The sequence below is a fragment of the Staphylococcus arlettae genome (genome assembly GCF_002902345.1).
Classification (GTDB): domain Bacteria; phylum Bacillota; class Bacilli; order Staphylococcales; family Staphylococcaceae; genus Staphylococcus; species Staphylococcus arlettae.
This window is the reverse complement of sequence record NZ_PPQB01000022.1, coordinates 3,946-61,616: the sequence shown is the minus strand read 5'-3', so window position 1 is coordinate 61,616 and position 57,671 is coordinate 3,946. Positions and strand designations below refer to the sequence as shown.

57 protein-coding genes, 1 tRNA gene, 1 other RNA gene, 2 pseudogenes and 2 riboswitches (1 of these 63 running past the window's edge) are annotated in these 57,671 nt (G+C 35.1%); of the genes and pseudogenes, 36 read left to right on the top strand and 25 right to left on the bottom strand.

All coding sequences use genetic code 11. The annotated features are described in order from the left end of the window. On the bottom strand, positions 1-52 hold the start of the coding sequence (locus CD036_RS10470; RefSeq protein WP_002509603.1) for a PadR family transcriptional regulator. It extends 464 nt beyond the left edge of the window; the window shows 52 of its 516 coding nt (coding positions 1-52); it begins with the start codon at positions 50-52; its stop codon lies beyond the left edge, outside the window. 93 nt (positions 53-145) lie between these two features. Between CD036_RS10470 and padC the strand changes: the two genes are divergently transcribed. Beyond that, positions 146-652 (top strand): phenolic acid decarboxylase, encoded by a 507-nt coding sequence (gene padC / locus CD036_RS10465; RefSeq protein WP_103388605.1) that lies wholly within the window; start codon positions 146-148, stop codon positions 650-652. Positions 653-816: 164 nt separating this feature from the next. Then, a complete protein-coding gene (locus tag CD036_RS10460; RefSeq protein ID WP_103388604.1) occupies positions 817-1,245 on the top strand; it encodes an organic hydroperoxide resistance protein in 429 nt (142 codons plus the stop codon). A gap of 267 nt (positions 1,246-1,512) precedes the next feature. Here CD036_RS10460 and CD036_RS10455 read toward each other — a convergent pair whose 3' ends face one another. After that, complete coding sequence (locus tag CD036_RS10455; RefSeq protein ID WP_103388603.1) at positions 1,513-1,737, bottom strand: hypothetical protein; 225 nt, start codon at positions 1,735-1,737, stop codon at positions 1,513-1,515. A gap of 352 nt (positions 1,738-2,089) precedes the next feature. Further along, positions 2,090-2,185: riboswitch (guanidine-I (ykkC/yxkD leader) on the top strand. A 49-nt stretch (positions 2,186-2,234) separates the two neighbouring features. Between CD036_RS10455 and CD036_RS10450 the strand changes: the two genes are divergently transcribed. From CD036_RS10450 to CD036_RS10440, 3 genes are all read left to right on the top strand, one after another. Then, on the top strand, positions 2,235-2,561 hold the full coding sequence (locus CD036_RS10450; RefSeq protein ID WP_002509599.1) for a DMT family transporter: 327 nt from the start codon (positions 2,235-2,237) through the stop codon (positions 2,559-2,561). Continuing rightward, the gene (locus CD036_RS10445; protein WP_021459332.1) at positions 2,561-2,875 is read left to right on the top strand and encodes a DMT family transporter; all 315 of its coding nucleotides are present in this window, start codon (positions 2,561-2,563) and stop codon (positions 2,873-2,875) included. Before CD036_RS10450 ends, CD036_RS10445 begins: the two co-directional genes overlap by 1 nt. Before the next feature lie 277 nt (positions 2,876-3,152). Continuing rightward, positions 3,153-3,779: a LysE family translocator gene (locus CD036_RS10440; protein WP_103388602.1), complete on the top strand. Its 627-nt coding sequence runs from the start codon at positions 3,153-3,155 to the stop codon at positions 3,777-3,779. A gap of 53 nt (positions 3,780-3,832) precedes the next feature. On the opposite strand, the gene CD036_RS10435 is transcribed toward CD036_RS10440, so the two are convergent. Further along, positions 3,833-4,201, bottom strand: a complete 369-nt coding sequence (locus CD036_RS10435) for a hypothetical protein (RefSeq protein ID WP_103388601.1) — start codon at positions 4,199-4,201, stop codon at positions 3,833-3,835. 130 nt (positions 4,202-4,331) lie between these two features. Between CD036_RS10435 and CD036_RS10430 the strand changes: the two genes are divergently transcribed. Continuing rightward, positions 4,332-4,910 (top strand): histidine phosphatase family protein, encoded by a 579-nt coding sequence (locus tag CD036_RS10430; RefSeq protein WP_103388600.1) that lies wholly within the window; start codon positions 4,332-4,334, stop codon positions 4,908-4,910. Between the two features lie 20 nt (positions 4,911-4,930). Here the strand turns inward: CD036_RS10430 and CD036_RS10425 are convergent, their stop codons facing one another. From CD036_RS10425 to CD036_RS10395, 7 genes are all read right to left on the bottom strand, one after another. Further along, entirely contained in the window at positions 4,931-5,293 is a 363-nt protein-coding gene (locus CD036_RS10425) for a YdeH family membrane protein (RefSeq protein WP_002509594.1), read from the bottom strand. 218 nt (positions 5,294-5,511) lie between these two features. Continuing rightward, entirely contained in the window at positions 5,512-5,727 is a 216-nt protein-coding gene (locus tag CD036_RS10420; RefSeq protein WP_103388599.1) for a hypothetical protein, read from the bottom strand. Positions 5,728-6,019: 292 nt separating this feature from the next. After that, positions 6,020-6,637 carry an NDxxF motif lipoprotein gene (locus CD036_RS10415; RefSeq protein WP_103388598.1) on the bottom strand — a complete coding sequence of 206 codons (618 nt, stop codon included), beginning with the start codon at positions 6,635-6,637 and terminating at the stop codon, positions 6,020-6,022. A gap of 135 nt (positions 6,638-6,772) precedes the next feature. Continuing rightward, the gene (locus CD036_RS10410; protein WP_002509591.1) at positions 6,773-7,114 is read right to left on the bottom strand and encodes a hypothetical protein; all 342 of its coding nucleotides are present in this window, start codon (positions 7,112-7,114) and stop codon (positions 6,773-6,775) included. Positions 7,115-7,434: 320 nt separating this feature from the next. Beyond that, positions 7,435-8,979, bottom strand: coding sequence for an alkyl hydroperoxide reductase subunit F (gene ahpF, locus CD036_RS10405; protein WP_002509590.1), 1,545 nt, complete (start codon positions 8,977-8,979; stop codon positions 7,435-7,437). Positions 8,980-8,995: 16 nt separating this feature from the next. Continuing rightward, entirely contained in the window at positions 8,996-9,565 is a 570-nt protein-coding gene (ahpC, locus tag CD036_RS10400) for an alkyl hydroperoxide reductase subunit C (protein WP_002509589.1), read from the bottom strand. 524 nt (positions 9,566-10,089) lie between these two features. After that, a complete protein-coding gene (locus CD036_RS10395; protein WP_103388597.1) occupies positions 10,090-10,869 on the bottom strand; it encodes a 2-keto-4-pentenoate hydratase in 780 nt (259 codons plus the stop codon). 180 nt (positions 10,870-11,049) lie between these two features. Here CD036_RS10395 and nfsA point away from each other — a divergent pair. Together nfsA and CD036_RS10385 are read left to right on the top strand one after the other, a co-directional pair. Then, a pseudogene (gene nfsA, locus CD036_RS10390) lies at positions 11,050-11,805 on the top strand (oxygen-insensitive NADPH nitroreductase). A gap of 83 nt (positions 11,806-11,888) precedes the next feature. Further along, positions 11,889-12,467 carry a hypothetical protein gene (locus CD036_RS10385; RefSeq protein ID WP_002509586.1) on the top strand — a complete coding sequence of 193 codons (579 nt, stop codon included), beginning with the start codon at positions 11,889-11,891 and terminating at the stop codon, positions 12,465-12,467. A 258-nt stretch (positions 12,468-12,725) separates the two neighbouring features. On the opposite strand, the gene CD036_RS10380 is transcribed toward CD036_RS10385, so the two are convergent. From CD036_RS10380 to CD036_RS10365, 4 genes are all read right to left on the bottom strand, one after another. Next, positions 12,726-14,111: an L-cystine transporter gene (locus CD036_RS10380; RefSeq protein ID WP_002509585.1), complete on the bottom strand. Its 1,386-nt coding sequence runs from the start codon at positions 14,109-14,111 to the stop codon at positions 12,726-12,728. A gap of 190 nt (positions 14,112-14,301) precedes the next feature. Beyond that, positions 14,302-15,297 carry a hypothetical protein gene (locus tag CD036_RS10375; RefSeq protein WP_002509584.1) on the bottom strand — a complete coding sequence of 332 codons (996 nt, stop codon included), beginning with the start codon at positions 15,295-15,297 and terminating at the stop codon, positions 14,302-14,304. A gap of 127 nt (positions 15,298-15,424) precedes the next feature. Next, entirely contained in the window at positions 15,425-16,099 is a 675-nt protein-coding gene (locus CD036_RS10370; protein ID WP_103388596.1) for a hypothetical protein, read from the bottom strand. 520 nt (positions 16,100-16,619) lie between these two features. Then, positions 16,620-17,030, bottom strand: coding sequence for a general stress protein (locus CD036_RS10365; RefSeq protein WP_103388595.1), 411 nt, complete (start codon positions 17,028-17,030; stop codon positions 16,620-16,622). Positions 17,031-17,243: 213 nt separating this feature from the next. Continuing rightward, positions 17,244-17,346: riboswitch (purine riboswitch) on the top strand. A gap of 240 nt (positions 17,347-17,586) precedes the next feature. Here CD036_RS10365 and xpt point away from each other — a divergent pair. The 8 genes from xpt to CD036_RS10325 all read left to right on the top strand — a co-directional run bounded on the left by xpt (position 17,587) and on the right by CD036_RS10325 (position 24,321). Next, on the top strand, positions 17,587-18,180 hold the full coding sequence (gene xpt, locus CD036_RS10360; RefSeq protein ID WP_103388594.1) for a xanthine phosphoribosyltransferase: 594 nt from the start codon (positions 17,587-17,589) through the stop codon (positions 18,178-18,180). Next, positions 18,177-19,445, top strand: coding sequence for a xanthine permease PbuX (gene pbuX / locus CD036_RS10355; RefSeq protein WP_103388593.1), 1,269 nt, complete (start codon positions 18,177-18,179; stop codon positions 19,443-19,445). The genes xpt and pbuX overlap by 4 nt, the downstream gene beginning before the upstream one ends. 34 nt (positions 19,446-19,479) lie before the next feature. Further along, a complete protein-coding gene (gene guaB / locus CD036_RS10350) occupies positions 19,480-20,946 on the top strand; it encodes an IMP dehydrogenase (RefSeq protein ID WP_002509196.1) in 1,467 nt (488 codons plus the stop codon). Between the two features lie 20 nt (positions 20,947-20,966). Next, entirely contained in the window at positions 20,967-22,508 is a 1,542-nt protein-coding gene (gene guaA / locus CD036_RS10345) for a glutamine-hydrolyzing GMP synthase (protein WP_103388592.1), read from the top strand. Between the two features lie 245 nt (positions 22,509-22,753). Continuing rightward, positions 22,754-23,272, top strand: coding sequence for a MarR family winged helix-turn-helix transcriptional regulator (locus CD036_RS10340; protein ID WP_103388591.1), 519 nt, complete (start codon positions 22,754-22,756; stop codon positions 23,270-23,272). Then, positions 23,265-23,621 carry a rhodanese-like domain-containing protein gene (locus CD036_RS10335; RefSeq protein ID WP_103388590.1) on the top strand — a complete coding sequence of 119 codons (357 nt, stop codon included), beginning with the start codon at positions 23,265-23,267 and terminating at the stop codon, positions 23,619-23,621. Before CD036_RS10340 ends, CD036_RS10335 begins: the two co-directional genes overlap by 8 nt. Positions 23,622-23,781: 160 nt before the next feature. After that, positions 23,782-24,000: an epilancin biosynthesis-related protein ElxI1 gene (gene elxI1, locus CD036_RS13345; RefSeq protein WP_103388589.1), complete on the top strand. Its 219-nt coding sequence runs from the start codon at positions 23,782-23,784 to the stop codon at positions 23,998-24,000. Between the two features lie 27 nt (positions 24,001-24,027). Next, positions 24,028-24,321, top strand: a complete 294-nt coding sequence (locus CD036_RS10325) for a hypothetical protein (RefSeq protein WP_103388588.1) — start codon at positions 24,028-24,030, stop codon at positions 24,319-24,321. A 660-nt stretch (positions 24,322-24,981) separates the two neighbouring features. Here the strand turns inward: CD036_RS10325 and CD036_RS10320 are convergent. After that, complete coding sequence (locus tag CD036_RS10320) at positions 24,982-25,161, bottom strand: hypothetical protein (protein WP_244913820.1); 180 nt, start codon at positions 25,159-25,161, stop codon at positions 24,982-24,984. Between the two features lie 184 nt (positions 25,162-25,345). Here CD036_RS10320 and CD036_RS10315 point away from each other — a divergent pair, with 184 nt between their 5' ends. After that, positions 25,346-26,194 carry a YitT family protein gene (locus tag CD036_RS10315; protein WP_103388587.1) on the top strand — a complete coding sequence of 283 codons (849 nt, stop codon included), beginning with the start codon at positions 25,346-25,348 and terminating at the stop codon, positions 26,192-26,194. Between the two features lie 64 nt (positions 26,195-26,258). Here the strand turns inward: CD036_RS10315 and CD036_RS10310 are convergent, their stop codons facing one another. After that, positions 26,259-26,765 carry a cupin domain-containing protein gene (locus tag CD036_RS10310; protein WP_103388586.1) on the bottom strand — a complete coding sequence of 169 codons (507 nt, stop codon included), beginning with the start codon at positions 26,763-26,765 and terminating at the stop codon, positions 26,259-26,261. 157 nt (positions 26,766-26,922) lie between these two features. Between CD036_RS10310 and CD036_RS10305 the strand changes: the two genes are divergently transcribed. Beyond that, entirely contained in the window at positions 26,923-27,402 is a 480-nt protein-coding gene (locus CD036_RS10305; protein WP_103388585.1) for a nucleoside deaminase, read from the top strand. Between the two features lie 394 nt (positions 27,403-27,796). On the opposite strand, the gene CD036_RS10300 is transcribed toward CD036_RS10305, so the two are convergent. Further along, the gene (locus CD036_RS10300; protein ID WP_172606428.1) at positions 27,797-28,201 is read right to left on the bottom strand and encodes a YxeA family protein; all 405 of its coding nucleotides are present in this window, start codon (positions 28,199-28,201) and stop codon (positions 27,797-27,799) included. A 209-nt stretch (positions 28,202-28,410) separates the two neighbouring features. On the opposite strand from CD036_RS10300, the gene CD036_RS10295 reads away from it, so the two are divergent. Both CD036_RS10295 and CD036_RS10290 read left to right on the top strand, forming a co-directional pair. Beyond that, positions 28,411-29,613 (top strand): GTP-binding protein, encoded by a 1,203-nt coding sequence (locus CD036_RS10295; RefSeq protein WP_103388583.1) that lies wholly within the window; start codon positions 28,411-28,413, stop codon positions 29,611-29,613. A 185-nt stretch (positions 29,614-29,798) separates the two neighbouring features. Continuing rightward, positions 29,799-30,254 carry a hypothetical protein gene (locus CD036_RS10290; protein WP_142385145.1) on the top strand — a complete coding sequence of 152 codons (456 nt, stop codon included), beginning with the start codon at positions 29,799-29,801 and terminating at the stop codon, positions 30,252-30,254. Between the two features lie 116 nt (positions 30,255-30,370). On the opposite strand, the gene CD036_RS10285 is transcribed toward CD036_RS10290, so the two are convergent. Together CD036_RS10285 and CD036_RS10280 are read right to left on the bottom strand one after the other, a co-directional pair. Then, positions 30,371-31,789, bottom strand: coding sequence for an MDR family MFS transporter (locus tag CD036_RS10285; protein ID WP_103388581.1), 1,419 nt, complete (start codon positions 31,787-31,789; stop codon positions 30,371-30,373). Between the two features lie 210 nt (positions 31,790-31,999). Further along, positions 32,000-32,728 carry a poly-gamma-glutamate hydrolase family protein gene (locus CD036_RS10280; protein WP_103388580.1) on the bottom strand — a complete coding sequence of 243 codons (729 nt, stop codon included), beginning with the start codon at positions 32,726-32,728 and terminating at the stop codon, positions 32,000-32,002. A 275-nt stretch (positions 32,729-33,003) separates the two neighbouring features. Here CD036_RS10280 and CD036_RS10275 point away from each other — a divergent pair. After that, a pseudogene (locus CD036_RS10275) lies at positions 33,004-33,542 on the top strand (hypothetical protein). Positions 33,543-33,674: 132 nt separating this feature from the next. Further along, positions 33,675-34,415, top strand: coding sequence for an alpha/beta hydrolase (locus CD036_RS10270; protein WP_103388579.1), 741 nt, complete (start codon positions 33,675-33,677; stop codon positions 34,413-34,415). A 49-nt stretch (positions 34,416-34,464) separates the two neighbouring features. Here the strand turns inward: CD036_RS10270 and CD036_RS10265 are convergent, their stop codons facing one another. Further along, on the bottom strand, positions 34,465-34,836 hold the full coding sequence (locus tag CD036_RS10265; protein ID WP_103388578.1) for an iron chaperone: 372 nt from the start codon (positions 34,834-34,836) through the stop codon (positions 34,465-34,467). A gap of 155 nt (positions 34,837-34,991) precedes the next feature. Then, on the bottom strand, positions 34,992-36,305 hold the full coding sequence (gene brnQ, locus CD036_RS10260) for a branched-chain amino acid transport system II carrier protein (RefSeq protein ID WP_002509932.1): 1,314 nt from the start codon (positions 36,303-36,305) through the stop codon (positions 34,992-34,994). 277 nt (positions 36,306-36,582) lie between these two features. Here brnQ and CD036_RS10255 point away from each other — a divergent pair, with 277 nt between their 5' ends. The 4 genes from CD036_RS10255 to CD036_RS10240 all read left to right on the top strand — a co-directional run bounded on the left by CD036_RS10255 (position 36,583) and on the right by CD036_RS10240 (position 40,995). After that, entirely contained in the window at positions 36,583-37,911 is a 1,329-nt protein-coding gene (locus CD036_RS10255; protein ID WP_103388577.1) for a sodium-dependent transporter, read from the top strand. Between the two features lie 467 nt (positions 37,912-38,378). Beyond that, complete coding sequence (locus CD036_RS10250; protein WP_103388576.1) at positions 38,379-38,849, top strand: GNAT family N-acetyltransferase; 471 nt, start codon at positions 38,379-38,381, stop codon at positions 38,847-38,849. Between the two features lie 151 nt (positions 38,850-39,000). After that, complete coding sequence (locus CD036_RS10245) at positions 39,001-39,783, top strand: arylamine N-acetyltransferase family protein (RefSeq protein ID WP_103388575.1); 783 nt, start codon at positions 39,001-39,003, stop codon at positions 39,781-39,783. 234 nt (positions 39,784-40,017) lie between these two features. Further along, positions 40,018-40,995, top strand: a complete 978-nt coding sequence (locus tag CD036_RS10240; protein ID WP_103388574.1) for a LysM peptidoglycan-binding domain-containing protein — start codon at positions 40,018-40,020, stop codon at positions 40,993-40,995. 51 nt (positions 40,996-41,046) lie between these two features. Here the strand turns inward: CD036_RS10240 and CD036_RS10235 are convergent, their stop codons facing one another. Next, positions 41,047-41,307, bottom strand: a complete 261-nt coding sequence (locus tag CD036_RS10235; protein ID WP_021459301.1) for a hypothetical protein — start codon at positions 41,305-41,307, stop codon at positions 41,047-41,049. Positions 41,308-41,474: 167 nt separating this feature from the next. On the opposite strand from CD036_RS10235, the gene CD036_RS13190 reads away from it, so the two are divergent. The 3 genes from CD036_RS13190 to CD036_RS10225 all read left to right on the top strand — a co-directional run bounded on the left by CD036_RS13190 (position 41,475) and on the right by CD036_RS10225 (position 43,693). Next, positions 41,475-41,870: an NUDIX hydrolase gene (locus CD036_RS13190; RefSeq protein ID WP_021459300.1), complete on the top strand. Its 396-nt coding sequence runs from the start codon at positions 41,475-41,477 to the stop codon at positions 41,868-41,870. 1 nt (position 41,871) lies between these two features. Further along, a complete protein-coding gene (locus CD036_RS13185; RefSeq protein ID WP_151508175.1) occupies positions 41,872-42,342 on the top strand; it encodes a GNAT family N-acetyltransferase in 471 nt (156 codons plus the stop codon). 106 nt (positions 42,343-42,448) lie between these two features. Beyond that, complete coding sequence (locus tag CD036_RS10225; RefSeq protein WP_103388573.1) at positions 42,449-43,693, top strand: ammonium transporter; 1,245 nt, start codon at positions 42,449-42,451, stop codon at positions 43,691-43,693. Between the two features lie 131 nt (positions 43,694-43,824). Here CD036_RS10225 and CD036_RS10220 read toward each other — a convergent pair whose 3' ends face one another. The 3 genes from CD036_RS10220 to gltC form a co-directional block, all read right to left on the bottom strand. Continuing rightward, positions 43,825-44,607 carry a YibE/F family protein gene (locus CD036_RS10220; RefSeq protein ID WP_103388572.1) on the bottom strand — a complete coding sequence of 261 codons (783 nt, stop codon included), beginning with the start codon at positions 44,605-44,607 and terminating at the stop codon, positions 43,825-43,827. Continuing rightward, the gene (locus CD036_RS10215; RefSeq protein WP_103388571.1) at positions 44,604-45,716 is read right to left on the bottom strand and encodes a YibE/F family protein; all 1,113 of its coding nucleotides are present in this window, start codon (positions 45,714-45,716) and stop codon (positions 44,604-44,606) included. The genes CD036_RS10220 and CD036_RS10215 overlap by 4 nt, the downstream gene beginning before the upstream one ends. Before the next feature lie 102 nt (positions 45,717-45,818). Next, a complete protein-coding gene (gene gltC / locus CD036_RS10210; protein WP_103388570.1) occupies positions 45,819-46,706 on the bottom strand; it encodes a glutamate biosynthesis transcriptional regulator GltC in 888 nt (295 codons plus the stop codon). Positions 46,707-46,844: 138 nt separating this feature from the next. Here gltC and gltB point away from each other — a divergent pair, with 138 nt between their 5' ends. The 7 genes from gltB to ffs all read left to right on the top strand — a co-directional run bounded on the left by gltB (position 46,845) and on the right by ffs (position 57,459). Continuing rightward, entirely contained in the window at positions 46,845-51,341 is a 4,497-nt protein-coding gene (gltB, locus tag CD036_RS10205; RefSeq protein ID WP_103388569.1) for a glutamate synthase large subunit, read from the top strand. A gap of 19 nt (positions 51,342-51,360) precedes the next feature. Further along, on the top strand, positions 51,361-52,824 hold the full coding sequence (locus CD036_RS10200; RefSeq protein ID WP_103388568.1) for a glutamate synthase subunit beta: 1,464 nt from the start codon (positions 51,361-51,363) through the stop codon (positions 52,822-52,824). A 60-nt stretch (positions 52,825-52,884) separates the two neighbouring features. Further along, positions 52,885-52,977: transfer RNA gene (locus CD036_RS10195), tRNA-Ser, on the top strand. A gap of 209 nt (positions 52,978-53,186) precedes the next feature. Continuing rightward, the gene (gene treP, locus CD036_RS10190; RefSeq protein WP_103388567.1) at positions 53,187-54,614 is read left to right on the top strand and encodes a PTS system trehalose-specific EIIBC component; all 1,428 of its coding nucleotides are present in this window, start codon (positions 53,187-53,189) and stop codon (positions 54,612-54,614) included. 93 nt (positions 54,615-54,707) lie between these two features. Next, positions 54,708-56,342 (top strand): alpha,alpha-phosphotrehalase, encoded by a 1,635-nt coding sequence (gene treC, locus CD036_RS10185; RefSeq protein ID WP_021459292.1) that lies wholly within the window; start codon positions 54,708-54,710, stop codon positions 56,340-56,342. A 22-nt stretch (positions 56,343-56,364) separates the two neighbouring features. Next, positions 56,365-57,090: a trehalose operon repressor gene (treR, locus tag CD036_RS10180; RefSeq protein ID WP_021459291.1), complete on the top strand. Its 726-nt coding sequence runs from the start codon at positions 56,365-56,367 to the stop codon at positions 57,088-57,090. Between the two features lie 99 nt (positions 57,091-57,189). Further along, an RNA gene (ffs, locus tag CD036_RS10175) (signal recognition particle sRNA large type) lies at positions 57,190-57,459 on the top strand. Positions 57,460-57,671: the final 212 nt, after the last annotated feature.

Sequence of the window (57,671 nt, the reverse complement as noted above, 5' to 3'; positions counted from 1 at the left end):
GTGATTGGTTATTGAGTAGTCCTAATATAGTATATTGCAGTACATTTTTCACTTTTTCACTCCTGGTATTTTGACAGAATAATTATACGAGAGTAGTATGTAAAAGTAAACATGTAAATAATTACATATATATAGGAGGATAATAATGGCAACACTTCAAGATTTTATTGGAAAACATATGATTTATACTTATGATAACGGCTGGGAATATGAAATGTATGTGAAAAATGAGGAAACGATTGATTATCGAATTCATTCAGGTATGGTAGGTGGTAGATGGGTGAAAGACCAAAAAGCAGATATCGTTGAAATTATAGCTGGAGTTTATAAAATATCATGGACAGAGCCTACTGGAACAGACGTATCATTAAATTTTGTGCCTGAACAACATTTAATGCATGGGGTGATTTTCTTTCCTAAATGGGTGCATGAACATCCAGAAATTACAGTATGTTATCAAAATGATTATATCGATGTAATGGAAGCTTCTCGCGAAAAATATGATACCTATCCTAAATATGTAGTTCCAGAATTTGCAACAATTACATATGTTGGTACACCTGGTGTTAATAATGAACAGGTTATTGCAGAAGCACCATATGAAGGTATGGCCGAAGCTATTAGACAACAACAATTAGCTTTTCAACAATAAATGGGGAAGTCAACGTCCTATTGTCAAATGCGTATCGAAGCAAAATAGTTGTAGCACTACTTGAGTGACAGTATAATTTTGATTAAGTTCTATTGGATTAAGTACAATTGAATGTATTTTAATATTATAGAATGATAATTTAAAATTTAAAAGAGGTGCTTTATATGTCAAAAGTAGTTTATACAACTAGTATGATCAGCAATGGTGGTAGAGACGGACGTGTCTTTAGCCCTGATAATACATTTACCCATAACTTAGCCACACCGAAAGCTATGGGTGGTAATGCTGTAACTGAAACCAACCCAGAACAATTATTTGCAGCTGGTTATAGTGCTTGTTTTAATAGTGCGCTTTCTCTCATATTACAACGTAACAAAGTGACAGATGCACAACCTGAAGTTGAGGTGACGATTGATTTATTGACCGATGAGGAAGACAATGGCTTTAAATTAGGTGGTACGATAAATGTCACACTAAATAATATGTCTCAAGAAGTTGCGGAAGACTATGTTAATCAAGCCCATGCATTTTGTCCATACTCTAAAGCAACTAAAGGAAATATTGATGTGCAAATAGAGGTTACGGCACAATAAAATAATATAGGCAATACTTATTTGGTAAATAAGAGGAAAGAGGTTTGGAATGAGTGTCACTTCAAACCTCTTTTTATAATGGACAAGTGTAGTACAAAGTACAGTATTTTCGCCAAGCGAGTTTTGATAGGGGTGTTAATACAGCTACAGTTTTTGTGATAAGTTGTAATTTATAATGCTATTGATTTATATGAAAAATGCATAAAAAAAGTACACAACTGATGTTTTCAACAATTGCGTACTCATAGTGGTTTGAATGTGACTACTTTATAAAGAATATTCATGCACGTCCTTATAATCAAAGTTTTTAATAATAGCACAACCTAAAGGATGGAAGCCATTATCAACATGTTGATTAATTTCTTCTAATACAGCTAAAATTTCATATTCTGGTGTGTGAATATCGAAAGTATATTTGAATAAATGCTGTTTATCTGAACGTACAGTTGCAACGAGTTTGTCTTGTTTCATTTTATAATCAAGTAATTGCATAACGATCTCACCTTTCATCAAATTTTAAATCTCTAATATGTGCTTAAAACAAGTTTTAATCCATTTAGCTAGTGTGTCTTACGTGATTGTGTTAGTTTGGTATACTACGAAAAATCAAAGTGACAACTTACTATTACGAAATAAATCTTGTGATACTTTATTATTCTCAATTTCACATTAGAATAATTCTAATGTGATTTCATTATACATTAAAACGATTAAAATGTGGAGAGTTTTGGCTTAATTTTTGATATAATGAAAACGTATTTATAGAATCAAAAGTAAAATAAAGTGAAAAATGAAAAGTTTTATTGACCGAGTATGGACTATTTGATAAGCTAAAAGTAATTAAATAAAAGCTTTCTAGGGTTCCGTAACAGTCGTTAGTCTGGTCCGAGAGAAAGCCACATGTATTCATGTGACACGGAAGGATAAAAGCCTGGGAGATAGTGATAGCACTATTTCTCAGGCTTTTTATTTTATAGGAGGTTTAAAAAATGAACTGGTTGAAAATTATTATTGCAGCTATTTTTGAAGTAGGATGGGCTGTCGGATTAACGCATGCAAGTACTACATTAGAATGGTTATTAACTATCATTGCTATTATTGTTAGTTTCTATTTACTAATTAATGCATCACAATATTTGCCGGTAGGTACATCATATGCAGTTTTCGTTGGATTAGGCACGACTGGCGTAACGATTCTTGATTTTGTAGTATTTGGGCAACCCGTAATAATAGGGAAAATCGTCTTGATTTTTGCTTTGTTAGCCGGTGTTATTGGCTTGAAACTTGTAACGCCAAGTGAAGGAGGTAAAAAATAATGGTTTGGTCAATTTTAATTTTAGCAGGTATATTTGAAATGTTAGCAATTACAGCATTAAACGCATACACACATCATAAACGTAGTAAGGACTTGTTAGGCATGTTAATATTGTTTGCCTTGAGTTTTGTAGCGTTAACTTATGCTATGCAAAATTTACCGATGAGTACTGCTTATGCTGTATGGACTGGAATAGGTGCAGTAGGTGGTGCCTTGATAGGGATGTTGTTTTTCAAAGAATCTAAAGACATTAAACGGATTATATGTATTGCAGTGATTTTAGCAAGCACAGTGGGGTTAAAGTTATTGAGTTAAAATATAAAAAAAGAGGCAACACATAGTTGCCTCCAAGAGTAATATGTTCATGAATATAAAAGACTAGTAGTCGGATTCCAACTACACCATTAATATATCATATATACGAGTCAATAATCAATGAAATCAAACAATATAATAGTAAAAATAACATAATAATATAATAAAATGTATAGCTATATAGAGTAGGGAGCGACTCTATAAATTTAGCGTAGGTAATTGCGCAGTTGATGCTAGATTGATAAGCTAACAATAAAAAATAAAGGGGGAAGCTGTGTTGGAAGGATTACTTACGTTTATTACCATCACGCTAATGATTATTATTGTGCCTGGACCTGACTTTTTTATTGTAATGAAAAATTCTATTTCTTCAGGTCGTGTTAACGGGACAATGGCAGCTTTAGGTATTACATCAGGGCATGTCATTTATTCATTATTAGCAATTTTTGGTATTATTTTTATTTTAGCGCAAATGTATTATGTGTTTTTAGTAATTAAAATATTAGGAGCATGTTATTTAATTTACTTAGGTATTCGCAGTATTATTAGTGCACGCCAAGGTTTAAATTTCACTCCAGAAACAATGAAAATAGCACAAGTTAGTTATTTGAATTCTTATAGACAAGGTATTGTAAGTACTTTATTAAACCCTAAAGCGTTACTATACTATATTAGTATTCTACCTCAGTTTCTTTCTACTGGTGGCGCAGTGACATCTCAAATAGCGATCCTATCAGCTATAGTGACTTCAGTCATTTTAATTTGGTTTATTTTTTGTGTGTTTATTTTTCAATATATCAAAAAACTATTTGCTAATCGTAAAATTAAAGCATTTTTTGATTACGCTGTTGGCTTCATCTTAGTTGGTTTGTCTATCAATTTATTGTTGAGTAAAGCAAATTAATTAAAGGTTGAGTTGTCGAAGTGTGAGTGTTAACACTAAGCAACCCAACCTTTTTATGGATAAAAATAAGCTGTTTTAGAAATGAGCACTTTTACGCCACGATAAACATTTTTGATCGTATACCATATAGTTAAAATAATGAACAATAGCGTAATCATTATGCCTACTACAGAAACCCAATTTGACGTATTGTCTTGCAAAGTAGCTAGACTTAATCCGCCACTAAAAATTAAGAAAAATGGACAAATTAATGTAATAATATGATAAATTAATGCTTTCATAGCGTGAGTAGACGCTGGCTTATAAGCAAAAATCCACACGATCAGTGGTAATATCAACGGGGCAAAAAAGATACTAAAATAACTTATAGCAGCGAGCACACGTCCACCTTGTATGTCTTGAGCGTGCGTTTGATTATTCATAGTCATCACCTCAATTCACAGCATAACAAATTGTGTGTCATTACCATAGTTGTATTGTACGATGTGACAGCATTGTTAGCTTAAGCTAAAATGAATGTATTAGAAACGTGAAAGAAAAGAGGCGAGTGTAATGAAAATCTATTTAATCCGACATGGAGAATCCCAGTCTAATTATGATAAAAAACAAGGAAATAATTACTTTTGTGGCCAATTGGATGTTCCATTAACTGAAAAAGGGACTCGAGATGCGCAGTTTTTACAATCATATTTTGATAAGCATCGTGTACAGCAAATTTATTTATCTGATTTGCAACGTACAAGACAAACATATAATGCAATTTTTGATAAAGATATACCCGCTGAGACAACAGCATTACTAAGAGAACGTTCACTAGGTATTTTTGAAGGATTACATGTTGAGGATGTAGAACAGCAAAGCGAATATACACATTTCTTTAATGATGACAATTATCGTGAATTTAGACATAGTTTCACTCAAAAGGCACCTGAAGGCGAAAGTTATGAAGATGTTTTAGCACGCGTGCAACACTTTTTTGAACAGGAAGTCGATAAATCACTCGATAGTATTGCTATTGTAGCGCATCAAGTGGTTATTCGTTGTATTTTTGTATATTTAGGATACGAAACTAAAGCACAAGTGATAGATAAAAAAATAGAAAATTGTAAGCCTTATTACGTTGAATTGTAATAAGGCTTAAGTATGTATCGTTATGAAGTGACGCATAAAGTGGTAACCGCACTGGCAGTAATCACTATTGTCGATAAAAATAAGACAAAAACAAGTATCGGTACTGCGGTTGTAAAGATGATACCTAAAGTTAATATAAATGCAGGTATCGCAAACAAAATTTGATAAATGCTAGAAATGACACGAGTAGCTGTGGAATTAAAAATTCCTAGTATTAGCGCTGGCAAAAAGATACTTACAGCGAAAGCAACAACCATCCATATATCTTGTGGTTGATCAACAGTGACACCACTTCCCCCTGATGGATTGTTAGATGCGATAGTAAGGATTGACAGCGAAATAAATATAATAGCTAAAAATAGCATAGGAACACGATATTTCATTTTTTCCTGACACCCCAATGTTTATAATATTGTTTATATTGTCACATAACTTAAATGTATAGTAAAGAACAATTTACATTTTTTGTAGCTTAATATCATAAAAAATCATTTTTAAAAATTATAAAATGAATAACATTAAACTAAACGGGGTACAGCAAAATTGTCGGAAACTTAAAGCATATAAAAAACCTGATCATGTTAAATTCAACATGGTCAGGTTAATATTTTTTGGCTGCTGTTATACTATTGTGAAAGCCTTCGAAAAAGACATCGATATTATCTAAAACACTGCCAACTACCACTGCAATCACTACATAAGTAATGCTTAATAGTATGTGTTTAGCTGAAATAAAGCCATGTTTTTCTTGTTTATCTACAAGACCGATTGCGATGAAGACAGCAGCCATTGCTCCGACTAAAATTGTTAGAACCATGTGTGCCTCCAGTCTGAGTTTATACTCTGTGCTAATTACAAACTCAGTTTAACAAATTGAGACTAACGTCAAAAGTTAAATAACAATAAAAAACCTTACAATTATGTAAGGTTTTTTACGAAAAATAGAATGTCAGGGTGTATCGTTGATGTGTAATATTGCTTTAACCGGCGAGTGACAAGGATAGCGGAAGTTGTCATCATTTTGTAATGATTGTATTATTTTGTTGATAGGTGTTAATGAAATAACTCAATGATTGTGCAATTTTTCTTGTGAATTTATAATTTGTACTTTATTTATCGATAGCATCGCTGTTAATATCATGTTTTTCTAAAAATTGCTTAATTTTCTTTTGTTGCTTACCATTAACGTCACCAGCATGTTTGGCTGATACATCAACAACATTTAGTTTATTTTGTGGTTGATAATCTAATTCTTCAATATCTTTATCGACATTTTTGATTGTAGAGTTTAAGGCAGTGAAATATTTTAAGATTCGTTCAGCATGGGGTTTATATCCTTCTGGCAAGTCGTTAGATTCGATGAATTTTTTGAAACGAACATCGTTTTTAACAGCATTTTGAGATAATTTAGATAAGCGTTGTGCTTGTTTATCAGTGATTTTAGTATCGGTACCAGTTTGTCTATCTAATTTGTATTGCATAAGATATTTGTTATCGATAATGTCAGAGTTAACATCAAGGTATTTTTCAATAGCTTTATTCATTTCTGCTGTACTTATTTTTTCTCCAGTTTTTGAGGATGAAAATATGTCTTCTTCAGAAATATTTTGGACATTTTTAGGTGCATTTTTTTGACTGTGTTTATTATCATCATCCTCGCTATTAGAACATGCAGCAAGCATGAATAGCGTAGCAAATAATAATAACAAAATTCTAAATTTCTTCATTCAGTAATTTAACTCCTTTATATTGTTTAATCGTGTTATTTAATTAACGACGGTAATTTGTTCAGTATATAGAGCAATATATAATAACCTCTTAATATTATAGGCATTGCTAACTGAGATAACAAGAAAAGATATTTACTGAAGTTGTTTTAATTTACGTTCTATTAATCTATAGATAATTATAAGTAGTAATAAATAGATAATGACCTCAATAATTAAAATGATACCATTGCGATAACTTATGAATAACCATATATCGATGAGTGTTAAAGGCAAGGCGATGACAAAAACTTTGCGAAATATATATGTAGTTAATCGTTGGTACATATGCTGTGCTGTTTTCCAATAAAGGGGACCTAACATGGCGCGCTTTGATTGGTAAGCTGTGCCGTTATGACTTGAATTATTTGTTGGAGATGTAGTTTTCAAACGTTTCATTAAGTAGAGATGGATGCTGGCAACAATAAGTAAAAACATAAAAACACCTAATTTCTAGTACTTTAGAGCCGATTATAACATAAAAAGGAGAGTCAAAAAGACTCTCTTCAGACTGTCGACAAATTATACCTATGTAGGCAGTTTATTTATGCACGCTTTGCGCGGGCCCTTGCATTAGCCTGTAGTCTTTGGCTAATGTTATTCCCACAGAAGTCGGCATAAAACACTGTCAATCTATAAAAGATTTTAGGAGAACTAATATTTAAGGTCCTTACAGACAAAAAATTATATATAGAAAATAAAAACCCCTTCGCAAATTAATGCGAAAGGGGTTGTCTACTTTGTGTGTTATCGTCAATTTATTGATGTACAGGTTCAGCGCTATTACGAATAATATAATCAAATGCATTAAGTGCTGCATTTGCGCCTGCACCCATAGAAATAATAATTTGTTTATTGCGATCATCTGTTACATCACCAGCAGCGAATACGCCTGGCATACTTGTCGCATTACGACGATCAATTTTAATTTCATGTGCTTCATTTAATTCAACAGCGTCATCTAACCATTCTGTATTTGGTAATAGACCGATTTGAACAAAGATACCGTCAAGAGTAATGTCATGTTTGGCACCAGTTGCTAAATCTTCATAGGCAATACCAGTTACAGCATTGTCGCCCAATACTTCAGTTGTTTGAGCGTTTTTGATTATTGTTACATTTGATAGTGAAGTTAAACGCTGTTGTAATACATCGTCAGCACGTAATTCAGCATTACGTTCTAATAAGGTTACGTGGCTTGCTATACCAGCTAAGTCTATTGCTGCCTCAACACCAGAATTACCGCCACCTACAACTGCAACATCTTTATTTTCGAATAATGGACCATCGCAGTGAGGGCAGAAAGCAACACCTTTATTAATTAAGGCTTCTTCACCAGGCACTTGCAGTTTACGCCAACGTGCACCAGTAGCAAGAATAACTGTTTTACTTTGTAACTTAGCACCATTATCTAAAGTTACAAAAATACCACTGTCAGTTTTTTCGATATCATCCGCACGCACACCAGTCATAACGTCGATATCATAATGGTTAATATGGTCCTCAAGTGCTGAAGAGAACTTAGGTCCGTCAGTTTCTTTAACGGTAATGAAGTTTTCGATAGCTGCTGTATCATTAACTTGACCACCAATACGGTCAGCAACAATACCTGTACGTAACCCTTTACGTGCAGTGTAAATACCAGCACTACCACTTGCAGGACCGCCACCAATGATTAATACATCGTATGGCTCTTTGTTATCAAACTCAGCTGGATCAGCTGTACTACCTAAACTTGTTAAGATATCTTGTACTGTCATACGACCATTACCAAATTCTTCTCCGTTAAGGAAAATGGCAGGTACGGCCATAATGTTTTCAGCTTCTTCTCTGAAAATAGCACCGTCAATCATAGTATGAGTGATATTAGGATTTAATAAACTCATTAAGTTTAGGGCTTGTACTACATCCGGACATTTTTGACATGTTAAACTAATATATGTTTCAAAATGTAGTGGACGATCTAAAGCTGAAATTTGATCGATAACCGCTTGTTCTTCTTTTGGTGCTCGACCACTTACTTGTAATAAGGCAAGAACAAGTGAGTTAAATTCGTGACCCATTGGTAAACCAGCAAAAGTAATACCAGTCTGTTCATTAGGACGGTTGACTGAAAAGCTAGGTGTACGTTTAAGGTCAGCATTTTCTACTGAGATATGAGATGACATACTTGCAACTTCGTCTAATAATGTTTCTAATTCTTTAGATTTATCATCAGAACCGATACTTGCTTGAAGTACTACATCGCCTTCCATAAGTTCCAGTAGTTGTTTAAGTTGTGATTTTAACTCATCATTAAGCATTCGAATCAATGCCTCCTTAAATTTTACCTACTAAATCAAGACCAGGTTGTAATGTTTCTGAACCTTCTTCCCATTTAGCTGGGCATACTTCACCTGGGTGTTGACGTACATATTGAGCTGCTTTAAGTTTGTGTACTAACGTACTAGCATCACGGCCAATACCATCAGCATTTACTTCAGCTGCTTGAACTACACCATCAGGGTCAACAATGAAAGTACCACGTTGTGCAAGACCAAGATCTTCGTCTAACACATCGAAGTTACGAGTGATTGTTTGAGAAGGGTCTCCGATCATAGTGTATTTGATTTTGTTGATTGCTTCTGAATGATCGTGCCAAGCTTTGTGTACGAAATGTGTGTCAGTTGATACTGAGAATACATTTACACCAAGCTCTTGTAATTTATCATATTGACCTTGTAGGTCTTCTAATTCAGTTGGACATACGAATGAGAAATCTGCAGGATAGAAGCATACTACACTCCAAGAACCTTTAAGATTTTCCTCTGATACTTCGATGAACTCATCTTGTTGTGGATCATAAGCATTCGCTGTGAATGGTAAAATTTCTTTATTGATTAAAGACATGAAAAACATCCTCCTAAATTGTATGTTACTTTTATTGACACGAAGATTGTAACAATTGATTATTTCAATTGTTTGATGATAATTATTCTAATCTCCGATATTCATTATCACATGACATTGTGAAATAGTCAACAAACAACATTGCATAATAAATGTTTATTACGACCTAGTTTCTATAACTACCAGTGTCACTCTGACATCGTATTCGGTAAAGTGTATTTTGTTAGGTAGTAATAACTTATTTAGCAATCTACTAATATCAATTAGCCACTTTTATTCTCAACTAAACATCATTTAGAATATGAAAATAGTTTAATATAATGAAATAACACAATAAAAGGGAGTGGGACAGAAATCTGATTTTGAAAAAATGATTTCGTCGTCCCACCCCGGAAAGGATGACTAGCATTGAAACAAACTTGATTTGAAGCGTATTTTCAATGCAGTCAGCTACTGCCAATATGAAAAGAGACTAAGACAATCAATATTGTCCCAGTCTCGTTTTATCAGGCATGTATGGTAGCTTAATCAACAAAGGTTACGCTAATTTCACCAATATCAGTAAAAGTAGCGTGGTACGTACCATGAGTTATTGGTAAGGCTCTTATAAACGTACCGGAAGCCACAAGTTGACCTTTCGTTAATTGTTTGTTGTGCTGTTGTAATTTAGAAACTAACCATGTTAATGATTTGAAGGGGTTTCCCAAGACGATTTCGGCGGAACCTTCAGCAACCTCTATACTATTGTGTGTTAATGTCATTTCTACATTCGCTAATGCGGAAATTGTTGATGCTGGAACAATTTCTCCAACGACAACAAGTCCTGTGGCTGAATTATCTGAGATAAAATCACTTAAAGTAAAGTTGGGGAACCAATTTTTATAGCGGGCGTCGGCAATTCCTAAACCTGGTGCGATATCAACACATGACAAAATAGTAGCATCATCAGCATCCATAGGAATGTCGTCAGTTACAATAAACATAATTTCAGGTTCTATGAGAGGATTAAATAGGCTCGATAATGAGATAGATTCATTGGATTGAACAATTTTACTGGATAAAATAGTCCCGTATGCAGGTTCATTAGTATTCGCAAGTATTTGAGTAGCGTCATTAGTCATATTAACACGATAGCCAGCGATATTAGAGTTATCAACAGTTTGCAATTGTTCTATTAATAATGATTGCGTATGATATGCGTCAGCTTCAGTTATATTATATGTGTTGCTCACAAAATCAATAGGTTCATGCGCCTTGAAAGCAGTGAAAAGTGAATCTGCAATAACTTTAGTATCCTTTGACATATAATCTCTCCTTAAATTTTCAGAAAATTGTTACTATTATCATTATAATTATCATAACGAGAAATGATTTTACTTTCAATATATTTAAAAGTTGAGAAAACGGGTAAGCATTATAATAAGGGTTAATCGATTTTATTTGTTAAAGTGAAGTATGAAATTTACAAATAAGGAGCGATTAATGTGACAGATTATGTATATAACTTATTGAAACAACATCATTCAGTAAGAAAATTCAAGCCTAATGACATTCCCGAGGAAACGATAAAAGAATAAATAGAAGCAGGTCAAAATGCTTCTACATCTAGTTACCTACAAACGTATTCGATTATCGGAATTAATGATCCTACTATTAAAGAGCAATTAAAAGAAGTGTCAGGACAGCCTTACGTTGTTGAAAATGGATATTTATTAGTGTTCGTTATGGATTATTACAGACATGCTACGATTAACGACGATAAAAAAGTAGACATGAGCGTGTCTTTTGAATCTGCTGAAGGTCTATTAGTCGGTGCAATTGATGTGGCTTTAGTAGCACAAAATATTGCCGTTACTGCTGAAGATAAAGGTTATGGCATGGTTTATTTAGGATCTTTACGTAACGACGTAGCACGTGTTAAAGATATTCTTGGTTTACCTGAACATACTTTCCCACTATTTGGTATGGCTCTCGGCGAACCTGCAGACGATGAAAATGGCGAACCTAAGCCACGTCTACCTTTAGAACACATCTTCCATCAAAACAAATATAATAGCGACAAAGAACGTCAACGACAAGAAATTGAAGCTTTTGACCAAACAGTAAGTGAATATTATCGTAATCGTACGAATGGAGAACGTTCAGAAACATGGTCAGATCAAATTGCTGGCTTTATGAGTAGTAAACAAAGACTTGAAATGTTGGAACAACTGAATAAGTCAGGTTTTATTAAGCAGTAAGCAAGCTATACCATGACATGGTGTTAGTGTCGAAAAGTTTTTTAGTTTTGTGTAACTATAGAGAGGGGTTGGTTGTGTTGAGCATGTTTGATAGATTATTTAAGAAGAATGAAAACACAGATGCAGTGGGTCCAAGTGAAAAAAAGCGTGATACACATATAGATAACAACCAACTTACTCCAGAAGAAGCACAACAATATTGGGCGAAAATAGCGAGTAAAATCATTGTAAGTACATTAAACTGCGTAGATCATACGGCAGAACGTATATTTATATTAATTTCCTTTGATGAAAAAGATCCAACTATGGACATTTTCTTTCAAATGAATGGTCAGGTAAGAATGTGGAATGATTTGGATAATACACAGCACAAAAACATCATTGCACACAATCTATTGCCGCAAGTGGATAATATTGTAAAACAAGCACATTGTTTATATGATCGTGCACACTTAACGCGAATGGCTTACACACAAATTCAATTCGAATTTGAAAGTAAAACCTGGTATTTACATGACATTTCGGAAGAAAGTATGGAAGCCCAACTTGATAAATATGCAGCATTTTTAAAGTGGTTTGATGACGTCTCTCATGAGATTAAGCAAACGCCATTAGATAGTAAGAAGAAGATTACTTGGGGCCCTTTCAAACCTATAGCATAAAGAAGCTAGCAATTTGAGTGTCTGGTGAAAACATACAAATAAAGACAAAAGCTGTAGCAAGATGAACAACGACTTATTCCTCTAACGAAAAGGGTTAAGTCGTTGTTTTTAAATTGGTGAATAATAGGAAGGGCATAGGGAGACTTGTTACTAAAAAAGTAAGCAATCTATATAAAAAAACACTTCGTTAAAATTCATGCTGTGATGAATTTAACGAAGTGTTTTTTGTTAGATAAATATTACATAGTAACTAGGTGTTTAATTATTGGCAGTAAGTTCACCGTAAGTACTATCGTTGTACGTATCTTTATCTAAGTTATCTGTAAGTTTAGCAGTACCTGCACCAGCAAGCATAGAATCGTTGACGTTTAATGCCGTACGACCCATATCGATTAATGGTTCTACTGAGATTAAGACACCTGCTAATGCGACAGGAAGATTTAATGTTGATAATACGAGTATAGAGGCGAAAGTTGCACCGCCACCAACACCGGCTACACCGAATGAACTTATAATAACAACACCGATAACGGATAAAATGAATTGTAAATTCACTTCAACGCCAGCTGCTGGCGCAACCATCACAGCTAACATTGCGGGATAAATACCGGCACAACCGTTTTGTCCTATAGACAAACCGAATGATGCGGAGAAGTTAGCAATACCATCAGGTACACCTAAACGTGTTTTTTGTGTTTGCACATTAAGTGGTAATGTACCAGCGCTTGAACGTGATGTAAAAGCGAAAAGTAATACTTCTCCCGTTTTTTTCACGAAGGTAATAGGATTTAACCCAATACCACCAATAATAATTAAATGGATAATATACATAGTAATAAGTGCTGCATAAGATGCAATTACAAATTTACCAAGTGTCCAAATTGCCGCAAAGTCACTTGTAGCAATAGTATTAGTCATAATTGCTAAAATACCATAAGGTGTTAAGCGTAATACGAACGTTACAATAGACATAACTAACGCGTATAATGCATCGATACCACGTTTTAAAACATTGCCACTTTCAGGTTGTTTACGCATAACACGTAAAAATGCAAAACCTATAAAGGCTGCAAAGATAACGACTGCAATTGTTGATGTAGTACGTTGTCCTGTGAAGTCTAAGAATGGGTTACTTGGTAGTAACTCTAAAATTTGTTGAGGTAATGTTTGTGCTGTCATATCTTTTGCTTGGCTAGCAATTTCACTACCACGTGAGCTTTCAGCATTACCTAAGTCAATTGTTGAAGCATCTAATCCAAATATTAATGCTGAAATAATACCAACAATAGCTGCAATAGCTACTGTACCAATTAAGAATACGAAGATCCAAACGCCTATCTTCGCAAATTTTTCACCGATTTGTATTTTGGTGAACGCTGAAACAATAGAAATAAAAATTAATGGAATAACAATCATTTGTAACAAGGCAATATAACCGTCTCCGACAACACTAAACCAATCAGTTGTTTGTTTAGTTATACTACTATCGACATCATAGATAAGATGGATGGCTACCCCGTATAAAATCCCTACACCTAATGCAGTGAATACACGTTTAGGGAAAGATACGTGTCTTTTAGCCATAATATATAATCCGATGATGAAGGCCACAAATACAATTATGTTAATAATAGTAAATAACATAGTAAAGACCTACACTTTCTTTTAATATAATTTAATCCGACATACCTAATAAGGATAGTAGCAAAACAATATTTATTCAAGAGGAAAAACTCAAATATTACTATAAAAATTATAGTCAGAATATTATTACAATCTTTAGAGCATTAAAAAAAGTCTAGACCGGAGTCTAGACTATAAAAATAGCTATATATTATAAATTAAACAGACGTGCAAAGAAGCCTTTTTTCTCACCTTGTGATTGTGAATTGTATTGTGCAGATTCACTTGCTGGTTCGGATTGAGCTGAGTCATTTATGCTGAATGTATTAGTTGTCTCACTGTGATCTTCAGATTTTGTCGTTGATTCTTCAGATGATGATTCAGATTCAGCAACATTTGTTGATGAAGTACTTTCCGCAGTTGATTCAGTAATTTCATCTGTAGTTGTTTTAGCTGAAGTTGCTTCAGTCGTACTTGCAGTTTGTGGTGTTTTTGCTGCATGGTTTTCAGAATTAGTTGAAGTAGATGTAATCTCGTCTTCAGTTAATTTAGCTGACGCTGTTTCTGATTGACTGTCGTTCGTTGACGTAGCAGTTTCAGTATTAGCTTCAGATGTTGCCGTCTGAGCTTCCTGCTTAGGTTTAGCTGCAATTGTTTCATTTGCCACACTGGATTTTACTAATTCAGATTGCTCTTTTTGCGCACTTTGAATATCAGACTGAGTTGTTTTAATTTCTTCAGTAGATGTTTGTAATGCAGTCAGTGATTCCGTATTTGCGTCTATTTTTGTAGTGATTTGATTTTGTAACTCACGTAATTCGTTTTGTTGATTATGTACTTGGCTAATCATTTGACCAAGCATGTGGCGCTCTTCACGCATTTTTTCCAATTCTGTACGTAAGTCTTCAATGACATTAGCAACATTTTGGTCAGCTGGTAATTGTTCGTCTGTGTCTTTGACTAATACTTGTAAGAAGTCTTTTTCTTTTTCTAGTTCGTCAAAGGCTAAATCGTAACTATTTGTTTGTTTGACTTTTTCTGCGATATCTTGGAATAATTCAATATCTTCTTCATGGAAATCAGTAGCTTCACGGCCACGGTATTCAGTTTTACTAAGTTGATAACCACGTTCTTCTAAATGTTGTACTATTTTACGTACTTGTTTTTCACTTAGTTCAACACGTTGAGCAAATTCTTTCGTTAACATAGAGATAATCCCTTTCTTAATATGTGATTATGTATACGGACGTTTGTCTTCGGTTAGTGAAACGTCAGTCTTACTTCTATGTTAGTTTAACCCCTTTAAGTCTTCATTTCAAGTGTTCCTTGTAAAATTAAGACTGCTTACGTAGGTCCATTTCCTCTAAAAGGGGGTAGATTTCACTGCGAGGTATTTTGTTAGCGAAAACGTATTTTAAGATATAATTTGATTTGATACTAGCGCCATAAATATCTTTTGTTAATTCGATATTTGGTTTAATAAATAAATCCATAGGTGACTCTAGACTTTCCCCTTTACGTTGCGGTGCGATATAGTCAATGTCGTTTTGTTTTTCAAAGCCATGTTCAAACAGAAAGCGGCGACGATTACTTAAAATAGTTGATTGGTCTTCAAGTTGTTCTGTGTCTTCAGGCTCTTGTTTCACTTCTAGCATAATAAAGTTAACATCTCGTGAATGTAATTGATAGGATAAATGGTTAATCTCTTTTTGAATTTCTTCTAATGTTAAAGCGATAACTTCGTCGTGGTTGGGGTTGTCTTTGGCAATAAGATAAATTAAAAAAGATGAGTTGGTTGTAGCTTCGTAATGTGCTGTTGCCAGACTTACTGCTTGGCAATCTTCTAGACCTACGAGAAAGATATAATCATCTTTCGTATATTTATTTTCTAAAGATTGACGGAATATCTTTTCTCCTTCAGCTAAAGATACGTCTAATTTAGCATCATAGAGCTGGATTGCTTCTTTAAATAATGGATCATTGACGGATTTCACTACTTTAAATTCCATACTTAAACCTCCACGTTTGTTGTTTTGCCCATTATAGCATATGGCTTTTTCTATGTATGGATGAAATATTTTTTTATTATGAAAAGGAATGCAACATAGCTTCCTGCTATGTTGGCAGTTTTTGTGCACGCTTTCCGCGGGCACTGCCTCAGCCTGTAGTCTTTGGCCAGTGCTATTCCCACAGGAGTCGGCCCAAAACTGCCCATATTTCATGCCAGATTTAGACGAACTATTACCTGAAGTAGTCTATGTTCTAAAGTAAGAATGGAATATTATTGAATCGTCTCATACCACCATAGCTTATCGACATAATCTATGACTTTGTTGACAGTTTTTGTGCACGCTTTCCGCGGGCTTTGCCTCAGCTTGTAGTCTTCGTTGAGAGTTATTTCGCAGGATTTTGCCCATACCCATATTTATGAAAAGTAGTAGCAGAACTGATACCTAAAGTGTAACTACAGACAATATAAAAAGACTGGACTATTATTAATAATAGTCCAGTCTTTTACTGTTTGTAGCTTTAAGATTTTGGTCCACGTGTTTCTTCAGAAAAATGTTTACCGAGAATCTTTTCATCATATGCGGCATTTAAGTGATTCACTTCTTCATGGGAACTTGTATCTTTAGCAGCAACTAAAATAAATTTATTGTCCATAAGTTCTTTTTTATAACGTTCAGACGCTTCATCAGAAAGGTTGTAGTTTGCAAGTACTACACTTTCAGTATCTTCGCCAGTCATGATTTTAGCCACTTTATCACTAAATGTGCCACCAGTAGATGTTAGATTGATTTCTGAATCATGTAATTCATCTAAATGTAATTTAGATTTACTTAACACAGTTAGTTCATAATCTTTATACCCCTCTGCTCTTTTGCCATCAATTGCTTGATATAAAGCCTCTGCATTATCGACTACAGTAAATTCTGTCATGGTTACCCCTCCACTTGTTGTTTTCACTTATTGCATGTTTACCCTTGAAGCATGAAAATAAAACGAATTTATTAAATTATATAATGTTTCTCGTATCTTGACAAACACCATGAAAACACTATAGAAAACGATTGCAACGTGCAGTGTAATCGTGCTCGAAATAATATTGCGGACAATGTATATATTGAAAAAAAAGGTGGAATTTGGTATTATCGTATAATAATTTATCTAACTCATATAATCTGAAGAATACGGCTTTAGAAGTTTCTACCATGTCGCCATTAACGATATGACTATGAGTAACACCCCAATACAAAACAATGTAAAACTATTGCTTTTATTATTCACATGATATTAAAAACAATAGGGCTTATCATACATAAAGTGCTTGCGCAGAATAGCAACGGGAAATGTTTATTCAACTTTAGCACTTAGATAAGCAATTATCTGGCTTTTAAATGCTAGTTACATAGTTGTATGGCTTGTTCACTCGTAGATCCTGAAACTTTGTTGGTTTAGGGTTTTTTTTGTATACAAATTGAGGAGGTTTTTTCGAGTGGATTTGTTGGAACGCAAAGTAAAAGAGGACGGTATTGTAATTGATGAAAAGATTTTAAAAGTAGATGGTTTTTTAAATCATCAAATCGATGCAGGCCTGATGCAACAAGTGGGACAAACGTTTTATGAGCAATTTAAGGATGAAGGCATTACTAAAATATTAACGATCGAAGCTTCAGGTATCGCGCCTGCAATAATGGCAGCATTACAGTTTAATGTACCGTGTTTGTTTGCGAAAAAAGCAAAACCAAGCACTTTAACACAAGATGTCTATCATGCTGATATTCATTCATTTACTAAAAATACAACGAGTACGGTTATTGTCTCAAATGAATTTTTAGCCAAAGATGACCGAGTACTTATTATTGATGACTTTTTAGCTAATGGAGATGCCTCATTAGGATTGAATGAAATTGTTAAACAAGCCCAAGCTTCAACAGCGGGAGTAGGCATTGTTATCGAAAAAAGTTTCCAACCTGGCAGACAACGATTAGAGGACGCAGAATTACGTGTTTCTTCATTATGTAAAGTAGCTTCATTGCAAGGTAATAAAGTGACATTTGCCAGCGAAGAAGTAGGCACACAAATATGAAGACGTTTATTTTAAGTGTTCAACATTTATTAGCTATGTACGCGGGAGCCATTCTCGTACCTATTATTGTAGGGACTAGTTTAGACTTTACGCCTGAACAAATTGCATTTTTAGTTACGATAGATATTTTTATGTGTGGTGTCGCGACATTTTTACAAGTATGGAAAGGGACGGGGACAGGTTTACCTATAGTTCTAGGTTGTACATTTACAGCCGTAGCTCCAATGATTTTAATAGGACAGACTAAAGGTATAGATGTATTATATGGCTCATTATTCTTATCAGGTATTTTAGTCGTCATCATTGCACCGTTTTTCTCGCAACTCGTTAGATTTTTCCCGCCTGTTGTAACAGGTAGTGTCGTTACAATTATTGGGATTAATTTAATGCCAGTGGCTATGAATTATTTAGCTGGTGGTGAAGGTGCTAAAGATTACGGCAATGGCAATAATATTGTGTTAGGCGTTGTTACACTGTTGGTTATCTTAATTATTCAACGATTGACAACTGGATTTTTTAAATCCATCGCAATTTTGATTGGCTTGCTTGTTGGGACAATACTGGCTTCTACATTCGGTAGTGTTGATGTGAAGCAAGTAGGAGAAGCACATTGGTTTGCTTTACCACAGCCATTTCGCTTTTCAATGTTTAGTTTTGATTTTGGAGCAACACTCGTATTCTTTATTGTAGCTTTAGTGAGTTTAATCGAATCTACTGGTGTCTATCATGCGCTAAGTCAAATTACAGGAAAACAACTTGACCGTAAAGATTTTCGTAAAGGTTATACTGCCGAAGGTCTTGCGATTATGTTAGGTGCTGTGTTTAATGCTTTTCCGTATACGGCATATTCACAAAATGTGGGCTTGGTTTCATTGTCAGGTGCTAAGAAAAACAATGTTATCTATGGCATGGTCATTTTGTTATTGATATGTGGTTGTATCCCTAAATTGGGTGCTTTGGCTAACATGATTCCATTACCAGTATTAGGCGGTGCCATGATTGCTATGTTTGGCATGGTTATGGCATATGGTGTTAGTATATTAGGTAATATCGATTTTAAAAATCAAAATAATTTATTGATAATTGCGGTATCAGTTGGACTAGGAACGGGTATAAGTGCAGTACCTCAAGCGTTTGAATCATTAGGCGAGCAATTTGCCTGGTTAACGCAAAACGGTATTGTTCTAGGCGCATTATCAGCAATTATTCTGAATTTCTTTTTTAATGGTATAAAGTATCAACAAACGACAGAAGTTATGAAATAATGTAACTATAAATAAAAATTGGAGGCTGTACTAAATGTGGGAAAATAAGTTTGAAAAAGAATCTTTAACTTTTGATGATGTATTATTGTTACCGGCGGAATCAGATATTTTACCGAAAGACGTGGATTTAAGCGTGCAATTATCGGATAGAATTAAATTAAATATTCCAGTTATTTCTGCTGGTATGGATACAGTTACTGAATCTAAAATGGCAATTGCTATGGCACGTCAAGGTGGACTTGGTGTTATTCATAAAAATATGAACATTGAAGATCAAGCTGATGAAGTACAAAAAGTAAAACGCTCAGAAAATGGTGTTATTACTGATCCATTTTATTTAACACCAGAAGAAAGTGTATATGAAGCAGAAGCATTAATGGGTAAATACCGTATTTCAGGTGTGCCAATTGTTAATAACAATGAAGAGCGTCAATTTGTTGGTATCATCACAAACCGTGATTTACGCTTTATTGAAGATTTTTCAATTAAAATTTCAGATGTTATGACAAAAGAAGACTTAGTCACAGCACCAGTAGGTACAACACTTGATGAAGCAGAAGAACTGCTACAAGAACATAAAATCGAAAAATTACCACTTGTCGAAAATGGTCGTTTAGAAGGTTTAATTACAATTAAAGATATTGAAAAAGTATTAGAATTCCCACAATCAGCTAAAGACGATCACGGTAGATTACTTGTTGGTGCGGCAATTGGTATCGCAAAAGATACAGATATTCGTGCTGAAAAATTAGTTGAAGCAGGCGTTGATGCTTTAGTTATCGACACAGCACATGGTCATTCTAAAGGTGTCATTGAACAAGTAAGACATATTAAAGAAACATTCCCAGAAGTAACATTAGTTGCGGGTAATGTTGCTACAGGTCCAGCTACAAAAGCGTTATTCGAAGCAGGCGCAGATGTTGTGAAAGTTGGTATCGGCCCAGGCTCAATCTGTACTACTCGTGTCGTTGCAGGCGTAGGTGTACCACAAATTACAGCTATTTATGATTGTGCATCTGAAGCACGTAAACATGGTAAAGCGATTATTGCTGACGGCGGTATTAAATTCTCTGGTGACATCATTAAAGGATTAGCTGCTGGAGGACATGCCGTAATGTTAGGTAGCTTACTTGCAGGTACTGAAGAAAGTCCTGGCGAAACTGAGATTTTCCAAGGTAGACAATATAAAGTATACCGTGGCATGGGCTCTCTAGGAGCTATGGAAAGTGGTTCAAATGATCGTTACTTCCAACAAGATAAAACGCCTAAAAAATTCGTCCCAGAAGGCATTGAAGGGCGTATTGCTTTCAAAGGCTCATTACAAGATACAGTTTATCAATTAATGGGTGGCGTAAGATCAGGAATGGGTTACACAGGTTCAAGAAACTTAGAAGCGTTAAGAGAAGAAGCTCAATTTACACGCATGGGACCTGCTGGTTTAGCAGAAAGTCATCCACACGACATTCAAATTACTAAAGAATCACCAAACTATTCATTCTAAGTCAAAGGAGATAAACAATTATGGAAATGGCGAAAGAGCAAGAATTAATCCTTGTACTAGACTTTGGTAGCCAATACAATCAATTGATTACACGACGCATTCGTGAGATGGGCGTCTACAGTGAATTACATGACCATGAAATTTCAATAGAAGAAATTAAACGTATGAATCCAAAAGGTATCATTTTATCAGGTGGACCGAATTCAGTATATGAAGAAGGCTCATTTACAATTGATCCAGCAATTTATGATTTAGGCATTCCTATTTTAGGTATTTGCTATGGTATGCAACTTACTACTAAATTATTAGGTGGTAAAGTAGAACGTGCGAATGAGCGTGAATATGGTAAAGCTGTGATTAATGCTAAAACAGATGAGCTGTTCTTTGGTTTACCTGAAGAACAAAATGTTTGGATGAGTCATTCAGATAAAGTCATTGAAATTCCAGAAGGCTTTGAAGTGATTGCGGACAGCCCAAGCACAAATTATGCAGCAATTGAAGATAAAGCGCGTCGTATTTACGGTGTGCAATTCCACCCAGAAGTACGTCACACTGAATACGGTAATGACTTATTACGTAACTTTGTACGCCGTGTTTGTGACTGTACAGGTGAGTGGTCAATGGAAAACTTTATCGAAATTGAAATTGAAAAAATTCGTGAACAAGTTGGTGATCGTCGCGTCTTATGTGCGATGAGTGGTGGTGTAGATTCATCAGTAGTAGCAGTATTGTTGCACAAAGCCATTGGTGACCAATTGACATGTATCTTTGTAGACCACGGTTTGTTGCGTAAAGGCGAAGGCGACATGGTTATGGAGCAATTTGGTGAAGGCTTCAATATGAATATTATTCGTGTAGATGCACAAGAACGCTTTATGAGTAAGCTTGCAGGCGTATCAGATCCTGAACAAAAACGTAAAATTATCGGTAATGAATTTGTTTATGTCTTTGATGATGAAGCTTCAAAACTCAAAGGTGTCGATTTCTTAGCGCAAGGTACGTTGTATACTGACGTCATTGAATCAGGTACTAAGACTGCACAAACGATTAAATCACACCATAATGTTGGTGGATTACCTGAAGATATGGAATTCCAATTAATCGAACCTATTAATACACTATTCAAAGATGAAGTACGTGAATTAGGCATCGAATTAGGTATTCCAGAACACTTAGTATGGAGACAACCTTTCCCAGGTCCAGGACTAGGAATCCGCGTGTTAGGCGAAATTACTGAAGACAAATTAGAAATTGTACGTGAATCAGATGCTATTTTACGCCAAGTCATTCGTGAAGAAGGGTTAGAACGTGAAATCTGGCAATACTTTACAGTATTACCAGGCATTCAATCTGTAGGTGTCATGGGAGACTACCGTACATACGATCATACGGTCGGAATCCGTGCTGTAACATCGATTGATGGTATGACAAGTGACTTTGCCCGTATCGATTGGGAAGTCTTACAAAAGATTTCAAGTCGTATCGTTAACGAAGTAGATCGCGTCAACCGCGTAGTCTACGACATTACTTCCAAGCCACCAAGCACAATCGAGTGGGAATAATATATAAGCATAAGAAAAGAGTTAGAAACGTTGCTATAATGCACTTTCTAGCTCTTTTTATTTTGCTTTGAATACGTTTCGTTTCACACTGATATAATTGGCGGATTTTACAGCAACATCAGCATACACTACAGTTCCAGTAGCCAACGGAATTCAATAGTTAAATAGTAATTGGTTTTAAAATATTGAAGGGTATGTTACATTTAATTTAGTTAGGTACCTAACTAAATGGAGGAGATGTTTTTATGAACGAATTTTATTTAATAGATAGCCCTACATACAGTAAATTAGAAAAACTAAAGAAAAGTTATGAGAATCTAGACATCATTTCTGTAATGCTTTATTTAGAGCTAAATAAAGCTTATAAAGTTATGAAAAAGAACTATGACAAATTTAGCGATGAATTTGGTTTAACTGAAGCAAAGTTTTCAATAATGATGTTGCTGTCATATGAAGAAAATATGATTTTGTCACCATCAGAGTTATCCAAAAAAATTGGGAATAAAAAATCTACGATAACTGGTATTTTAAAAGGTTTGGAACAGCAAAATTTAATACAAAGAGTTAATATAGGTCAAGACAAGAGAACAAATTATGTACAACTAACCAAAGAGGGACAGTTAAAATTGCAAAATTTTCTTCCCCATAATTATGATTTAGTTGCAGATATGTTTAAAGCGTTTGATGAAGAAGAGAAAGCAACTTTTTTAAACCTAGTAAATAAATTAAGACTCAATATAGAAAAGGATGATAATAATGGATAAAATAGAATTTTTAGAAACTTTTTTAAGTTTATATATTAATCACCATGAAGTATTAGAAGATATGGAAAAAGGAAATGATAAATATACTGTTATAGACGTAAGGAATGCACCGAAAGAAGTAAAGGGAGATAAAATAAAAGGTTCTATAGAGATTCCGGCCAAGACATTAAATACTCAAATAAATCAATTACCAAAAGATAAAATTTATGTGGTTTATGATTGGACTGGTGGCACTATTTTAGGAAAAGAAGCATTATTAACATTTTATAAAAATGGTTATGAAGCATATGAATTGTCTGGTGCGTTAGAAGGATGGAAAGGTATGAAATTACCACTAGAGAATGTTTAAATAGAATAATAAATATTAATCAGATAGTGAAGTGTTAAAATATATGTATATGAGTGATATAATTTTTTATATCACTATGATGTTATTGAATTGAAATTCAAATAATAGTATAGAATATTTTTATAAAATATAGGGGCGTTTTAATGAAAATGACAACTAAATTTTAGATGTGTTAGCAGGTGTATGTGTTGTTCTGTTTTTTATCAAGTATGCAGTTAGTTACGCGAATATGATGTTCGATTGGAATTTAATATGGTATTTTTTAGAAGATATACCTTATCTAGCAATCATCCTATTTATACTACTATTTGTGTTTGCAGTATCTTCTGAAATGATTAAAGACAAACAAAAGGAAGAGTCAAATCATATTGAAAACTAAAATATAAATTGTAAAGGATGTGATTAATTGGTTTTCGCATACATAATTTTATCTGCTATTTTACTTTATTATGCTATTAAATATGGTATAAGGGATGGTTTGATTGAGCGAGATGCTAATAAAGACAAACTTATCTATTTAAATAAAAGTGAAAAGCTATTTGAAGAAATTTTCGATGAATATAGTGCAAAAAACAAAGAAAAGAAATCTGAAGCTAAAAGAATATACAACGAGGCATACGATGTATTAGTGTCTGAAATTGTACCTAAGGAAAAATATGATATCTTAGTAAGATATAAACAGGAAATAAAAAATATATAAAATTGATAAAAAGAGAGTTGGGAACGTTGCTCCTACGCATTTTCTAGCTCTTTTTATTTTTCTTTGAATCGCTTCAGGATAAATTGGTAAATTTTCAATGCGTAATAGTAATAAAATGATACCTTTAGCTCATAATACAGTAGAAAACAGCTATATAAAAAGGAGCAATGTACATAAGTTTCATTGCTCCTGCAGTTTAATATTGGTTTATTGCCTAGCTTTACAACTCAATTGTACTATTCCCGCTTCTCAAAGCCACAAAGTAAACAGATCATAGCTGCGACAAAAGTGACTGGGGCCAATTTAGCTAGGATTAATAGAGGAATCGCCATTAGTAAGTAGTTATAATCATATTTAATTTTGCTCATTTTTATAATATCTTATCCTTTTAGGTTTTCTCGTATTCAAATATTTACTAGTTACTAGTGTGAGCATTGGTGTAAAAGTTATTAAACTCGAAGTAGCTAGGAAGGCTGCAGTGGTACTTTCTTTCGTTAATATCGTATGTATCGATAAGATAATAAAGTACATGTATATTGGCAAGGTAGCCCAAAATATTGCTTTAATGTTATTACTAGATGGTTCGGATTTGTTAGAAATTATAATACACGCCCATTGTGACACTGTCACTTCTATTTGAAATCTTCTGGTTTAGTGTCGCTATTCTTCACTTGTTTGCTGTTTGCTCTTTGCTCTTATTAATAAGATGGTATTAATGATAAAGAGTATGGCTAATACAATTAAGGCTGGTGTGCCACCAAAATTAGTGAAATTCAATATAAATAAAATAATCATGAATATAAGATTAATTACGTGATGTATGTACAAGATCGTGGTCATTTTATCACCTCCTATGCTGGGTAGGTTAACTACTTTAGTGCTAATTTAACATGCAACGCTGTATCTGAACAATGGAGTTTAAGTGGTAGCGTTTATTTAGTGAAAATTAAAAAAATGCGTATCATTTTTAGCTAGCTATATGGTAGTATGTACGGGTTAATTAAAAGTAAGGGAAGGTGAGAAGATGGTAGCAATGTTCAACAATCATTATAAAAATATCATTCTTTGTTTAATTGGTACTTTGATAAATGCTATCGGCGTAAATGGTTTTTTATTAGGATCTAATTTGGGAGATGGTGGAACTGTGGGTATTTCATTAGCATTAAAATATGCTTTTGGTTTTTCTCCTGCAATCACCACACTATTAATAAATGTAGTGCTTATTATTATAGGTTGGAAATTTTTAAGTAAAAAAGTAGCTATTTATACTGTGATTTCCAATACTGCACTTTCATTATTTTTAGGACTTACTAAGGACATAAATTTAGGAATTGATGATTTTGTCATTAACTCGGTATTTGGTGGAGCAATTATTGGTATCAGCGTGGGTATTGTATTATCAACGGGGAGTACAGTGGGAGGACCTGCTGTTATTGCTAGAATATTAAATAAATATTTTGGTTTTAAAACAGCTAAATCAATTTTCTTACTGGATAGTTTAATCGTGTTATCATTTTTAATTGTCTTACCTTTAAAAAACGTCCTGTTTACAATAATTATGTTGTTTATTACAGAGCGTGCCACATCGTTTGTCATTGAAGGTTTCAATCCTAAAAAAGCGGTAACGATTATCTCAGAACACAATGAACAAATTGCTGACCAAATCAATAGTTTCACTGGTAGAGGTTCAACGATTTTACCAAGTAAGGGTGGTTACTCTAAAAATGCATCAGGTATGCTTTATGTTGTCGTACCTCAATCACAAGTAACTAAAATTAAAAACTTAGTCTATTTAGAAGATGAAAAAGCATTTTTAGTGATACATGATGTTCGAGATGTACTAGGTAGTACGTTTATCAATAACATCACATAATAAAATTTTTAAGACATACCAAGATAAGCTAGAAAAGTGTATCCAACTTTTCTAGCTTATCTGTTTATTGCCAATAATTGAATAAAGGACCGTCGCTCCCAAATAAAGGGTCTTTTGCAGGTAACGTTACAGTTGCAATATTTTCAACATTTTGCGGACGCTCTTGTGATTGTCCTGTACAGAAATCATAACTTATACCATTAGGATAAGCGCCAACGACAGTGAAATCGTTACTGCTGTCGACTAATTTATGACCAGTACCTGCTGGTAAAATAAGGACATCACCTGCTGCTACTGCTAATTGTTTACCTGAAGCACCACCGAGTTGGAGAAAGGCTTCACCAATTATTACTGCAAGGACTTCATGGGTATTGCTGTGATAATGGTGTTGGTTGAATATGCCACCACGCCAAGCGTCTAGCCAATTGTTATGCGCTAAAATCTGTTCAGCTTGATCATTGCTTGTGAGTAAATCCTTATATATCACTAATGGGTATGTGGGGTTATTCGGAATTGTGCCATCATCCTTAAATTGATAAGTACTAATTTGTTTATCTGTTAGTTCTTTCATAACGTTGACCTCCTTACATTACTATTTCTCTCATTTACTAGAAAGTTAAACATTGTTAGCAGATTAAAGTATAGACTATGGTGAAATATTAGCTATCTCGCCTGTACTATATTAAAGTTATAATTAAAAGCTAACTGGGAGAGGGAGGAACAGTGTAATGATCAATGAACAAGATTTAAAATACTTACGACGCTGTATTACATTGGCTGAAACTGCATTGCAAACGAATGACGAACCATTTGGCTCTATACTTGTTGCAGCGGATGGAGAAATTTTATTTGAAGACTTTAACCATGTCTCTGGCGGTGACCATACACAACACCCTGAATTTGCGATAGCGCGCTGGGCGGCGAACCACTTATCTGAAGATGAACGCGCTACAGCAACGGTATATACTTCAGGGGAGCATTGTCCAATGTGTGCAGCTGCACATGGTTGGGTCGGTCTTAATCGGATTGTCTACGCAAGTTCATCGGCACAATTGTCACAGTGGTTACAAGAGTTAGACGTCCCGCCTTCTAAAGTTCGACATTTGCGTATCCAAGATGTCATTACTGATACTGAAGTTGAAGGACCTGTAGAAGATTTAGCAGAAGAGGTAAGACAACTGCATTATCGTTTTCATCAACAACAATAAATGTCTGTCTGATTGTAGCAAGCACTTATCTAAATGATGAGTGCTTTTTTCGTTAATATTGGCGAGACTTTAGGTCGACTCCTTAGCTACAGACTACAGGCTAAGACAGTGCCCGCGGAAAGCGTGAACAAAAACTGCCAACAAAGCCAGAAACTATATAGACAGTCTATAGTGATGTAAGACTAAACAATAATATCCCACTCTTATTTTAGAATTTAGACAACAGTTCAACTAAGTCTTTCTAATAATATGGGCAGTGTTTTGAGCCGACTCCTGCGGGAATAGCACTCGCCGCAGACTACAAGCTAAGGCAGTGCCCGCGGAAAGCGTGAACAAAAACTGCCAACAAAGTCAGAAACTATGTCGACAGTATATCACTTGTCTAAGTCTTTGTTTATGAATCGATACGTTGTAATGCTTTTGAAGGGACTTGTTGTTGAGATACTTCTTTATAACTTTGCACTCTGTCTAATTTTACTTCTACTTTTAAATAATGATTCGTTTTTAATTTATCTGAAAAAGCATTAAATGTAATCACTTTACGTTGCCCATTTTTATCTACTGCTTGTTGTTTATAAGTATAAACATGGTGTGAATTATTATCTTTTTTTATCTTTGTTGGTTGTTGCGTTTTAATATAATAATTTTCACTTTCTATTAATGGATTGAGCTTTGCCAAGTCTGCAACTGCTGCATTATCAGTATGCTGCTCTGCATAAATTTTCCAAGCGAGTAAAACACTCCAAACTATTACGATTAAAATAAATATGCCTATGATTGATTTGATTAATAGTCTCACATAATACCTCCTTAACGTTGCTCCTTTTAGTATAAGAAGCAACATGAAAAATTTCGACAATATCAAGTGACATTATATGTGACAATCTTGTCATTCGACCTATTAAATAGCTAACACCACACATAGTCACTAACATATGTTTGCGTAAATTGAAAAGTTCTAATATAATACAAAACGTAATAATTACGATTTAGGAAGGTTTTGATATTATGGGCAAAATTCCAGTTACGGTATTAAGTGGGTATTTAGGGTCAGGTAAGACCACGTTACTCAATCACATTTTACAGAATCGTGAGGGTAGACGTATAGCGGTAATTGTTAATGATATGAGTGAAGTAAATATTGATAAAGACTTGGTCGCAGATGGGGGTGGCTTGTCACGAACTGATGAAAAATTAGTAGAACTATCCAATGGTTGTATTTGTTGTACATTGCGCGATGATTTGTTGCAAGAAGTACAACAGCTTGTACATAAAGGAAATATTGATCAAATAGTCATTGAATCTACAGGTATCTCCGAGCCTGTGCCAGTAGCGCAGACATTTACTTATATGGATGATGCTTTAGGTATTGATTTAAGCGCGATTTGCACGTTAGATACCATGGTTACGGTCGTCGATGCCAATCGCTTTGTTAATGATATTAACTCAGAAGATTTATTAATTGATCGTAACCAAGGGACAGATGATACAGATGAACGTTCTATTGCAGACTTATTAATTGACCAAGTAGAATTTTGTGATGTACTTATTTTAAATAAAACAGATTTGGTTCACGAAGCGGATTTAACACATTTAGAAAGTATATTGCGACAACTACAACCAACAGCGAAAGTGATTCGTACGGTTAATGCTGAAGTTGATTTGTCTGAGGTATTAAATACACAATTATTTGATTTTGATCAAGCGAGCCAATCAGCAGGTTGGATTCAAGAGTTAACTGAAGGCGGACATAGTACACATACGCCAGAGACTGAAGAATATGGTATTACTTCCTTAGTTTATGATAGACGATTACCATTCCATGCAGAACGTTTTCACGCATGGTTAGAGCAATTACCACAAAATATCGTACGTACGAAAGGCATTGTATGGTTAGCGCAATATAACCAAGTGGCATGTTTGTTATCTCAAGCGGGCTCATCATGTAATATAAGTCCGGTAACATATTGGGTAGCGAGTATGTCACCGGAGGCACAGCGAGACATATTAGCAGACAGACCGGACGTTGTTGAAAATTGGGACGTTGAATACGGAGATCGTCATACACAGTTTGTCATCATAGGTACAAATCTACAACAGGATGAACTTATTCAACAATTAGATGATTGCTTATTGAAACACGATGAAATAGACGGGGCTTGGGATGCATTGCCTGAACCATATCAGTGGCAATTGGCACCAGCACAATAATATGCAATTATAAAAGTTGTAAATGATGCATTATTTTAATTTATAGATATTACATCGTGTGAAATCTACTGTTTTGGAAAATTTTAAAGTGGGAAGAGATAGGATAACTGTTGTAAAAACGAGCCATGTTGACACGCGGCTAACGAATTGAACACAGTAATAGCGAAAGCATAAAACAAGGTGATATGATGGAATTAGTTGCAGGTATCATAGCAATCATAATGATTGGTGTTGTTTTTGGCGTAGATGTATTTTTCAGTATCATTGGTGTTCAAGCATTGCGTAAGTGTAGAGATAAAAGTATGGTAGACGTATTAGGTCATATGCATCAAATAGCAGATAAGCGCATGCCTCAATTTGGAACAGTTGGCATATTTGCTATTGTGGCTGCAGTGATATTTAATGGTGGGCTCCGCGTAGGAAATTTAGAATATGTGATAGCATTTTTACTAATGTTAGGTTATATCTTTATATATAATTTTAAATCTAAACCGATTCATAAAGTTATCACCACTGCAGCAGAAGCACATAAAGTACCTTCTAATTTACGAACAATACAAACGCATTGGGATCGTATTATTATAGGTAGAGCAATATTATTAACTATCGTGATGATTCTTTTGTGTATAGGCATTATGTGACTAGTTATCCACTAAAATGTTTCATACGAAACATTTTAAAAAAGAAGCCCCATTCATTACATGAGTGTAATGAATGGGGCTTCTGTTATATCAATAGAGTCTCTCAACTTAAAACATTAAGATTTTTTAGGTTGTTTGATCATGAGTGTTAAGGCAAATCCAATAAATAATAAAATAGTAGTAAAGATAAAGGCGGCATCGACACCTAAAACTGTAGAATGTTGCATTATATCTATTTTACTTTGGTCTGCATGTGCAACAGCATAATTTTTACGTACAATAGATAAAATAGTAATCATCACAGCAGTGCCGATTGCTCCTGCTATAATACGTAGCGAATTCATGATAGCTGTTCCATGAGAAATATTTTCTGGTTGTAGCGCATTTATACCAATTGTATTCAAAGGCATAATGATGAGTGCTACAGCAAACATTCTCACCGCGTAAATAACTACGATATACCAATAAGGAGTTTCTGTAGTTAAGAAACAATGTAAAATTGTCATAATGATGAGTAAGATAAAGCCTGGGATAGCTAAGATTTTCAAACCATATTTATCGTAAATTTTACCGGTGTAAACAGACATAAAAGCATTGACGACGGCTCCTGGTAAAATAACTATGCCTGATAAAATTGCCGATAAACCTAAACCTGATTGAATATACATTGGGATTAATAAGGCAGGGCCTACAATACCAATAAATAGAATCATTGAACTAAAAGCTGATAACGAAAATGTTCTATTGGCAAAAACTTTCATATTTAATAATGGATTATCGAGTTTAATTTGACGTAGAACAAATATAGCTACAATGATTAAACCAATAATTAAGGATAGTATGACGATGGGTGAGCCAAAGCCAAGATTACCTGCGCTACTAAAGCCATAGAGCATTAACCCAAAACCTAAAGTAGAATAAACGACGGAAGTTTTGTCTAGTTCAGTGTGTTTTGTAGTGTTATTGCTCTCTACAAAGATTGTTCCAACAATAAAGGCAATAATAGCAATCGCTGCTACCACGATAAATGGCGCACGCCAACTAAACGTATCGATTAAAAAGCCGGTTAAAGTAGGTCCAATAGCCGGTGCTGATTGCGCTACAATACCTGTAAGACCCATGGCAAAGCCACGTTTTTCCGGTGGAAAGAGCGTAAAAACAGTAAATTGCATGAGTGGTAATAAGATACCGGCTCCGACTGCTTGTATGATACGTGCAATCATGAGCAAGGTAAAACTAGGAGAAAGTGCGGCGACAATAGAGCCGACTAAAAAAGCACTCATGGCAAAAATATAAAGCGGTCTAGTATGGAATCGATCCATGAGGAAGGCAGTTAGTGGAATCATAATACCATTCACTAACATGAAACCAGTAATCAACCATTGTGCAGTAGTTTCTGTGATTTGTAATCCTGTAATAATGGCTGGTAAAGCTGTATTTAGTAAAGTTTGGTTTAGCATGGCCACAAAGGCACTACTTAACATTACTAAAATTATGGTATTTCTCTTTTTATTAGATAGTATACTATCTGACATGACACATTACCTCTTTTCTAAAACATCACAGTTGTCAATTTTAACTGTTTTTAGTTAGCAAAGCAAACCATTATGTTTAAAAAAATAATGTTAAAATTATTAGAATTTTTTAACTATATATCTACTTTCGATTAAAGTACTATGTCACAACAAAACAGTTATATCATTGTACGATTACAAAGATATAACTGTTGAAAGTTTAGTATGAAGTTAGTTGTCTTTAGCAATAGCATCATTGACGGCATGGGCGTAATTATACATATCAGCATTATAATTTAATAAATTCATTCTCGAGATTTTTGAAATATCATTATTGCTAAATAACGATTGTCTCATAGCTGTGGTTAATTCAAGTTGAACACCTTCACCACGCTGATTTTTATTGACTATATTATTGTCGGAACTACCCGAAAGGTGGTTCGGAGATTCTTGAACCTCAAAACCCGCGTTTCTTAATTCGTCTTCAATTCTCGTAATTAATGATTGATCTTTGCCCCCTATATATGTAACTGGTTCAGTACCTAATGCTCCGTGTATAGTGACAGAGCGGTTAGCAGTGGATTGCATATGTTGAATAATAGGTTCATCATAATTTGTAGATGTGACATGTAATTCTCCATTATTTGTTGGACGCACACCTTGAAATGAATAATAGTTATAGCCCCCATTGCTCGCGATTAGACTTGCGAGTTGTGAAGTAGCAGGTTCGATACCGCCTCCATGTATAGCAGCAATTAATACATCGCTACCCCTATCCGTAGTCGTGATTTGCCAGTCGCTACCTTCAGTTGTGTTTTCCATGAGTTCACTCATAGAACTAAAGGCATCATCTGCTTTAGCGGTATTGTATGGCAAGATGCTAGTAAGTAGTACAGAAAGAATGCTTATGACGATAAATTTATGTATTAAGAACTTTGGCTTAAGTGAAAAAAATGACATGCTGTGCGTCCCCCATCATTAGTTTGTCTAAAGCTTATCATAATCATATGTAAATAATAAAATATTTATATAAGTTAATAAAATAAATTATTAAATATGAATATGATGTTAATGGTGGGTTAAATTTTGGGTGACAATTTTAATTATGTTAAAGTCAGCAGTGGCTTGTGGTTAGCATGTTGATGTTATGTAATACAAGTTAAGTTTAATTAAGAAGTGTGAACCTATAGCAAAACGGGGATAGATACAACGATAAGTTAAAAGGAGGTTTAACTATGATTAATATCATTTCAGCAATTGGTTCAATAGGGACATTTGTTATGGCTTTATTTTATTTTATTTTGTTTCTGTCTCCATCCAATTGTATCAAATGAAAATAAGTTTTATTCCAGCATTAGGATTTAACCAAGTACTTATTACGAGAACGGACGGTAGATTAAAAGTTAGGAATATAGAAGACCATAATAATTTAGAGAATGTGGACTATGTAAAACTTTATAATTTAGGTGGAGGTGCTGCCAAAAATATCGAAATAGAAATATTTATTGGAGATAATGATGTACTTCAACGTAAATATGTCAGTATGTTGCCAAGTAAAGAAGGTTATTTATTACCACTGAATAGAGATGTTTTTAAAGAAATCGATCGTACTTTGAAAAATAATGGTTACGAATCAGATTTACATGTCAAAATAACATATAAACATAATGTTAGTAGAAAACAACAAGAAATCTATCTTAATGCTAAAATAGATAATTTTAATTCATTCGATGACAAGGCCGTTTATGAGTTACAATTTATCAGTAATGAATAGTTAGTTATATCATAATGATGTTGGTGAGTAAGACTGCTCATCAGCATTTTTTACTGTTTAACTAAGATAGCATCCATAACTACTGATGTTTGTTATAATAAAAGTGAGAATAAAAGCGTGGAGTGACAAAGAATGATTAAAGTAAAAGAACCCAATCCAATATATTTAGAGCATGAAGGTGCGGCCCATGCGGTATTATTATTACATTCGTTCACTGGGACGGTGCGTGATGTTAAACTGTTAGCTACGAAATTACATAAAGCAGGCTACACTTGCTACGTTCCTTCGTATAAAGGGCATGGAAAAATGCTCGAGGATTTAATGGCTTATACTATAGCCGATTGGTGGCAAGATGCCCAAGATGGTTATGAGCTGTTACAAGACAAAGGTTACGATAAGATCACAGTGTTAGGTGTGTCTTTGGGAGGATTGCTATCCCTTAAACTGAGTGAAACCAAGTCAGTGCATAGTGTCGTTGCGATGTCAGTACCGTATAAAAAGGACGATGCTGGCTTAGCAATGCGTTTAGAAACATATGGTCGACGTATGGGTGATATTTTAGGCTTAGACCAAACCGAAATAGAACGTCAAGTGGCTGATATACGCTCATATGAAGCGGGATTTGAAATGTTTAAAAATGTTGTAGATAACATTATGCTACAGTTGCCAAGTATCCAAGCACCTATAGTTATTAAATATGGTCAACAAGATGAACCAGCTTATGCTAAAAGCGCACATTATATTTATGAGCATATTGCACATCAACATAAGTCAGTCAAAGGTTATGAAGAGGGTGAGCATTTAATAACGCATGGTAAAGATCGAGAAGCGGTAGAACAAGATATCATTCGCTTTTTAGCTGAATTACAATAAATAACATCAAACCCTACTATCTTAAGATTGAAGATAGTAGGGTTTGATGTTATTTACGCCAAAAAGTCGTGCAGTCTGCCTTGTCATCAATATTAAATTGAATCATGTCTCGCAGTAAAGCATAATCGATATCTTGTGTCCATTTAATACGGAATAAATTTTGTGTTTGGCTATAGTCTGCTTCAGTAATACGCTCAACAAAAGGTGATAGCCCTTGAGCTTCCGGCGTAACAGAAAAATGTTGTTTTGCCGCACTAAAACCAATAATAAAAGTACCATGATCTGTAAACATTGGTTGGTTCCATTTGATTGTCGTTTCAAGTTGTGGGAATGTCTCTGCCACCCATGTGAATAATTCAGCAACTTTTGTTCGGTGAGTCTCATTTTCGATAGTTTGTAAAAAAGGATTGAACATTTGCATAACATTCTCCTCCAGTATATATGTCTTACTTATCTAAGGATATTATATAGTAACCAGTAACGTATGACTAGTACAGAGACATCAGCTGTGCAATTAAGCATAATAATAAAATAAGCGATGGTGCCTTTAGGGCAGCCATCGCTATAAATTGAACGTTAATTTTGGTGAGTTTCCGGTTTTGCGTTATTACTTAGGAAATAATCAATAACGAGGCCAACGATTGTTAACACAATAAATGGTATAAGCCATGCTAATTGGATATTTGCTAATGGTAATAAATGATAGAGACTATTGAGTATATTTAATAAGTCATAATCGACAGCTATTTGTAGTACTGAAATGATTAAAGTCACAATGGTTGGAATTATAAAAGTATATTGCATATCAAATTTAATGAAAATACTAAGTAACGAAATCAGTACTAATACGATTGATGTAGGATAAATAAATGTTAACAATGGCACAGCAAATTGTAAGATTAGATTTAAGCCAAGTGTCGACACTAAAAAACCTAAAAGTGAAAAAATCAGTACAAACGATTTATATGAAATCTTTGGAAGTTTTTCCATTGCAAATGCGGCACAGGCATTAACTAAACCAATGCAAGTCGTTAGACAAGCCAAGATGACAATGATACCAAAGATTAAGTTACCAAAAGTGCCAAAAACACGTAATGAGTTAAAAGTTAGTATATCAGTACCATTTTTGAAACCAGGATGTGTGGTAGAAGCGCCGAGATAAGCTAATGAAAAGTAAATAATTACTAATAATAGCGCTGAGATTAACCCGGCTTTAATGACACTTTTGACTAATGTTTTATGATCATTCACACCATTTAATTTAAACATTTGCACAATAACTACCGAAAAGGCGAGTGCAGCTACTAAATCCATTGTGAAATAGCCTTCGAGTATACCTGAGACTATTGGTGTTGATGTGTATTCTCCTCCCGGTTGTTGGACGGAACCTTCAGGGTTAATAAAGACTAACACACATAATAGTGCGATTATAAATATCAGAATGGGTGTTAAATATTTGCCTAAATTATCAATTATACGGCTTGGATAAAGTGCAATGATATACACAATGAAAAAGAAAACAATAGAAAATGCTATAAGTGTCCACTGATTATGTACGGGTAGTAAGTTTTTTGTGCCAATTTCATAAGCTACGTTAGCCGCTCGAGGAATACCATAAAGTGCACCGATTGATAAATAAATGCATATCGCAAAGATTAACCCGAAAATGGGGTGCACTTTATTTCCAATACTCTCTACACCGCCATTTTTATAAGCTACGACAATAACTGTTAAATAAGGCATTAAAATACCAGTTATTGCAAATCCGGCCATCGCTATCCACATGTTACTTTGAGCAGTATATCCGAGCATCGGCGGGAAAATTAAATTACCTGCCCCAAAAAAGAATGAGAATAGCATGAAACCAGATATTAATATTAATTTGTTCATTTCAATTACCTCAATTATTAGAAAAATCAAACTATTTTGATAAAGATAAATCTTGCACAAAACGCATACCAATATACCATAATTTCGGTGTAAATACAATGAAATTTCTGACAATTAACCTAAACCAAAGTGATATCTATGGGATTTTTTTAATTATAAGTACATTTGCTAACTTCTTTAGATACTATTGTGTTCAATTTTGAAAAATGGTATAGTAGATTCTATGTTTATTGAACGCTTTAACGCAATGAAGTTTTATATATAAAGGATGTTGGAAATGGCTAAACAATCACAATGGAAGACATCGACTGGCTTTATTTTAGCAAGTGCTGGCTCCGCTATTGGACTAGGAGCTATGTGGAAATTTCCATATATGGCAGGGGTAAACGGCGGTGGAGCATTTCTATTAATGTTCTTAATTTTTACCTTGCTCGTAGGCTTACCGTTACTAATTATGGAATTTACAGTCGGTAAAATGGGACAAACGTACACTACTAAGATTTACGAAAAACTAACCGGGAAAAAATGGCTCAATATTATAGGCTGGAATGGTAATTTAGCAGTATTTATCTTATTTGGTTTTTATAGTGTTATTGGTGGCTGGATTATTATTTATATTTGTACCGTGATATATCACATTGTAACGTTACAAAGTAATCAAATTGGCAACTTACAATTCGAAGCACTTATTGGTAATCCATGGCTGACAATAGTTGGACAAGGGATATTTATACTCTTAACGACGGTGATTGTTATGTTAGGGGTAGAAAAAGGTTTAGAAAAAGCATCAAAATTTATGATGCCATTACTCTTTATCTTCTTAATATTAATTGTACTAAAATCATTGTCACTTGATGGTGCGATGAGTGGTTTGCGTTATATTTTAGAACCTCGAGTTCAAGATATTACGGTAGAAGGAATCTTGCTTGCACTAGGGCAATCGTTTTTTACATTATCACTTGGAACAACGGGTATGATTACTTATGCTAGTTATGCCTCGAAAGAAATGACAATCAAAACATCAGCACTTTCTATAGTAGCAATGAATATTTTAGTATCTATTTTAGCTGGCTTAGCAATATTCCCAGCTATATCAGCTTTCGGTTACCAACCGACAGAAGGACCAGGGCTGTTATTTATAGTGTTACCAAAAGTATTTGAACAAATGACTTTTGGTGCAGGGTTTTATTTAATTTTCTTAATACTATTTTTATTTGCAGCGTTAACATCTTCAATTTCGTTGTTAGAATTGAATGTCTCTAATTTTACTAAAAATGATAATACTAAGCGTAAGCGTGTTGCGGTGATAGGTAGTATACTTGTTTTTGCTATTAGTATACCTGCTACATTATCATTTAGTAGTTTGAGTAATATTCAATTTGCTGCAGGGACGATTTTTGATAATATGGATTTCTTAGTTTCTAATATCTTGATGCCAATAGGCGCTCTTGGAACGACGTTAGTGGTAGGACAATTATTGGATAAGGAAGCTTTACGTGATTATTTTGGACGCGATAAATTTAAACTGTTTAGTCCTTGGTATTATTTAATCAAATTTATTTTACCTATTGTCATTGTCTTGATTTTTGTTGTTCAATTTATATAGTGTCACATAAAAGTACAAGGGTGGGACATCATTAGATTTCTGTCTCACTCCAAAACTGCCGATAAAGTCTCTGACTTTGTTGGCAGTTTTTTGTGCACGCTTTCCGCGGGCACTGCCTTAGCCTGTAGTCTTCGGCAAGTGCTATTCCCGCAGGAGTCGGCCCAAAGCACTGCCAATATATAAACAAAAAAGAACAGTTACTTAAGTTTTTTCTACATTGAGGAGTCTCATTTCATATTGGTAGTAGATGACTGCATTGAAAATGCACTTCAAATCTAGCGTTTTTAATTCTAGAAATTCTTGGCGGAGTGTAGGGCGATGAAATCTTTTTAATAATATTAGATTTCTGTCCCGCTTTCTCTTATCATCAATCTGCATAAACGCTGAATGGTAAGTGACAGACTTTAACATTAATGATAAATTTTTATACAAGTCAGCAATAGAAGTAAAAATTAGGGGTGAAAATAATGCAATTAGAAAACTATGCGACAGCACATAAGCGACAGTTAGAGCAATATGAATTAACAGAAGCACAATTGGCGTATACTGATTACCCGAATAATAATATCCAACAAGCTAGTGACAAGCATCATCCGATTGTGTGTTTCAATCAAGGTCGGCATTTAGTTTGCTATTTCGCCTTACAAGAGCACCATGAATTTGAATCCTACACAACACACAGTTCAACATTATTGTTACGTTGTTTTTCTACTGATACACGTTTTTTACATCAAGGATATGCAACAGCAGCTTTGCAACATTTGCCTGCCTTTATTGCCGAATATTATCCACATATAACTAGCATAGTTTTAGGTGTAAATATAGATAATACAACTGCACAGGCACTTTATACAAAATGTCAATTTAAAGATTCAGGCCAACGTGTTCAGTGGCGTAAAGGCACATTAATGATTATGGAATTAGTACTCTCAAAATAAATGAAAACAACGATGGCATCGAACGTTTATATTATATAAGCGTTTGATTTTTTGTTTAGCGAAAGGCTTTAATTGTTTAAGCAAAGCTATTGCTTCATTATAGTTTACGGTGCACTATAAAATTAAATGATATTGAAAAGGGTGACTTAAGATGACTGATTTTTCACAGTTAGAGGACTATATAAATGCGGATCTCGGGACATATAGTGAAGTGAATTTGACTACGTTGAACCATCTTATTCAGCAGTATGTATTACACGTACCGTTTGAAAATATTAATGTGCAAAACAATCAACCTATTGCATTAGATGATGAAAGTATGTTGTACAAAATTATTGTCGAACAACGTGGGGGATTTTGTTATGAGCAAAATCGTTTGTTTCGTAATTTTTTAGCTGCAAAAGGGTTTAGTGTCAAAATGGTAGCAGCAACAATTCATACAGGTGATGGGTGGGCTATGGAAGGTTCACATATGTCACTTATCGTTACTTTGCCAGAGGGAGATTTTGTGGCAGATGTGGGTTACGCAGATGTACCACAACAAGCTTTACCATTATCGCAATCAAAAATTGTCGAAGATGTTAATGGTTACTTTAAAATTGAATGGGTAGACCAGATGAATTATCGGTTTTTGAAATATAACGGTAGTGCATGGGTGATACAGTATCAAGCTGCGACTGAATCTCAAACGCTTGCTGATTTTGCTTCGGGTATTGAATTTAATCAATATGATGCACAATCTATTTTTGTACGAGAATTAATTATTAGTAAGGCACTCACAAATGGGCGTGTCACAATGTCTAAACGCAATGTTACGATATCTAAAGGTGAGCATAAGAAAAAAATAGCAATTGATCATACGAATTACCGAACGATGCTAGCACATTATTTTGGTATTGAAAATATTGAAATTAAAACTTTTGACCAGCCATAATTCAAGGCATGTAAAGAAGGTATTAAGGTTTAACGTAATGACGCACGCTGATAAATGGTACTGTAAAAATATAGTGGCGAACAATTGAATTGTATATTTTTAATTAATTTTTAAAATGCTTTGTAATCATAATGTCATCAAAAAAATATACTAATTAACAATTAGGACGTGTATAATATGAAAAGAAAAGAAATGAATTCTAAGTTTTTACAGTATTAGGGAGGCTTATCAAAAGTGCAAAAGAAAATCATTGCGACGGTCATTGGAAGTAGTGCTGTGGCAGCAGTAGCCGCAACACATGCAGAAGGAGCAACGACGTATAAAGTGCAGAGTGGGGACTCACTTTGGTCGATTGCGAATAAATATAATATGTCAGTTTCAAAATTAAAATCACTCAATAACATAACATCTAACGTTATTTTCCCAAATCAAGTATTAACGGTATCAGGGACAACAAGTTCGTCTAGTTCGACAACAACGAGCTCAAATACTACATATTACACAGTGAAATCTGGAGATTCACTATCTTCAATTGCAGTTAAGTACGGCACGTCTTATCAAAAGATTATGAGTTTAAATGGTTTAAATAATTATGTTATTTATCCAGGACAACGCCTAAAAGTTTCAGGATCTACATCAACTTCTACATCTGGCTCAACAAGTTCAAATACATCGACAACATCTTATTATACTGTGAAATCCGGAGATTCATTATCTGCGATTGCAGCGAAGTATGGAACAACTTACAAAAAAATTATGGAGCTTAATGGATTGTCTGATTATTTCATATATCCAGGCCAGCGTTTGAAAGTATCTGGTAGTTCAAGTACTTCTGGTGGTTCTACATCATCAGGTACGAGTTACAAGACGCCAGTGTTTAATCACTCTAATTTATATGATTGGGGTCAGTGTACATGGCATGTATTCAATCGTCGTGCTCAAATCGGTAAAGGTATTAGCACGTATTGGTGGAATGCTAATAATTGGGACAATGCTGCGCCACAAGATGGTTATACAGTAGATCGTAAACCAACAGTCGGTTCTATTTTGCAAACTGATGCTGGATATTATGGTCATGTAGCATTTGTAGAACGTGTTAATAGCGATGGAAGTGTCTATGTTTCGGAAATGAACTATAGTGCAGCTCCAGGTGTTAAAACTTTTAGAACAGTTTCTGCATCACAAGTAGCAAATCATAAATTTATACATTAAATAAAAAATAGCGTAAACGTAGAGTGTGACTCTAGTGTTTACGCTATTTTTTTATTTCATTGATTTTAATCGCTTCACCGTAGTGACCAATGTACTTGCTAAGGTAAAAGTAGAAAATAATTTTACAAATTTTCGTGGTGATTTTAATGCAGTATAAAAATCTAAAATAGCACCAGTTGTTGAAATGGCCATGCTCGCATAAAGCAGTTTTTTGTTGTTAGAGCGATATGCATACCAATTAAATCCTTCTATCGCAACTCCAGTAAAATTAATGAAATTAGAGACGCGATGTAGTTTTGTTTTTTTAGCCATGATGTTACCTCCATTTATCTGTCGTTGGTGATACTTGTTTATAGTTATGTTGTATGTCTTATTTGATTGCAAGTTGAGCTATTCGCTCAATACTGCAATATGATAACATAACAATACTAACGAATGAAAATATTGTAATTGGAAATAACTAGAAGGTGTGATACGACATGATTACCTGTGTATGTTTAGTAGTGGAAACAGAGTCTGAATTATTACTTGTACAAGCTAGAAATAGAGCTAAATATTATTTCCCGGGTGGTAAAATTGATGATAATGAAACGTTGACCGCTGCACTCGTAAGAGAACTTGAAGAAGAATTAGGTTTAACTGTAGCGGAACATGAGTTGTATTATCGTAATATTGTTGTTGGTGAGGCCTATCCTCAACCCAATACATTGACTAAGCTGATTTGCTTTAGTACAACCCAAGACATCAATTGGCAGAACATCGAACCTGCAAGTGAAATTACTGATGTACAGTGGATAAAAAAAGATGATGTGACACGTATAGCACCAGCTGTACTAACTTGGTTGCAATCAGAAGATAATGAAAAGAGGAAGTAATATGTATTTTGAAAGTTATCGACCACAATTAATTCAAGATGTAATGGATTTTTATATACAATCCCACGATAGACAGTTTACTAAAACACCCGAAGATAACATTAAATTAGCAGAGCTTGATAATGAACGTTGTCCGACATTGGTCTACAATGATCGTCAGCAGTGCATCGCCTTTTTTACTTTGCATTTTGGTGAAGGGATAAAACCGTATACTACAAATGAACAAGCAGTGTTTTTTCGTTCATTTGGTGTCGACGCGCGTTATCGCAATCTCGGCATTGGTACAGCAGTAATCCAAGCGTTGCCACAATACATACATGAACAATTTCCTATGATTACCGAAATTTATTTAGCGGTCAATGACACAAATGAACAAGCACAACGATTATATGAACGTTGTGGTTATCAATATTGTGGTGAGGGTGAGTTAGAAGACAAACGCGTGTATATTTTAAAACAAATAATAACTTGAATGATGTGTAATGTGTTATGAAAATTGACACACTATGTTACGTTTCATAACGCATTTTTGCTTTTGCACTATCAACGGTATATGCTCCTAAAAAGGAGTGAAGTATATGAATATGTCAGATACATTGTTTGTTTTTCTATGTACATTACTGGTGTGGTTAATGACACCGGGACTAAGTCTTTTTTATGGTGGCTTAGTGCAATCTAAAAATGTTTTAAATACTGTAATGCAAAGTATGTCTGCTATTGTCATTGTAACTTTTGTGTGGGTTTTGGCAGGATTTTCGCTTAGTTTTGGTCAAGGCAATGGGTGGTTAGGAGATTTTAGTTTTCTAGGATTACACAACGTAGGATTTGCTACACATGAAAGTTTGTCGCCGCATGTGCCATTAGCTTTATTTATGTTATTTCAATTAATGTTTTGTACGATAGCGGTATCGATTTTATCAGGCTCGATTGCTGAAAAAATGAAATTTATACCATACTTAATATTTGTAGGTTTATGGGTATTGCTTGTTTATAGCCCAGTAGCTCATTGGGTATGGGGAGGCGGATGGATCGAACATTTAGGTGCGATTGATTATGCTGGCGGTACAGTAGTACACATTACGTCCGGTGTTTCAGGTTTAGTGTTAGCTGTAATGATTAAGGCTGGACATAATGTAGATAAACGACCTCCGCATAATTTAGTCATTACTTTAATTGGAGGAATCTTCGTATGGTTAGGTTGGTATGGCTTTAATGTTGGAAGTGCATTTACATTAGATAATATTGCAATACTTGCTTTTGTAAATACTGTCTTAGCAGCCAGTGCAGGTGCATTAGGTTGGTCAGTATTAGAATATATATCCAAACAAACAACAAGTTTAATTGGGATGTTGTCAGGTATGTTAGCTGGGCTTGTGGCTATTACGCCAGCAGCAGGCTTTGTTAACTATACAGAAGCAATAATCATGGCTTTAATTGGTGGTGGCTGTTGTTATTTAGTCATTAACTACATCAAGGTGAAACTCAACTATAATGATGCGTTGGATGCATTTGGGATTCATGGAATTGGAGGTATTGTTGGGGCGTTATTAACCGGAGTTTTCCAATCCAAAAACGCAAATCCTTCCATTGAAGACGGCTTACTTGCAGGAGGTCATTGGCAGGCAGTTGGTAGCCAATTCTTAGCGGTCTTTGTCACTATTATATTTAGTGTAGTTATGACATATATACTTGCACGCTGTATCGGTTATTGGACTTCACTGGCTACGACCAAAGATGAAGAACAGCTTGGACTGGATGAGACAGTGCACGGTGAACAAGCTTATTTTTATGGCGAAATGAATAAGTTCAAGCAACGCCGTTAATGTTGCACTTAGACAAGCAAAATGAGGCTGGGACAAATTAATAATGTCCCAGCCTCATGTCGTATTGTCAGTAGGTGGCTGAACTGATAACATGTTGCCACACAACTCTTTTAACTCAAATATTTCTCGCATTACTTATCATTATAAGTTGTTTTGGTACTACGTTGTTCTTTAACAATCAGCCAGGATGTTAACCATGCAGTTATAGGTATACTTATAGCAACGGCAATACCGCCAAGTAAAATAGTGACAAATTCTTGTGCGAAAATTTTAGAGTTTATAATATGGCCGAACGAGTATTTCAAATTGAAAAACCAAAAGAATAATGTCAGCTGGCCACCAAAATACGCGAGGTATATGGTATTGGCAGATGTTGCTAATATTTCACGACCTACACGCATACCGGAATGAAATAATTCGCTTTGTGTTAAATGCGGATTGGTATCATACAATTCATAAATGGGTGAACTAATCGTGATGGCTAAATCAATTACTGCAGCAATGACAGCCAAAATAACAGTAAAGACCATAAATTTTACCATATCTACGCCTATATTCATTGAAAAGATATATGTTTCGTCTTGTTGTTCTATCGTGAACCCTTGTAAGTGACCGACAGCTACGGAACAATAAATGGCTATAATTAATAATAAAGTCGTTAGGATAGTAGCGTAAAACGCAGCACGTGTTTTAATATTATAGCTATTTAGTACAAAAAGATTACACGCTGCAATAGCAATGCAAAAAATTAATGTAACTAGGTAAATAGGTGCGCCAAAAATAATAAAAACGATTGAAATAACTAAGATTATAAAATTTAAAAATAAAGTAAGGTAAGAAATTAGTCCTTTTTTACCTCCAAATATAAGCATCAGGACAAATAATATTAAACCTAAAATAGTAATTGCGCTCATTGCTTAACACCTCGCAATTTGAAGACCAGTTGCATCAAGATAATCGTTAATGGAATTGTTAAGACAATACCAATACCACCTGTGATTGCACGAGATATTTCTAAAGACCAATTGATAGAGAGCGTATAAGTTATAGTATTTGCGTTTTTTAAATAAATTAAAATCATTGGTAAACTACCAGATAAATATGAAAACAGCAAAATATTGGTCATTGTTCCCATAATATCTTGACCAATGTTACGCCCGGCTAATGCCCAACGTGTCATCTCGATGTTGGGACTACGACGTAAAATTTCATACATACCACTCGCTATTGTAATAGCTACATCCATTACTGCACCAAGTGAGCCGACGATAACGGATGCTAAAAAGATAGTTTTAGGCGGTAACGTTAAAAAACTCATCGTTTCAAATTTCATCCCAGCACCATCCGTTGCTTGAATAACACCATAGGTAATTCCTATACAAAGGAAGGTGCCCAGAAGGGTGCTGATAATCGTGACAAACGTTCGCCAATGCCAACCGGTAATTAGCAATAAGGTAATCGTAGTTGATAATGTAATAGCGATACTCATTAACCAGAATAAACTAGTGTTAGGAAACTGGAGATGAAGATATATTGCTGCCAATATAGCTATAGTATTAAAGATAAGGGATAGAATAGATTGAATACCGACTTTTTTACCAACTAATAAGATGACTAGTAAAAAAATACCCATAACTACCACGATGAGACTATCACGCTTTTTTTCTACAATATAGCCATCACTTGGCTTTTTATCAATATGCATAAGTACTTTGTTACCTGGAGAAAAAGCTTCACTGTCAGCTTGAGACTCTGTATATTCGTGTTTGATTGTCGTTGTTTTGCCTTGATATTTGCCGTTCAACATATGTATGGTTAATTGTTCTTGATGCTTCGTATCATTATTATGATGTTCATCGACAACGTGTTCTGTTTTAAGGTTTTTCACATTAGTAATTTGACCAATAGGTGTACGGTACATTTGGTCGTTTACTAAAGTGAAGATAAACACACAGCTAAAAATAATACAAAATAATGTAATACTCCAAACAAATGGAGATTTAAACTGTCTTTTAAGGTTCATGTAGCGGACTCCAAACATTTAGTATTGTGACAGTGTGATTATACGCTTTGAATTTTAGGAATTCAAAAAATTGTATAACGATCAAAGATATGATGCATATGATTAATGATATGTAGCATCACGACTTAACAAAGTGGTAATCGTGTTTTTGAGTAACGCCATATCGTGTTTACGATTGTCTTTGCGCGTCGCACAACAAATGGTACGTTTTAATTCAGTGTGAGCCAAAGAGATTTCTACCCATTTGTTGTTAGGCTTATCAATAATGTGATAGGACGGTGTAATTATAAAACCACGGTTGTGTGTTAATAAATATTTTGCTAATTGTTTGTGCGTAATTATACGTACGCGCTGTTGAATTTGCTGTTCAAGGGTGTGCTTGATTGATTGAGACGTTGCGTATAATTGGTAAATCATTTTGTCTTTGAATTGTGATAAAGGTGGATTGGTTGCCAGTGCAATAGGGTCTTCTTTGGGTACGCAAATATTATAAGTTTCTTCGAATAATGGTATGGTATCAAGGTCTCGATGTTGTTTAAGATCAGTGGATAAATCCATAAACGCTACGTCGATTTGGTCAGCTAGTAATGTGTTTGTGATTTCAGTTTCTTCCATTAACATGGGTTCTATTTTAGAGTCACTTTGACCTTCGAAGGTTTGAATTAATAAACCGAGCATTTGAGCAGTATAACTTTCAACATAACCGATACGAATGACATAACGGTTTGTTTCAGATTGGTTATGAAATAACCGCACAGTGTCCTCAGCTTGTTCAACAATTTTGTTGGCTTCAGCAAGCAATTTATGACCATCATCTGTTAAATGGATATTACGACCTTCACGTTTGAAGAGCGTTACGTTTAACTCACGCTCTAAATGACTGATTTGTCTGCTAATGGCAGATTGCGCAATGTCTAATTCTAATGCAGCTTCAGAAAGATGCTCTCTTTTAGCAACTTCAATAAAGTATTTTAATTGTTTGATTTCCATGACAATACTCCTTTTTACACAATCATTCTATTAATTAGAATGATATCATCTATTTTATATATTGAACAGATTGATTAGGTACTATATAGTAATTCTACGTAATAAATATTCAGAATTTTCGTAAAAGGGGTGAATGTCATGCTCGAATCTGTGAAAAAAGTGGGCTTATATGATAGCAGGGAAGAACATGATGCGTGTGGTATAGGATTTTATGCCAACATGGATAACAAAAGAACACACGATATTGTTGATAAATCATTGGAGATGTTGCGTCGACTAGATCATCGTGGCGGTATTGGAGCTGATGGGATGACAGGTGATGGTGCAGGTATCATGACAGAGATTCCATTTGAATTTTTCGCTAATCATGTTGATATTGATTTGCCGGCTGAAGGTCACTATGCAGTAGGACTCTTTTTTGCTAATGAATCTATTGCAGGGACAAAGCATGAAGAGCAATTCAATGCATATTTTGCTGAAGAAGGCATGACAGTGCTGGGATATAGAGAAGTTCCTGTCAATACTGATGCTATTGCACCACATGTTGCGAAAACGATGCCAGTGATCCAGCAAGTATTTGTAGCGTTAAACGATGTGCCAACTGTAGACAAAGCACTGTTTTTAGCGCGCAAACAAATCGAATATTACAGTGAAACACAAGGTTTAGCACTGTATTTTACTAGTTTATCGCATAAAACAATTGTTTATAAAGGTTGGTTGCGTTCCGACCAAATTAAACGTCTATATATAGATTTAACGCATGAATCTTATATTTCTAAGCTAGGTTTAGTACATTCACGGTTCAGTACTAATACATTTCCAAGTTGGAAACGTTCGCACCCTAATCGTCTATTAATGCATAATGGAGAAATTAATACGATAAAAGGTAATGTAAATTGGATGCGTGCACGTCAAGAACGATTGGTAGATACTGTTTTTGGAGAAGATAAACATAAAGTTAAAGCAATCGTCGATGAGGACGGTAGTGATTCAGCAATCGTCGATAATGCCTTAGAATTTTTAGCGTTAGCGATGGAACCTGAAAAAGCAGCAATGCTGTTAATTCCTGAGCCTTGGTTGTACAACAAAACGAATGATGCCAATGTTCGCGCATTTTATGAGTATTACAGTTACCTCATGGAACCATGGGATGGACCAACGATGATTTCGTTTTGTAATGGTGATAAAATTGGCGCGTTAACAGACAGAAATGGTTTACGTCCAGGACGTTATACTATTACTAAAGATAACTACATTGTTTATTCGTCGGAAGTTGGAGTTATCGATGTTCCTGAAGAACAAGTGGCTTTCAAAGGGCAGTTAAATCCTGGGAAGTTGTTACTTGTAGATTTCAACAAAAATAAAGTGATTGAAAATAATGAACTGAAAGCCCGAATCGCTGATGAATTACCATATGAAAGTTGGTTAAGCCAATTTAAAGAAGATTTAGAGTTAGCTCAAGTGCAATATCAGCCTTCGGAGTGGGATGCGGAGACGTTATCACGTTTGCAAAAGCAATTTGTCTACACGAAAGAAGAACTAGACAAATATATGACTGAAATCGTCGAAAATAAAAAGGATCCAATTGGGGCAATGGGTTATGACGTTCCGGTAGCTGTCTTGAATGATAAAGATGAATCATTGTTCAACTATTTTAAACAGCTATTTGCACAAGTTACAAATCCACCCATTGATGCTTATCGTGAAAAGATAGTAACAAGTGAGTTGTCTTATTTAGGTAGTGAAGGCAATTTATTACAACCTAATGAAGATGCGTTAAGTCGTATTCAATTACAAAAACCGGTATTAACAGAAGCGCAATTAGCTAAAATTGAAAATAGTCGCTTTAATGTGCAGCGCTTATCGACATTATATAGTCGTCGTTTAGAGGATGCTTTAGATGAGTTAGGAGAACAAGCGATTGCAGCTGTGAAACAAGGCAAGGAAATAATAGTGCTTGATGATAGTGGTTTAGTTGATGACACTGGTTTTGCTATGCCTATATTGCTAGCAGTCAGTCATATTCATCAACTGCTAATCACGCAAAATTTACGTATGGATACGAGTATTGTTGCGTTATCCGGTGAAACACGTGAAGTGCATCATGTAGCGTGTTTATTAGGCTATGGAGCGAATGCGGTCGTACCGTATTTAGCACAACGTACTATTGAAGCATTGACTAAGGATGGTCGTTTGTCTGGTGAAGTTATATCTAATGTTCAAACTTATACAGACACACTATCTGAAGGTGTAATTAAAGTTATGGCGAAAATGGGTATTTCAACAGTTCAAAGTTATCAAGGGGCACAAATTTTTGAAGCTGTAGGTTTGAGTCATGATGTAGTTAATCGTTATTTCACAGGTACGCAATCAAAATTATCAGGAATCTCAATTGATATGATTGATCAAGAAAATAAAGGACGTCAAAGTGCGACATCCCCGTATATTGAATCGGGAAGTACGTTCCAATGGCGTAAACAAGGTCAACACCACGCGTTTAATCCAACATCTATCCATTTATTACAACATGCCTGTCGCTTAAATGATTATGAGAAATTTAAAGCTTTTTCTGAAGAAGTAAATACTAAACGTACTGACCATATTCGTCATTTGATGGAGTTTAAACAACAAACACCTGTTGATATCACTGAAGTAGAACCAGCGAGTGATATCGTGCGACGCTTTAATACAGGTGCTATGAGTTATGGTTCAATTTCAGCTGAAGCGCATCAAACATTAGCGGAAGCGATGAATCGTATTGGTGGTAAAAGTAATAGTGGTGAAGGTGGAGAAAACCCAGAACGTTATATTATTGACGAAGAAGGACGTAATCATTCAAGTGCTATTAAACAAGTAGCTTCAGGCCGTTTTGGTGTGACGAGTGATTATTTACAACATGCGAAAGAAATTCAAATTAAAGTTGCGCAAGGCGCTAAACCAGGGGAAGGCGGACAACTGCCAGGTAGTAAAGTTTATCCGTGGATCGCGGAAGTAAGGGGTTCAACACCAGGGATAGGTTTGATTTCACCGCCGCCACATCACGATATTTATTCAATAGAAGACTTAGCGCAGTTAATACATGATTTGAAAAATGCGAATAAAGATGCTGATATCACAGTGAAATTAGTGTCGAAAACAGGAGTAGGCACGATTGCTGCAGGTGTAGCGAAAGCCTATGCAGATAAAATTGTTATTAGTGGTTATGATGGCGGGACAGGTGCATCACCGAAAACGAGTATTCAACATGCTGGCGTTCCATGGGAAGTAGGTTTAGCCGAAACGCACCAAACACTTATGATGAATGATTTGAGATCACGTGTAAAAGTAGAAACGGATGGCAAATTACTTACTGGTAAAGATGTAGCTTACGCTTGTGCTTTAGGTGCTGAAGAATTTGGTTTTGCTACAGCACCATTAGTAGTACTTGGATGTATTATGATGCGTGTGTGCCATAAAGATACATGTCCAGTAGGCATTGCAACACAAAACCAAGATTTACGTGCATTATTTAATGGCCGTGCAGATCATGTAGTGAATTTCATGCATTTTGTAGCTGAAGAATTACGTGAGATTTTAGCACAACTTGGCTTGAAATCCGTAGATGAACTTGTGGGACGCACAGATTTACTACAACGTGCGCCTTACCAAAAACAGCGACCTAAAGCGAATACAATGGATATTGAAGCTTTGTTGTATCAACATGATGGGGAACGACATAAATCAATTGAGCAAAATCATCATTTAGACGAAGGCTTTGATTTAACAGAATTATACCCAGATGCTCAAGCAGCGATAAATTCAGGTACTACTTTTAAAGGAGAGTATCAATTGAAGAATGAGCAACGCGATGTAGGCGTTATTACAGGTAGTGCTATCACGCGTGTTCATGGCGCAGAAGGTATGGCTGAAGATAGTATCAATGTGTATACAAATGGTCATGCAGGGCAAAGTTTAGCAGCATATACACCGAGGGGATTGACGATTCATCACACAGGTGATGCCAATGATTATGTTGGCAAAGGATTATCTGGAGGCAAAATTATTGTCAATGCCCCTAATGCAGCTCGAGAAAATGAAATTATTGTGGGTAATGTATGCTTTTATGGCGCTTCTCATGGTAAGGCATTTATTAATGGACGCGCAGGTGAACGTTTCTGTATCCGAAATAGTGGCGTGCAAGTTGTAGTCGAAGGTATAGGAGATCACGGATTAGAATATATGACTGGTGGACGTGTTGTCGTATTAGGAGATGTAGGTAAAAACTTTGGCCAAGGTATGAGTGGCGGCGTTAGCTATATCTTCCCAACAGATATTGAACAATTTAAACAAGATCACGCCTTAGATACGCTTGATTTCGATGAAGTGACAGTCGATGAAGAGCGTTCAGTATTAAAAGAGATGCTAGAAGAACATGTGAAATATACAAATAGTAAAAAGGCACAAGCGCTGCTACAAGACTTTGAGCATATCGAAAGTAAGGTAGTCAAAGTTATACCAAAAGATTTCAAATTAATGATGCAGAAAATTGACTTACAAAAACAAACAACACCGCAACTAGACGAGGCATTGCTGAAAGCATTTAATGATGAGCGCACACATATAGAAACTGACAAACCATTGTCGGCAGTATATTAAATCATAAGGGGGGATTTGCATGGGTGAATTTAAAGGATTTATGAATTATGACAAACAACAATTAGATGAGTTGTCATTAGTTGATCGTTTAAAGCATCATGCTGCAATACAACATAGATTTACTCGGGAAGAGGCAACTGTACAAGGTGCACGTTGTATGGATTGTGGTACGCCATTTTGCCAAACGGGGGAGCCTTTCGGTCGTGAGACGATAGGCTGTCCAATTGGTAACTATATTCCTGAATGGAATGATTTGGTATACAAAAAAGATTTTAAAACTGCGTATGAACGATTAAGTGAAACAAACAACTTTCCAGAATTTACAGGTTATGTTTGTCCAGCACCTTGTGAGCAATCATGTGTCATGAAAATTAATCGTGAATCTGTAGCAATCAAAGGTATTGAGCGTACCATTATAGATGAAGCATTTGAAAATGGCTGGGTACAGCCTACCCCGCCCAAAAAACGTAAACAAGAACGGGTAGCTATTGTGGGTAGTGGCCCGGCAGGTTTAACAGCGGCGGATGAGTTGAATAAATTAGGTTACAAAGTCACAGTATACGAACGCGCACAAGAAGCGGGTGGTTTATTGATGTATGGTATTCCTAATATGAAACTAGATAAAGATGTAGTGCGTCGTAGAATTCGTGTGATGGAGCAATCAGGTATCGAATTTCAAACTGGCATAGAAATCGGTGTTGATATTTCTAAAGAAGACTTAACAGAAGCGTATGATGCGATAGTGTTATGTACAGGTTCGCAAAACGCACGTGATCTACCATTAGAAGGACGTATGGGCCAAGGTATTCATTTTGCAATGGATTATTTAACTGAACAAGCACAGTACTTAAATGGTGAAATTAGTGAAACTACGATTTCAGCAGAAGGTAAAAATGTAGTCGTCATTGGTGCTGGTGATACAGGTGCAGACTGTGTAGCTACTGCATTACGTGAAAACTGTAAATCTATCGTCCAATTCAATAAATATACGAAACAAGCAGAAGCTTTTGAATTTGAAGAAAATACCCATTGGCCATTACCGATGCCGGTCTTTAAGATGGATTATGCGCATAAAGAATACGAAGCGAAATTTGGTTTTGAGCCACGCGCATACGGTGTTCAAACGATGCGTTATGATGTGGATCATATAGGTAACGTCAAAGGAGTGTATACTCAAATATTAGAAGAAACTGATGAAGGTATGATGATTGTGGATGGTACAGAGCGTCACTGGCCAGCAGATTTAGTATTGTTGTCCATTGGATTTATAGGTACAGAAACTACAGTACCCCACGCGTTTAATGTACAAACTGAACGCAACAAAATTGTGGCTGACAACAAAGATTTCAGAACTAATCAAGCCAAAATTTTTGCTGCTGGTGATGCACGCAGAGGTCAAAGTTTAGTAGTGTGGGCGATTCAAGAAGGCAGAGCTGTAGCGGATGCTGTAAACAGTTACTTACTAGAGAAAACGCCAGTATAGATATAAAAATTATATTGACTTTTGAAACGGGCTATAATATCATTGATGTTGTGTTCGTTTGGAGGAATACCCAAGTCCGGCTGAAGGGATCGGTCTTGAAAACCGACAGGGGCTTAACGGCTCGCGGGGGTTCGAATCCCTCTTCCTCCGCCATTAAGAAGTAATCCAAGACTAATAGATACAAAAGGCAAGTATTCAAGTTGTTATTGAATATTTGCCTTTTTTATTTGTCTAAAACTCATAAGATAGCTCTTATACCCATTGTTATCAGTAAAGTGAAAGAAATAAAATGAAAACCTTTACATAACTTGTCTATACATGTATACTTTCTATAAAGATTAAGTGAATGGGAGTGATCTATCTTGGCTGTAAATAAAAAGGATGTTCAAGATATTGTTGCAGCAATTGGGGGAAAGGACAACGTTGACACTGCCACACATTGTGTGACGCGTTTACGATTGGTTTTAAAAGATGATGCTAAAGTAGATAAGGACAAGTTAAGTGATAATAATTTAGTAAAAGGACAGTTTAAAGCAGACAATCAATATCAAATAGTAATCGGTCCAGGTACTGTTGATGAAGTCTATAGTCAATTTATCGAAGAAACGGGGCAAACAGAAGCATCAAAAGATGATGCCAAAGCTGCTGCTGCCAAAAAAGGTAATGTAGTACAAAGGCTTATTAAATTATTAGGTGATATTTTTATACCTATTTTACCTGCCATTGTTACAGCCGGTTTGTTAATGGGGATTAACAACTTATTGACGATGGAAGATTTATTCGGACCAGATCCGTTAGTTAAGCAGTTTCCGCAACTCGGTGATATTTCTGATATCATAAATGTTATTGCCAATACTGCATTTACGTTTTTACCAGCTTTAATTGGTTGGAGCAGTATGAAAGTGTTTGGCGGAAGTCAAATTCTTGGGTTAGTACTTGGGTTAGTTTTGATGAATCCACAATTAGTATCGCAATATGATATTGCAAAAGGTAATATTCCAACGTGGGATTTATTTGGATTAGAGATTAAACAGTTAAACTATCAAGGTCAAGTGTTACCGATTTTACTTGCAGCTTATGTGTTAGCTCAAATTGAAAAATTCCTTAATAAACGTGTGCACGATTCTATTAAGATGTTAGTAGTAGGACCAGTAGCGTTGTTAATTACAGGATTTTTAGCATTTATCGTCATAGGCCCACTTGCATTATGGATAGGTGGAGGCATTACTAGTGCTGTTACATTTATTTTCCAACATGCAGGTTGGTTAGGTGGTGCCATTTATGGATTATTATACGCGCCACTTGTAATTACAGGTTTACATCATATGTTCTTGGCAGTAGATTTCCAATTGATGGGTAGTCAGTTAGGAGGTACTTACCTCTGGCCGATAGTAGCAATTTCAAATATTTGTCAAGGTTCAGCAGCTTTCGGTGCTTGGTATATTTACAAAAAACGTAAAATGGCCAAAGAACAAGGGCTTGCAGTAACTTCCGGAGTTTCAGGATTTTTAGGTGTTACAGAACCTGCAATGTTCGGTGTCAATTTACCATTGAAATATCCATTTATTGCAGCTATTACAACATCATGTATTTTAGGTGCCTTTATTGGCGCTAGTCGTGTGTTAGGTAATGTTGGTGTAGGTGGAGTACCAGCGTTCATTTCGATTCAAAAAGAATTTTGGGTTGTGTATTTACTATGTACTGTCATTGCAATGATCGTACCATTTATTTTAACTATTATCTTTTCTAAGTTTGCGAAAGATAATACGAAAGAATTAGTAGAAGAGTAAGTAGGTAATTGAATTAATATCAAGTGAAAATTAAACTCGCTAGTACGTTTATAGCGAGTTTTTATTTAATAATAAAAGAAGGTGGAATGTACTATGGCACATAACGACTGGAGAAAGTCGGTTGTTTATCAAATTTATCCAAAATCGTTTAATGATACGACGGGTAATGGTGAAGGAGATATTAATGGCATAATTGAAAAGTTGGATTATCTACAGTATTTAGGTGTTGACTACCTTTGGTTGACGCCGATATATGAATCACCAATGAATGATAATGGGTATGATATTAGCGATTACTATAAGATTAATGAACGTTTTGGAACAATCGAAGAATTTGAAACACTAATTAGTGAAGCACATAAACGCGATCTCAAGGTTATGTTAGATATTGTAATTAATCACACGTCAACCCAACATGAGTGGTTTAAACAAGCGTATTCGGCGAAAGACAGTCAGTATAGAGATTACTATTTCTTTAGAAAATCTTCAGATGGACAGCCTCCTACGAATTGGGAATCTAAATTTGGAGGTAATGCATGGCAGTATGACGCTGACACAGATGAGTATTATTTACACCTTTTTGATGTTACCCAAGCTGATTTGAATTGGGATAATAAGGCTGTACGTGATGCACTATATGACATGATCAATCATTGGATTGATTTTGGTGTTGATGGTTTTCGTTTTGATGTAATTAATTTGATTTCAAAAGGTGAATTTAAAGATTCTGACAAGATAGGTAAAGAATTTTATACAGATGGGCCACGTGTACATGAGTATTTACATGAAATGAACCGTCGTACTTTTGGTGATAAACCGATGATGACGGTAGGAGAAATGTCATCTACGACTATCGATAATTGTGTTAAGTATACGAATCCAGAACGACAAGAGTTAAGTAGTGTCTTCAATTTCCATCATTTGAAAGTAGATTATGTTGATGGCGAAAAATGGTCGAATGCTAAACTAGATTTCATTAAATTGAAAGAAATTTTGATGGAGTGGCAATTAGGTATATATGAAGGTGGCGGCTGGAATGCTATTTTTTGGTGTAACCATGACCAACCACGTGTAGTTTCTAGATTTGGGGACGATTCAACGCCAGAATTGCATCAAAGTAGTGCTAAAATGTTGGCAATTGTGCTGCATATGTTGCAAGGTACACCTTATATCTATCAAGGCGAAGAAATCGGCATGACTGATCCGTACTTTAGTGACATAAGTCAGTATAGAGATGTAGAATCACTCAACGCTTATCGTAAAATGAAACAAGACGGATATGCTGAAGATGAAATCATTGAAATTTTAGGGCAAAAATCACGAGATAATGCTAGAACACCAGTGCAATGGACAAATGAAGCTAATGCAGGATTTACTTCAGGTACGCCATGGATTGATATTCCTAATAACTACGATGTCATCAACGTAGAAGCGGCGATTAACGACCCGAACTCAGTATTACACACATACAAAAAGTTAATTGACTTACGCCATAACAACGATATTATTACGTACGGTAGTATAGAGCCTCTTTATATGGACCATAATGAATTGTTTGTATACAAACGCCATTATCAAGGTGCAACGTGGTTAGTTATAGCGAACTTCTCTAAAGAGTCTGTTGCCTTACCAGATGACTTGAATATTGATGGAGAATATATTGTACAAAATGGTGAGATACAGCATAATATATTAAGTGGTTTTGGAGCGGTAGTCATCGCTCAATAATTAAGTAAAAGAGTTGGCTGTTATGACGAAGAAAAAATTTATAACTATATATGAAGCATTGAAAGAAGAGATATTAGATGGAAGTTTGTCATACGGTGATCAAATTCCGTCAGAAAATGATTTAGTGCAAACTTACCAAGCATCACGTGAAACAGTAAGAAAAGCTTTGCATCTGTTAGTGAGTGATGGCATGATTCAAAAAATTAGAGGCAAAGGATCCATTGTCATTTATCAACAGCTAACTGAGTTCCCATTTGCAGATTTAATGAGCTTTAATGAAGTGAAAAACGAACGCGCACTCAAACACGCGACAAAAGTTCTGAAATTAGAACTTATTCCAGCAAGCGATGTTCCAATGGTTAAAGACAAGTTAGGATTAGCGCTGGGTGCCAAACTATGGCATATAGTTAGAGTGCGAACGGTTAATGGCCAAGTTAAAATTTTAGACGAAGATTATTTAGTCGAGTCTATCATTCCAAAAATAACTTTAGATATTGCACAACAATCAATTTATCAACACATTGAAGAAACATTAGGCTTAGAGATAAGTTATGCTAATAAATCTATTACTTTTGAAGCGTTTGGTGAGCAAGAAAAACGTGTTTTTGGTCCAGTCGAACCACCATATACGGCCACAGTTAGAGGCGTCGTACATTTAAAAAATACAGAACGTTTTCAATATACTGTGTCTAAACATATAGCGACTGAATTTAGGTTTAATGACTTTTCACGGCGTCGCAAATTATAACAAATGCGCAATATACTTTAAGACTGTGTAAAAAATTATTAAGGCATTTTAAACGTTTAGCTTGCATTAATTAATGATTTTATAGTAATATAAAGTTTGCCGTGCTAGGTGGGGAGGTAGCGGTTCCCTGTACTCGAAATCCGCTTTACGCGAGACTTAATTCCTTTGCTAAGGGTACGTTTTTGTGAAGTCTGCCCAAAGCACGTAGTGTTTGAAGATTTCGGTCCTATGCAATATGAACCCATGAATCATGTCAGGTCCTGACGGAAGCAGCATTAAGTGGATCATCATATGTGCCGTAGGGTTGCCGAGATTTAGCTGTCGACTTTGGTAACGTTTGTGATACTTATTCGAAGCAAAGGTGCACGGTTTTAATATTAAAAATTATACATTTACATAAATTTTGAGGCTGGGACAATATTGATTTGTCCTAGTCTTTTTCATATTGGCAGTAGCTGACTGCATTGAAAATGCGCTTCAAACCAAGCTTTTTTCAATGCTAGTCATCCTTGCCGGGGTGGGACAACGAAATCATTTTTTCAAAATCAGATTTCTGTCCCACTCCATGTTTTAGTCGAAAC

Coding starts and splice junctions, on each gene's coding strand:
- CD036_RS10450 (WP_002509599.1), top strand. CDS start 2,235: ATGAACTGGTTGAAAATTATTATTGCAGCTATTTTTGAAGTAGGATGG.
- CD036_RS10410 (WP_002509591.1), bottom strand. CDS start 7,114: ATGTTTTTACTTATTGTTGCCAGCATCCATCTCTACTTAATGAAACGT.
- pbuX (WP_103388593.1), top strand. CDS start 18,177: ATGAAGACGTTTATTTTAAGTGTTCAACATTTATTAGCTATGTACGCG.
- brnQ (WP_002509932.1), bottom strand. CDS start 36,305: ATGAACAAATTAATATTAATATCTGGTTTCATGCTATTCTCATTCTTT.
- CD036_RS10445 (WP_021459332.1), top strand. CDS start 2,561: ATGGTTTGGTCAATTTTAATTTTAGCAGGTATATTTGAAATGTTAGCA.
- treR (WP_021459291.1), top strand. CDS start 56,365: ATGACGAAGAAAAAATTTATAACTATATATGAAGCATTGAAAGAAGAG.
- CD036_RS10365 (WP_103388595.1), bottom strand. CDS start 17,030: ATGACAGAATTTACTGTAGTCGATAATGCAGAGGCTTTATATCAAGCA.
- CD036_RS10395 (WP_103388597.1), bottom strand. CDS start 10,869: ATGTCAAAGGATACTAAAGTTATTGCAGATTCACTTTTCACTGCTTTC.
- padC (WP_103388605.1), top strand. CDS start 146: ATGGCAACACTTCAAGATTTTATTGGAAAACATATGATTTATACTTAT.
- CD036_RS10380 (WP_002509585.1), bottom strand. CDS start 14,111: ATGTTATTTACTATTATTAACATAATTGTATTTGTGGCCTTCATCATC.
- CD036_RS10335 (WP_103388590.1), top strand. CDS start 23,265: ATGGATAAAATAGAATTTTTAGAAACTTTTTTAAGTTTATATATTAAT.
- guaA (WP_103388592.1), top strand. CDS start 20,967: ATGGAAATGGCGAAAGAGCAAGAATTAATCCTTGTACTAGACTTTGGT.
- CD036_RS10340 (WP_103388591.1), top strand. CDS start 22,754: ATGAACGAATTTTATTTAATAGATAGCCCTACATACAGTAAATTAGAA.
- CD036_RS10375 (WP_002509584.1), bottom strand. CDS start 15,297: ATGTTAACGAAAGAATTTGCTCAACGTGTTGAACTAAGTGAAAAACAA.
- ahpC (WP_002509589.1), bottom strand. CDS start 9,565: ATGTCTTTAATCAATAAAGAAATTTTACCATTCACAGCGAATGCTTAT.
- CD036_RS10200 (WP_103388568.1), top strand. CDS start 51,361: ATGGGTGAATTTAAAGGATTTATGAATTATGACAAACAACAATTAGAT.
- CD036_RS10305 (WP_103388585.1), top strand. CDS start 26,923: ATGATCAATGAACAAGATTTAAAATACTTACGACGCTGTATTACATTG.
- ahpF (WP_002509590.1), bottom strand. CDS start 8,979: ATGCTTAATGATGAGTTAAAATCACAACTTAAACAACTACTGGAACTT.
- CD036_RS10285 (WP_103388581.1), bottom strand. CDS start 31,789: ATGTCAGATAGTATACTATCTAATAAAAAGAGAAATACCATAATTTTA.
- CD036_RS10315 (WP_103388587.1), top strand. CDS start 25,346: ATGGTAGCAATGTTCAACAATCATTATAAAAATATCATTCTTTGTTTA.
- CD036_RS10215 (WP_103388571.1), bottom strand. CDS start 45,716: ATGAACCTTAAAAGACAGTTTAAATCTCCATTTGTTTGGAGTATTACA.
- CD036_RS10245 (WP_103388575.1), top strand. CDS start 39,001: ATGACTGATTTTTCACAGTTAGAGGACTATATAAATGCGGATCTCGGG.
- gltC (WP_103388570.1), bottom strand. CDS start 46,706: ATGGAAATCAAACAATTAAAATACTTTATTGAAGTTGCTAAAAGAGAG.
- CD036_RS10435 (WP_103388601.1), bottom strand. CDS start 4,201: ATGAATAATCAAACGCACGCTCAAGACATACAAGGTGGACGTGTGCTC.
- CD036_RS10295 (WP_103388583.1), top strand. CDS start 28,411: ATGGGCAAAATTCCAGTTACGGTATTAAGTGGGTATTTAGGGTCAGGT.
- CD036_RS10370 (WP_103388596.1), bottom strand. CDS start 16,099: ATGGAATTTAAAGTAGTGAAATCCGTCAATGATCCATTATTTAAAGAA.
- treC (WP_021459292.1), top strand. CDS start 54,708: ATGGCACATAACGACTGGAGAAAGTCGGTTGTTTATCAAATTTATCCA.
- CD036_RS10250 (WP_103388576.1), top strand. CDS start 38,379: ATGCAATTAGAAAACTATGCGACAGCACATAAGCGACAGTTAGAGCAA.
- guaB (WP_002509196.1), top strand. CDS start 19,480: ATGTGGGAAAATAAGTTTGAAAAAGAATCTTTAACTTTTGATGATGTA.
- CD036_RS13190 (WP_021459300.1), top strand. CDS start 41,475: ATGATTACCTGTGTATGTTTAGTAGTGGAAACAGAGTCTGAATTATTA.
- CD036_RS10235 (WP_021459301.1), bottom strand. CDS start 41,307: ATGGCTAAAAAAACAAAACTACATCGCGTCTCTAATTTCATTAATTTT.
- CD036_RS10220 (WP_103388572.1), bottom strand. CDS start 44,607: ATGAGCGCAATTACTATTTTAGGTTTAATATTATTTGTCCTGATGCTT.
- CD036_RS10290 (WP_142385145.1), top strand. CDS start 29,799: ATGATGGAATTAGTTGCAGGTATCATAGCAATCATAATGATTGGTGTT.
- CD036_RS10310 (WP_103388586.1), bottom strand. CDS start 26,765: ATGAAAGAACTAACAGATAAACAAATTAGTACTTATCAATTTAAGGAT.
- CD036_RS13185 (WP_151508175.1), top strand. CDS start 41,872: ATGTATTTTGAAAGTTATCGACCACAATTAATTCAAGATGTAATGGAT.
- CD036_RS10430 (WP_103388600.1), top strand. CDS start 4,332: ATGAAAATCTATTTAATCCGACATGGAGAATCCCAGTCTAATTATGAT.
- CD036_RS10265 (WP_103388578.1), bottom strand. CDS start 34,836: ATGCAAATGTTCAATCCTTTTTTACAAACTATCGAAAATGAGACTCAC.
- CD036_RS10255 (WP_103388577.1), top strand. CDS start 36,583: ATGGCTAAACAATCACAATGGAAGACATCGACTGGCTTTATTTTAGCA.
- gltB (WP_103388569.1), top strand. CDS start 46,845: ATGCTCGAATCTGTGAAAAAAGTGGGCTTATATGATAGCAGGGAAGAA.
- CD036_RS10455 (WP_103388603.1), bottom strand. CDS start 1,737: ATGCAATTACTTGATTATAAAATGAAACAAGACAAACTCGTTGCAACT.
- CD036_RS10280 (WP_103388580.1), bottom strand. CDS start 32,728: ATGTCATTTTTTTCACTTAAGCCAAAGTTCTTAATACATAAATTTATC.
- CD036_RS10460 (WP_103388604.1), top strand. CDS start 817: ATGTCAAAAGTAGTTTATACAACTAGTATGATCAGCAATGGTGGTAGA.
- CD036_RS10225 (WP_103388573.1), top strand. CDS start 42,449: ATGAATATGTCAGATACATTGTTTGTTTTTCTATGTACATTACTGGTG.
- CD036_RS10425 (WP_002509594.1), bottom strand. CDS start 5,293: ATGAAATATCGTGTTCCTATGCTATTTTTAGCTATTATATTTATTTCG.
- CD036_RS10320 (WP_244913820.1), bottom strand. CDS start 25,161: ATGACCACGATCTTGTACATACATCACGTAATTAATCTTATATTCATG.
- CD036_RS10270 (WP_103388579.1), top strand. CDS start 33,675: ATGATTAAAGTAAAAGAACCCAATCCAATATATTTAGAGCATGAAGGT.
- CD036_RS10385 (WP_002509586.1), top strand. CDS start 11,889: ATGTTTGATAGATTATTTAAGAAGAATGAAAACACAGATGCAGTGGGT.
- CD036_RS10420 (WP_103388599.1), bottom strand. CDS start 5,727: ATGGTTCTAACAATTTTAGTCGGAGCAATGGCTGCTGTCTTCATCGCA.
- CD036_RS10415 (WP_103388598.1), bottom strand. CDS start 6,637: ATGAAGAAATTTAGAATTTTGTTATTATTATTTGCTACGCTATTCATG.